We start from the raw sequence: 57,671 nt of genomic DNA, 5'->3' as shown, positions 1-57,671 counted from the left end.
GCTTCCTCCGGAGCTTCGCAACGATGAAGAGGCGCATTTCCTCAAGAAATTCGGCGACGACAAAGTCTACCGGATCGTGCATCTGATCTGCCGGGCCAAACGTTACGAGGGCGAATCCAAAGACTATGAATTCTCGCGCCTCTCAATGCAGGAACATTGGCAAGCTGGATACAACGATGCGATCCGAACCTTACGCACACAAGGGGCCCTCGACCGGCCCACAAATATCGAAGGTGTAGCAACCTTCGATATCGGTAATAGCTAACGGCATCAATGTGTCCCGCACTCATATTCCGAAGGCGTCATTAGATCATGTTTACCAATCTCATGTTGCCTGCCATCGGCGGGCTCCTGATCGGTCTTTCGGCCGCGCTATTCCTGCTCCTCAATGGCCGTATCGTCGGCATCTCTGGATTGGCGGCCCAGGCTACCGGGCTTTCACGCGAAGGCTCGCTCCCGATCGCCGTAGCATTCATCGTAGGCATGCTTGGCGGAACCTTCATCGTCCGTTACTTACTCGGCTGGCCCACGATCGAAATGGATGTTTCGTGGCCTATCCTGATTATCGGGGGATTGCTGGTCGGGTATGGAACAAGGCTCGGCTCGGGCTGCACCTCTGGCCATGGGGTTTGCGGACTGGCGCGCTTTTCCACCCGCTCTATCGTCGCAACCGGTGTCTTCATGTCGACAGCAATCATCACTGTCTTATTAATCAAACTTATCGAGGGCCGGCTATGAAGCTTCTTCTGAGCGCACTCGTCTGCGGTGCCCTGTTCGGCAGCGGCCTCGTCATCTCCGATATGATCAATCCAGCCCGGGTTCTAGGATTTCTCGATCTGACAGGAGACTGGGATCCGGCCATGCTTGTTGTCATGGGTGCGGCGCTGATCCCCTCCTTTCTTGCCTACAAACTTAAAGCCGGCTTGCCGACCCCGCTCTTCGATCCACGCTTCCACCTACCTACTCGCAAGAACATCAACGGCCGGTTAGTCTTTGGGGCGATCCTCTTCGGCATCGGCTGGGGTCTGATAGGCTTATGCCCTGGCCCAGCACTTGCCGCTTTGACCACCGGCAGATGGGATGTCGCGGTGTTTGTCTTGGCGATGGTTGCCGGTTTTGCAATTTATCGCCGAACCTCCGACACGCCTTGACGTTACATGATTGGAGGTGTTCTGCCTTTTTGCCCCGCCACGACAAGCTCGAGCATCTAAATTGTTACACAAATAAAACCCGCCAAATCCGCCCCCTTTCAGCGCCTCTAGGTTGCTGAATTTCCTAGCTCACAACTATATCTGTATGAGTTACTGCGGCAGTCCCCAGATTGGCGACAATGTAACCCGTTCCTGCGCCCGATCCATCTGCATCTAGCCAGACATAAGTATTGGCGTCATAGGCGGAACCGTTCCAATGACTGACGATCAAGTTCGGTGCGCCGTTGTTGCCGCCGGACCCATTGAAGCTGTTGCTGGCGAGATCATTCAAGAACTGGCTGGCGCTGAGTGCCCCCGCGCCCAGGCCTGCGATCTCAATCTGCAGCTTATCGGTACCGGAGGTGAAGCCGGCCACAGTATCGATATCGCTGCCAAGGTCGGCGGCCTTGAAGACAAAGGTATCGGCTCCGGTACCGCCATTCAGGACATCAGCTCCGGCCCCGCCATCCAGTGTGTCGTTGCCTGCACCGCCGCTCAGAGTATCGGCACCGCCACCGCCGTTGAGGCTGTTATTGCCCCCATTCCCGATCAGCGTATTGTCGGCTGCATTGCCCGCGCCATCGATATTGCCGCTGCCTGAGAGGCTCAGGACTTCGATCTCCTGACCAGCCGTCAGGGTGAAGGAAATGGCACTGACCACGGTATCGCTACCCTCGCCTGCCGCCTCGACGATCACATCGGCAGCGCTATCGACGCTGAAGAGATCATTACCGAGGCCACCGTCCATCACATCGTCGCCGATACCGCCGGTCAGACTATCGTTGCCAGCCCCACCGCTTAACGTATCGTTGCCCGCTGCACCGGAGAGCTGATTGTTGCCGCCATTGCCGGTGATCACATTGTCGGCTGTATTGCCGCCGCCATTGTAATTGCCAGCCCCACCAAGGCTTAAGTTTTCGAAATTGGCCAGCAGCGTATAGTTTTCCGAGGCAACCACGGTATCGTTGCCCCCGCCAGCCGCCTCGATCAGTGTATCGAACCCTTCGTAATAGAAGAGGTCATCGCCACTCCCGCCGTCGAGCCTGTCGACACCGGTCCCACCGCTCAAGGTGTCGTTACCCGCGCCACCGACCAGGGTGTCATTACCTGTATCGCCATCCAGCAGGTTGTCGCCGGAATTGCCGGTGATATTGTCAAAGCCCGTCGATCCTATGCCCTTCAAGTTAGCAGATCCGGAAAGGCTCAGGACCTCGATCCCCGACCCCTGCATGGTGAAATCGACACTGGCGACAACACTATCGATCCAGCCTGCGAAACTATCGACGACCACATCGCCCAGGCTGTCGACGTAATAGAGATCGGCCCCCGCGCCGCCATCCATCGTGTCGTCGCCCGCTCCACCGTTCAGCGTATTGTTATTGGCATTGCCGACCATGAGGTTGTTGAGCGCATTGCCGGTGACCGATATCGCCATCGAACCGCCGAAGCTGATGACCTCGATATTCGCGCCGACCGTATAATTGACGAAGGCGACCAGCGTATCCGTCCCTTCGCCCGCCAGCTCGACCACAACGTCGCCTGCGCTATCAACGATGTAGATATCGTCACCCGTGCCGCCTGACATGGCGTCATCGCCAAAGCTGCCGTCCAGGCTGTCGTTATCGTTACCGCCAACCAGCGTGTCGTTGCCATCGCCGCCGTTGAGCGTGTCGTTGCCATCCTCGCCCGACAGCACGTTATTGCCGGAATTGCCCCAGATGATATTGCCGATAGTGCTGCCGGTGCCATGCAGGTCAGCGGTGCCAATCAGGGTCAGCACCTCGATATCGCCCACGAGGGTGAAGGAGATATCGGCCAGCACCGTGTCATTCCCCTCGCCCGCCACCTCGATGATGGTGTCATTGGTGGATTTGACGACGGTATAATAATCGTCGCCCGTTCCACCGATCAGCGTATCGCTGCCACCGCCGCCAAACAGCGTGTCGTTGCCGTCCATGCCTTTGAGCGTATTGTCGCCGAGGTTCCCGGAAATGAGATTACCCAGATTATTCCCAACCCCTTCGGTATTACCAAGGCCGGTCAGCGCCAGATATTCCAGCGAGGCAGATAGAGTGTAGGAGAAGGCGGCATTGACGCTGTCCGTCCCCTCGCCGACATTTTCAATGATCACATCCAGGGGATCGTCGACGTTATAGACGTCGTCGCCAAGCCCGCCCTCCATGGTGTCGATACCCGCCAGCCCATCCAAGCTGTCGTTACCATCGCCACCCCAGAGGTAGTTGTCGTTGACGTTGCCGTTGATGTTGTTGTCGAGCTCGTTGCCGATACCGCGGATCGCCGGACCCCAGATGTTCAGATCCTCGAAGTTGGCGCCCAGCGTATAGTCGTAATTGACGTTGATGAGATCCTTGCCCTCTCCAGCATTCTCCACCACCACGTCGCCCAGATCGTCGAGGAAGTAGGTGTCGTTGCCAAGCCCGCCGGACATCGAGTCCTTGCCAGCCCCGCCGTCGAGATAATCGTCCCCGGCCTTGCCAGAGAGATCGTTGTTGCCGCTGTTGCCCCAGATGGTATCGGCCGCATCGGTGCCGACGCCGATCCAGTCGGCCGTCCCGATCAGGCTCAGGACTTCCACATTGGCTGGCAGCGTATAGTTGAAATCGGCATAGACCGTATCGATACCCTGGACCTGGCCATCATATTCGATGACGAGATCGGTTGGATCATCGACATAGAAGCGGTCGCCCCCAAAGCCGCCCGACAGCACGTCCGTGCCATTACCGCCATAAAGCGAATCATCGCCCGCGCCGCCGTCCAGCGTATCGTCGCCATCGCCACCCGAGAGCACGTTGGAGCCGGTGTTGCCGGTTATCTTATTATCAATGGCGCTACCCGTGCCATTGATGTTCGAGCCGCCTGAGAGCACCAGGTTCTCTATCGGTCCGCTCAAGGTGTAGGAGTAATTGGCCTCGATGGTGTCGTCGCCTTCACCCGATAGTTCGATCACCACGTCGGTCGAGCTGTCGACGACATAATAATCGTTGCCTGTACCGCCGATCAGTGTGTCGTCGCCCGTACCGCCGTCGAGCGTATCATTGCCGTCGCCACCGCTGATCGTATCCTTGCCGCCGCCGCCCGAGATCGCGTTGTTGCCCGTGTTACCGAGCATCAGATTATCCAGCGTATTGCCCGTCGCGCCGATATTTCCCGTGCCGACCAGGGTGATGATCTCGGTATTGGCACCCATGGTGTAGCTGGTCGCAGAGGAATAGATCGTATCCGTCCCCTCGCCCGAAAGCTCCACGATCACATCGCCATTATCGTCGACGATATAGATGTCGCTGCCAGTGCCAGCGCTCAGGGTATCGGCCCCGGTGCCGCCGTCGAGCGTATCCGCCCCCGCGCCACCGACCAGAATGTCGCTGCCCGCATCGCCCGACAGCAGGTTATCGCCGCTATTGCCCCAGATCGTATTATTCTCGGCGTTGCCGGTGCCCTTGAAGTCGCCGGTGCCGGTCAGGCTCAGACCTTCGATATTGGCGCCGATGGTATAGTCGAACCCGGCATAGACGGTATCGATCCCTTCACCCGCCGCTTCCGTCGCAATATCGCTCGGATCGTCGACATAGAAGGCGTCATTCCCCGCCCCGCCATGCAGACTGTCGGTTCCCGCGCCACCGCTTAAGGTGTCATTGCCCGCGCCACCGTCCAGCGTATCATCGCCGACACCGCCCGACAGCAGGTTGTTGCCGCTATTACCGATAATGATGTTGTCGAGGCTATTGCCGATGCCGCTGGCGTTGGTCGATCCGGTCAGGCTCAAGCCTTCAAAATCAGCCGCCAGCGTGTAGGAAAGGCTGGTCTGGACGGTATCGTTGCCCTCGCCCGGCAGTTCCACCACGACGTCGCCGGCATCATCGACGACATAGACATCGTCGCCGACACCGCCCGACATCGTGTCCGCACCCAGGCCGCCATCCAGCGTATCATTGCCCGCTGCCCCGGTCAGAACGTCGTTCCCCGCTGCACCCGACAGGATATTGTCGCCGATATTGCCGATGATCGTATCGGCGTCGCCGTCGCCCGTGCCGTCGATGTTGCCCGACCCCAGCAGGCTCAGAACTTCGACATTGGCCGACAGGGTGTAGCTGGCTGAAGAATGAACAGTGTCCGTGCCTTCGCCGCCCAGTTCGACGATCACATCACCGCTATCGTCGACGAGATAGAGATCGTTGCCGATACCGCCCGACATCGTATCGATGCCCAGTCCACCATCCAGCGTGTCATTGCCCGCACCACCGGACAGAACGTCATCACCAGCCATTCCGGAGAGTTTGTTATCGCCGGTATTGCCGATAATCGTATCGGCGTCGCCATCGCCCGTGCCGTTGATATTGCCGCTGCCGGTCAGGCTTAGCACTTCGACATTCGCCATCAGCGTATAGTCGAAGCCGACCTGCAGGGTATCCTGCCCCTCGCCTGCGGCCTCCACCACCACATCGGCGAGATCATCGACGCTATAGAGATCATCACCGATACCGCCCGACATCGTGTCGAGGCCGGCCCCACCATCGAGCGTGTCATTACCCGCACCACCGGACAGGACATCATCACCTGCCATGCCGGAGAGCTTGTTGTCGCCCGAATTACCGATGATCGTATCGGCATCACCATCGCCGGTGCCGTCGATATTGCCGCTGCCGGTCAGGCTCAGGACCTCGACATTGGCGCCAAGCGTAAAGGAGATCCCGGCAGCGACCGTATCGATGCCTTCACCGGCAGTCTCAACCAGCACATCGCCCGCATCGTCGACGACATAGAAATCATCGCCGGTGCCGCCCGACATTGTGTCGGCACCCACGCCGCCATCGAGGGTATCGTCGCCCGCGCCGCCCGACAGCACGTCGTTGCCCGCCATACCGGAGAGCTTGTTGTCTCCGGAGTTGCCGATGATCGTATCGGCGTCACCATCGCCGGTGCCATTCAGGTTGCCGCTGCCCAGCAGACTCAGAACCTCGATATTCGCCGTCAGCGTATAGTCGGCCGTCGACTGGATCGTATCGATCCCCTCACCCGCCAGCTCAACCGTCACATCAGTACTGTCGTCGACGAGATAGAGATCATCGCCGGTCCCGCCCGACAGGCTATCGACGCCTGCACCGCCATCCAGCGTGTCATTGCCAGCGCCACCCGACAGCACATCGTCGCCCGCCATGCCGGAGAGTTTGTTGTCGCCCGAATTGCCGATGATCGTATCGGCATCCCCGTCGCCGGTGCCGTCGATATTGGCCGAGCCGGTAAGACTCAGAACCTCGACATTGGCCGTCAGCGTATAGCTGATTGAAGACTGGACGGTATCCGTGCCTTCACCCGCCAACTCGACCAGCAGATCCCCACTATCATCGACCACATAGAGATCATCGCCGATGCCACCCGACATCGTGTCGATGCCCGCTCCGCCGTCCAACGTGTCATTGCCCGCACCACCGGACAGCATGTCGTCGCCTGCCATGCCGGAGAGTTTGTTGTCGCCCGAATTACCGATGATCGTGTCGTTATTGGCGCTGCCGGTACCGTCGACATTCCCGGATCCGGTGAGGCTCAGAACCTCGAGATTGCCGGAAAGGGTATAGCTGACACCTGCCGCAACGGTGTCGATCCCCTCGCCCGCGTTCTCCACCAGCACATCGCCCGCATCGTCGACGACATAGAAATCGTCTCCGATGCCGCCCGACATTGTGTCGGCACCCACGCCGCCATCGAGAGTATCGTCGCCCGCGCCGCCCGACAGCACGTCGTTGCCCGCCATGCCGGAGAGTTTATTGTCCCCCGAATTGCCGATGATCGTATCGGCGTCACCATCGCCCGTGCCATTCAGGTTGCCGCTGCCGGTCAGGCTCAGCACTTCGACATTCGCAACCAGGGTATAGTCCGCAGAAGACAGGATCGTATCGCTACCTTCACCTGCTGCTTCCACGACCAGATCGGTGCCGCCATCCACGATGTAGAGGTCATCGCCGATACCGCCCGACATCGTATCGACACCTAGACCACCATCAAGCGTGTCATTGCCAGCGCCACCGGACAGCAGATCGTCCCCCGCCATGCCGGAGAGCTTGTTGTCGCCGGCATTGCCGATGATGGTGTTGTTGTCGTTGGAACCGGTGCCGTCGATATTCCCCGAACCAGTCAGGCTCAAAACCTCGACATTACCCGAGAGCGTATAGGAGACCCCGGCGGCCACGGTGTCGGTGCCTTCACCGGCGTTCTCCACCAGCACATCGCCAGCATCATCGACGACATAGAAATCATCGCCGGTCCCGCCGACCAGCGTATCGATGCCCGCACCACCATCCAGAGTGTCGCTACCCGCCCCACCCGACAGCACATCATCGCCCGCCATGCCGGAGAGTTTATTGTCCCCCGAATTACCAACGATCGTGTCGTTATCGTTGGAGCCGGTACCGTCTATATTTCCCGAGCCCGTGAGGCTCAGGACTTCGATGTTCCCGGAAAGGGTGTAGCTGACGCCTGCAGCGACCGTATCAATGCCTTCTCCAGCGTTCTCCACCAGCACATCGCCCGCATCGTCGACGACGTAGAAGTCATCGCCGGTGCCACCAACCATCGTGTCGACACCTACGCCACCGTCCAGCGTATCATCGCCCGCACCGCCCGAAAGAACATCGTCTCCCGCCATGCCGGAGAGCTTGTTGTCTCCGGAGTTGCCGATGATCGTATCGGCGTCCCCATCGCCGGTCCCATTGAGATTGCCGCTGCCCAGCAGACTCAGAACCTCGATATTCGCCGTCAGCGTATAGTCGGCCGTCGACTGGATCGTATCGATCCCCTCGCCCGCCAGCTCAACCGTCACATCAGTACTGTCGTCGACAATATAGAGATCGTCGCCGGTGCCGCCCGACAGGCTATCAACACCCGCGCCACCATCCAGCGTGTCGTTGCCAGCGCCACCCGACAGCACGTCGTTGCCCGCCATGCCGGAGAGCTTGTTATCACCGGAGTTGCCTATGATCGTATCGGCGTCGCCATCGCCCGTACCGTTGATATTGGCCGAACCTGTGAGGCTCAGCACCTCGACATTGGCCGACAGCGTGTAGCTGATTGACGACTGGACGGTATCCGTGCCTTCGCCCGCCAGTTCAACCAGCAGATCGCCCGCATCATCAACGACATAGAGATCATCACCGATGCCGCCGGACATCGTGTCGACACCGGCTCCGCCATCGATGGTGTCGTCCCCCGTGCCACCCGACAGGACATCATTTCCCGCCATGCCGGAGAGCTTGTTGTCGCCCGAGTTGCCGATGATCGTATCGCCATCGCCATCGCCGGTGCCGTCGATATTGCCGCTGCCCGTGAGGCTCAGAACCTCGACGTTCGCGCCAAGGGTATAGGAGATCCCGGCCGCGACCGTATCGGTGCCTTCGCCTGCGGCTTCGCTCAACATATCGCCAGCATCATCGACGACATAGAAATCATCGCCGACGCCGCCCGACATTGTGTCGGCACCCACGCCGCCATCGAGGGTATCATCGCCCGCGCCACCCGACAGCACGTCGTTGCCCGCCATACCGGAGAGCTTGTTATCACCGGAGTTGCCTATGATCGTATCGGCGTCACCATCGCCCGTGCCATTGATATTGGCCGATCCGGTCAGGCTCAGAACTTCGACATTGGTAACCAGGGTGAAGTCGTCCGAGGCAAGAACGGTATCCGTCCCCTCGCCCGCCAGCTCGACCACAAGATCGCCGCTATCGTCGACGACATAGAGATCATTGCCAAGCCCGCCCGACAACCGATCGACACCCGTCCCGCCATCCAGCGTGTCGTTACCATCCCCGCCGGACAGCACGTCGTTGCCCGCCATGCCGGAGAGCTTGTTGTCCCCCGCATTGCCGATGATCGTGTCGTTGGTCGCGCTGCCGGTGCCGGAGATATTGCCGGTTCCCGTGAGGCTCAGGACCTCAATATTCCCCGACAAGGTATAGGAGATACCAGCGGCAACCGTGTCGGTGCCCTCGCCTGCGTTCTCCACCAGCACATCGCCCGCATTATCGACGATGTAGAAATCATTGCCGATGCCACCGACCAGCGTATCGATGCCCGCGCCGCCATCGAGGGTATCGCTCCCGGCGCCACCGGATAGCACATCGTTCCCCGCCATGCCGGAGAGTTTGTTGTCGCCTAAGTTGCCGATAATCGTATCGGCGTCGCTATCGCCCGTACCGTTGAGGTTACCGGCGCCAGTCAAGCTCAGGACTTCGACGTTTGCGACCAGGGTGAAGTCGGTGGACGATTGGATCGTATCGCTTCCCTGGCCTACCCCTTCGATAACTAGGTCATTGCCGTCGTCCACGATATAGAGATCGTTGCCGGTGCCGCCTGACATCGTGTCGACGCCCGCGCCACCATCCAGTGTGTCATTGCCCACACCACCGGACAGCACGTCATTCCCCGCCATACCAGAGAGCGCGTTGTTGCCGGAGTTACCGATAATCGTATCGGCATCCCCGTCGCCCGTGCCGCTGATGTTACCGCTGCCGGTGAGACTCAGGACTTCAACGTTTGCGCCGAGCGAATAGGAGGTTCCAGCCCGGACGGTGTCCGTCCCCTCGCCCGCCGCTTCGACAATCGTATCGGTACTGACATTGACGATATAAAGGTCGTTACCGATGCCGCCGGACATTGTGTCGACACCCGCACCGCCGTCGAGGGTGTCATCCCCCGCGCCACCGGACAGAACATCGTTACCCGCCATGCCGGAAAGCTTGTTGTTCCCGGAATTGCCGATGATCGTATCGGCATCCCCATCACCCGTGCCGTTGAGGTTGGACGAGCCTGTGAGGCTCAGGACCTCGACATTGGCACTCAGCGTCACATCGACCGATGCCCGGACGGTGTCGGTCCCCATGCCAGCCGCTTCCACGACCCGGTCGGCGAGATCATCGACCACGTAAAGATCGTCGCCGCTTCCGCCCGACATCGCATCCGCACCCGCGCCGCCATCGAGCGTGTCATGCCCCGCGCCGCCGGTGAGAGCATCGTTGCCCGCCATGCCGAAGAGCTTGTTGTCGCCCGAATTGCCGATGATCGTATCGGCATCCCCATCGCCGGTGCCGTTGAGATTGGCCGAGCCGAGCAGGCTCAGCACCTCGACATTGGCCCCCAGCGTATAGGAATGCGCGATCTGGACCGTGTCCTGCCCCTCGCCCGCCAGTTCCGAGACCGCGTCGCTCACGGTTTCAAGACGGTAGAGATCATTCCCGGTGCCGCCCGACAGAAGATCGTCGCCCGCGCCGCCGATCAGGGTATCGTTTCCGGCACCACCACTCAGAGTATCGTCGCCGATATCCCCCAGCAGCAGATTACGGCCCGCATTCCCGATCACGAGATTATCAAGGCCATTGCCCGTGCCGGTCAGGTTAGCGGTCCCCGCCAGGCTCAGAACCTCGGTATTGGCAACCAGCGTATAATCGATGTAGGAGCGGACCGTGTCCTTGCCCGCGGCGCCCCGCTCGATCACATCGTCGCCGATGTCATCAACCTCATAGAGGTCGTTCCCAAGACCACCGATCATTGTATCGGCGCCGGTACCGCCAATCAGGGTATCCTGGCCGTCGCCGGTGGTGATCATATCCCACCCGGCGCCTGAATAGACGAAGGCAGCCTGCACCGACTTATTGGCAAAAACGCTGTCGTCGCCGCCCATCCCGATACCGTTGAGATGGAAGGTCAACGAGTTGGTCTCCGAGGCCGTCACCGTAAGATTATGGTTGGTGTAGCCACTCATGATGGTTTCGCCGATGCCGATATCGGTCACCGTCTTTCCCATCACCACATGCTGATCGTATTTGACGGTGGACACATTGAGGTCCAACACCTCGATGCTGGACGTCTTGGCATTGATCAGCGTCGTGCCGCCGGTATGCGTCGCCTCGACGATCCGGCCCGCCAAGGTGTCATGACCATCCTCACCATTGGCCTCGTATGCAACGGCTTGACGGGCGATGCTACCGAACTCGTAGGCAACAGCCTTACCGGCGCTGCTGCTGGCGTCGTTGCTGCCGATTTCCGGAACGATGATCACATCATTGCCAGACCCGGCCCAGAAGAGATCGGCCCCCCCGTTCCCATACAGTTTATCGTTAGACTCAAGCCCATAGATGCTGTCACGCCCCGCCGTCCCCTCCAGGGTGTCATCATAGGCTGTACCGACGATAGCGCCTGGTGGATACGGCCCGACCGGCTCACCGCCACCGCCGCCTTTGCCAGGAGTTGCATCGATGGGGTCAGGCAGCCCGACCTGCGTCAGGGGAAGGGCCGTGCTACGGGAGATCTCCTCTCCGAACGCCCCACGGCGGCCGATATACTCGTCGCCTGCAAAATGCAGTGGATTGTCGCTATGCAGGTCAACATAGGGGCCGGTGACGACAATTCGATAGCCGAGCAATTCCTCGACCGTCGGCATCAGCGAGGCCGCGGCATCAATCCCGGTGACGCTGGAAAAAAGTGCAATTTCCTCAGCATCCATCGGCGGGCGATAGCCAAGCAGGCTTTCGATGTAATCGGCCATCGCGGCGAGGGACGCATCGATTTCGTGCCAGTCAGGCCCGGCTTTATCAACGCCCTGAAGCGCCGGACGGCTGGTATAATCCTCGATCTGCAGCGTAGATCCGACCTGGGTTAAAAAATGAGATCCGGCACCATTCGTGACTACGGCCGCCGATGGCCGGTCGGCGGGATCGGCGAGCAAGGCAACCGTCAAACCGCCGCTTTCCGTCATTTCCCCTGTCAGCTTGGTGCCGCGCAGGCCCAGGTGCGCGGCAGGCGTATGGACCAGGAAAACATCCGACGCCGTTGGCGCCAGATCGCCGGTAAGGAGTGTGAAACGACCGGATAAAACCGACAGAGCGATCACACCGGCTTTAACCTCTGGCGTGTAGGAAACCTCGTCGATCTGCAAGACGCTGTCTGGCCCAAGCACCAGGACCGACCGATCAGCCAGAACAATCCCGATCATGCCCTTGAGGGTTTCAATACGGTCGCCCGTCTGCAGGTCCTGCCCCGCCGGAAGAGGGAGCGAAATGTCGCTGCGCAGGAGCATCAGGTCGCCCTGGGCGAGCACGACTTTTCCCGCCGCCCCCTCATGAGCCACCGATAACCGCTGTTCTGCCCCACCTGAAACCACGACTGCACCCGCCAGAAAAACGGGACCCTATCCTCAGATAAGATTCCCAACGTTATTTCCGTGGACAGTTAATTATATCGATTTAATTTTCATTAATGTAATGATTTCACGTATTACCATTCAATAAATGAAATTTACTCAAATATAATAATCATTATCGGTTCGCAAAAACCATAACTTCATGTTATGGAAATTATCTACAGACACAGAATCTACATATAATCTGCAGAAGCCAAATCCATCGATTCGAACGGGTTATTTTTACAGCAAATCTGCCTCACCACCACACTTTCACTGACAAACCCCACACACTTTCATCACAGAATGGGCGTCAGAACATATATAAATACTTAATAATACAAAATAGTAACACATCTTAACTAACATCAAATTCGTAAACACAAAAAAATAAAACAAAGAAAAATGAACGAAAGTCTATTTTTCTGAACACCCATTACATCAACACCATCCCCTACAATGAAAATTAGAATCCATTTCGGACGTTCTCGAAAAATCATTCTGTATATATTTAAAATCACCGACAAATACAGACCATATATTAAAAAACCAGCCCTTCTGGGAAGCTGCAAAGAAGACCAGTGGGGTTCATTCAATTAAGTCGGCGACGGCCAGCACTTGCGTGACCGCACAGCGACCCAAGAGCTCGCTTTACCCAAAAACCCCGAGCTCAGCCTTCTTCAAGCAGTCGGATGATGGTCTGCTTCATGTGAAAATCCATGGCAGAACGGGCTCGCTCCGGATCACCCGTTTTGATGGCCTCCAGCACTTCCAGATGCTCACTTACAACACGAGGAACAACCTGATCGGAGGGTCTATCCTGTAGTTTTCGAGTGAAGTCGATTGTAAGCCTGATCTGGTCCCTGATCGTCTTTAAGGCGAACACGAAGTAAGAGTTTCCAGCCGCCTGCGCGATCGAGAGATGAAACGCAAAATCAGCTTCGAATACCGTTCCGCCGGGCGATAACGTCTGCATCAGATCATAGGCGGCTTCGATGTCGGCAATAGCTTCAGGATCGCATCGCCTGGCGGCATCCTCTGCAGCGGCGCACTCAATGACCTGCCTGAAGCGCACCAGTCGCTTCATATCATAAACCGTCTGGATCGACAGGCTTTGAGGATCGGATGCCCCAGCCAGGAGATCGGCTTTTGGCTGCACAAAATTCGCCGATCCCCGCCGGGATATAATTCGCCCAACCTCACGCATCTGTGTGAGGGCCTTGCGCAGAACCGGCCGGGAAACGCCAAACTGCCGGGCTAATTCGGCTTCGGGCGGGAGACGTCCACCATTTTTCCATGATGGTTGCTCCAGCATCGCTTCAAGTTGAGCGAGCGCATGAGAGGACAGGTCCTTCAATGGGCGTAACGGCTGAATGCTATCGATCATGGACGCACCTTACCTCCCCTTCGATACAAGCTCCATATCCGCGTAAATTTACTAATTATAACTAATATTGACAAATATAATCCGGTCGATAGGATTTTGATCCGCTTGTCGATCTCAGCGCATCGACACGACGGATGCGGGCGCGAAGGCACTCGTAGAAACAGATCAATCAAATGATGTTGGGGAAGAAATGCTCGATAGGTCGATCGAAACCCGAAATGCAGATGCCAGCCGCTTTCACGGTGCCCCGACCATCAAATCTGTCCGGGCCATCCCAGTCGCTGGACGCGACAGCATGCTTCTCAATCTGAGCGGAGCACATTCGCCGTTTTTCACCCGCAACCTTGTGGTGATCACCGATACGGCGGGCAACATCGGTGTCGGTGAAGTTCCCGGCGGCGAAGCCATTCGGAAGACGCTCGAAGAATCGGCTCCGCTACTCGTTGACAAGTCCATCGGCAGCTACAACGCGTTGCTGGACTCGGTCCGCAATACATTCAGGGATCGCGATGCAGGTGGGCGTGGCCTTCAGACCTTTGATCTTCGCACGACCATACATGTTGTCACTGCCCTTGAGTCGGCGCTGCTCGACCTCCTGGGTCAGCATCTCGGCGTTCCGGTGGCAGCGCTTCTGGGCGACGGCCAGAAGCGTGACCGCGTCCAGATGCTAGGCTACCTCTTCTACGTCGGCAACAGCGCAAAGACCGACCTTCCCTATCGCAAGGAGGAAGGCGCCAACGATGATTGGACTCGGTTGCGAGACAGGGAAGCGCTCACCCCTGAAACAATCGTGCGCCTCGCAGAGGCAGCCCAGGAACGCTATGGCTTCCAGGACTTCAAACTGAAAGGCGGCGTGCTTGCCGGCGAAGAGGAAATCGACGCGATCACCGCCCTGGCTCAGCGTTTCCCTGATGCCCGCATCACCGTTGATCCGAATGGCGCCTGGTCACTTGATGAGGCCGTTCGCCTTTGCAAAGGCCTCAAAAACATCCTTGCCTATGCCGAGGATCCCTGTGGCGCAGAGAAGGGCTTTTCCGGACGCGAAGTCATGGCCGAATTCCGACGTGCGACGGGTCTGCCGACGGCAACGAACATGATTGCGACCGACTGGCGCCAGATGGCCCATGCGATCCAACTGCAGTCAGTCGATATACCGCTTGCGGACCCTCATTTCTGGACGATGCAGGGATCGGTAAGAGTGGCGCAGCTGTGCGAGGCTTTCGGCATGACGTGGGGCTCGCATTCGAACAATCATTTCGATGTGTCGCTTGCCATGTTCACCCATGTTGGAGCAGCCGCCCCCGGCCGTGTCACCGCCCTCGACACCCATTGGATCTGGCAGGACGGCCAGCGGCTGACGCACGAGCCTTTCAAGATCGTTGACGGCTATATCAATGTTCCAGAAAAGCCCGGCCTTGGTGTCGAGTTAGACATGGATCGGGTCGAAGAAGCCCATCAGCTCTATCTGAAGCACGGACTGGGCGCCCGCGACGATGCGGTCGCGATGCAGTATCTCGTGAAGGATTGGCGCTTTGATAACAAGCGTCCTTGCCTGGTGCGGTAAGCCGGAAGCCCCGCCTACAGAGTGCGGGCCCAACTTCTACTGAAGGTTGGGCCCGCATCCTCATTTTTGAGATGTTCTGACGTCGGCGTCCGACGCCTTAGGAATAATCGGTGAACTGGATATCGTCCTTGGTCACCGCGTTGGTGCCGAAGTCGACCACCAGATAGCTGTAGCCGCCGCCATTGCCGTTATAGTCGGCATAGAGCTGCTTGGTGTTTGTCGTCGTATTGGTGAACAACACAAGTGCTCCGCTACCATCGGCCATCAGCGCATCGTTCCACGCTGTCCCCGATAGTTCGATCACCGTGCCATAACCAGGGAAATCCAGTTCGCTAACTTCGATCTGCATGGTTGCGGCATTGAAGGCACCAGGGGCGAAGACGTCCGTCCCTTCCATCGGCTCGAAGTAGCGGAAGGTTACGTTGGCCGTGGTCGAGCCTTCAAAGCTGTCGGCGCCGTTGCCGCCGCTGATCATGATGCTACCGCCGCTGGTAGCGTCGGAGAAGTTGATCGTGTCATTCCCCTCGCCGCCAAAGATCGTGCCGGTGCCTTGGACGTAGATCTTGTCGTTGCCGTCGTTGCCCGAGACCAGATCGTTGCCGCTGCCGGTATAGATCGTGTCGTTGCCAAGACCTGCCCGGACCGAATCATTGCCCTCACCGGCGTAAATCAACCCCGGAGCACTGGACAGGCTCGAGACATTGATCGTGTCGTTCCCTGTACCGCCTGTGACAGTGAAGGCGGTCACACCCGACGAAATGGCCAAATAGTCGTCGCCATCCCCGAGATCGATGTTCGGAGCACCCGCGCTGCTGGCGGTCACCGTATCGTTGCCATCCCCGGCATAGACCACGGCGCTGCTTCTGAGCGAGATGGTGTCGTTGCCTGACCCACCTTCGATCAGAACCGCATGGCTACCGCCAGTGATGCTGTCATTACCATCGCCGCCATAGATCGAGACATTGCCGACCATGCCGGAACTCCCTGCGATCAGCGTATCATTGCCAGCGCCGCCATCGAGACGTCCACCGCCGAGCGCCAGAACCAGAGAGTCATCGCCAAGACCGCCATAGAGCGAATCGATACCGCCGCCGCCGGAGACAATGTCATTGCCATTCCCAGCGTAGATCGTGTCGTTGCCCATGCCACCGATTATCATGTCATTGCCGGCAAAGCCTCCGGCGACGCTGATGTTACCCGCATTGCCCAAAGCATTGATCGAAACACCGGCCGAGATGTCGGTCAAGTCGCTGATCGACGATTTGACGCCGCCCATCCCGGCCGAAGCGCCTTCCTGATAGAAATCAACCAGACCGTCATGGCCATAACCCTGGATGGTCAGGGTCGCGCCCGAGGCAACCACGCCATTCTGGATCAAGACAGAGGCGGAGCCGACGTTATCGACATTGACATAAACCTCCAGCCGGTCGATGCCAGTGGAACTGGAACCGAGACCGAAGCTGCTGATCGCCTGATCGTTCATGACGACCCGGACCACGTCGGCGCTGCCCGCTTCAGTGCCGAGGTGCGTGCCGGTCAAGGTCATGCCGCCATCGACGATCAATGTATCATTGCCGCTGCCGCCCGAGATGACGGCATTGGCGGCATTGGCCCCCAAAAGCAGCACATCGTCACCAGCGCCACCGGTGATCGTTGCGCCACCCGTGCCCACGCCGCTAAGGATCAAGGTGTCGTTGCCCGATCCGGCGGTGAGCTTCAGCTGTTCGACGTCGTAATTGTGGGCATCGATGATGCTGCCCTCGCCGCCAGTGGTGCCATCGACATGCAGATAGCCGAGGTCACCCTTGACCGCGATCCGCAGATCACCCGTCTTGCCGTCGCCATTCTGATCGGCGGACGCGAAATTCGTGCCGGTGAAATCGAAGGCGAAATCGGCAGCACCGCTGCCTTTGGGCCCGATTTCAAGAACATCGATGCCGGTGACGTCGAAGCCCGGGCCGATATAGCCCTCGTAACCATTGCCATTCTGAAGCGCCAGCGTATCGACGCCAGCGCCGCCGTGGATGGCGTTATTCGACAGCGGCGAACCCTCGCCGCTCTCCCAGGACACTTCGATGCGGTCATTCCCGGCACCGCCGCTCACAACGGCATTACCGCTATCTTCGCTAAGATAAATGACGTCGTCACCGGCGCCGCCATTCAGGATGTCCGACCCACCATTTCCATAGATGGTGTCATTACCTGTGCCGCCCTGAATGGTGTCATGACCAGTGCTGCCGCTGATGACGTCGTTACCGGCGCCGCCATTCAAGCTGTCGCCCTCACTCTCGCCTTCGTTCCAGCCGTCATCAGCCCGGATGGTATCGTTGCCAGCGCCAGCGATGATCGTGTCGGAGAAATAGGAGCCTACGATCTCATTGCTGCCGCCAAGGGCGGCGGCATTGATATTGATGCCCTCATGGTCGCCCCAGGCATTGATCTCCACATGGGCGACCTTGCTTCCGATCAGATTGATCTGACCCAGTTTGCTCGCGCCGGCGATGCTATCCGACAGATACAGCGTCCCGGTATCGAGCGCCGAGATATCGACGTAGAGCTTCTCGATATTGGAAATATGAGCATCAAGCCTACCAGTAGGCCCAGCTTCATTCCCCCCGCTCAGATCGACATCGGCCAGAAGCTTAATCGTCGCAATATCGTAACCAGCGCCGCCATCAATGCTCAGCGACTTGCTCGGCGTCGGGATAGCCGAGGCTTTACTGTCATAGACATAGGCGGGCTGAACGGCCTGGATGATGTCATCACCCGCACCGCCGTAAAGGCTGTCGTAGCCGCTGATAGCCAGAATGGTGTCATTGCCACCATTGCCATAGATCAGGTCGTCACCCGATGTACCGATCAGCAATTCAGCAAGATCCGAGCCCACAAGATGGGATCCGGTTAGGGTCGGCGTCGCCGGTGGTACGGTTTCATTAGGCGGTTCAGGCTCAGGCTCAGGCTGAGGTTCAGGCTCGGGCTTGACGACGACCGGCGTAATAGTGGGCGAAAATTGAGGTGTCTTATTCTCGACCGGCGCCAGATGCGAGGTCGGAATCGGAGCAACATAAAAAGGGGTAACGCTGGGCAGACCACCCTGCTGATCCAGAAGTTCGGACAGCTTGGTTTCAAAATCCGTCAGAACGATCTTAGTAGAACCGTCGACCGCAGTTCCTTGCTGGGCCTGGGTTTGAGCATCGTCTGCCCGGACGGTGACATCTCGAACGGCGGCTTCACGATCCAGAGACTGAGCTTCGGCGACCTGCTGAATAGCTTGGATAATCTGATCGCCCACAATCCCGTCAATGAAGGCCAGAACCTGAGCCAACACGTCGTTCAGCGCTGGCGGCAGACTATTGAGCGGCTGGGGCGAGGTCGGCGCCGTATCATAGGACGATATCTGGAGGCCAGTGTTCGTCTCGGTGATGAATTGAGTGCCAGCAGCGTTTGAAACCACGACGGCAGCCGGACGTCCGACAGGATCGGGCAGCAGCGAAAGAATAAGGCCATTTTCGGCGTCGACAGCGCCGCCGACCTTGGTGCCGCGGATGCCGATGGTGCCGACCGGCGTACGGATAGTCATGGCGTCGGTCGAGGACGGCGCAATTTCACCCGTCACCAGGACGAAGGCGCCCTTCAGCATGGATAGCCCAAGATTACCGGCTTTGGTCTGCGGATTGTAGACCAGCTCGTCCATGCGCATCTGGCCACTTTCGCCCAGCGCAAACGTGGTGCTGTCGACAAAGACAATGCCTACCCTGCCGCCTTTAGCGGTTTCGACAACATCGCCCTGATAGACGGCCGCCCCCTTATCGGCGGGCACGACCGAACCGTCGACACGGGTGATGGTCCCAGAACCGGACAGCGTATCGATACGGCCAATTGCCTGCGCGCTGGAAGCCTGCGCAAGCAAACTCAACCCATTTCCACCGTCCATCTGGAAGCTCCCTCAACCTAGTGACCCTTGATCTGGGACAATCCTACCTAAGCGTCAATCTGTCGAGCCAAAAAGAAACGGAGGTTTATGTCAAATGCCAACTAAGGGCTTTCAAGGGAAACCATGACATTACGGGAACTTATCCGAACACAACCAATCTTAATTCGGCCGCACTCATCAACTGAATACCTGCGGTAGAAATCTGGATACCATCGAAGTCTTACACGAGAATTTCTTTATCTTCTTCTCCGGAGGACACCCAAAGCGCTTTACGTCATATCATCATATTCGTGACCACATTGCCGCGAACACAAATAGGGCTGGAGGATTTCCCCCAGCCCTATTTGTATTAATGACCCTTATTAAATCGATCCTTCGCATCCGTTGCGGCTTTCTGAACGGCCGCAACGGCAGTTTTGGCATATCTCACGGCTTCTGGCGCCGGATTGATCGCCTTCAAAGCATCGGCGGTGCTTGCGCCAGCAGGCAAGGCATCAATCGTTCCCTTTGCCGAACGATAAAGACATAACCCTGCGATTCCCACCACAGCACCCGCGCAAAAAGCAAGTAATTGACTGCCGTTTTCGTTCTGTGAGCGCATTTTTTCCTCCTTTGCAGGCGAATGTTGCATCTCGAAAAGAACGTCGTGAACAGCAGCCAGTTCCACGAAAAGCCTCAAGCCTCGGCAGAGATGAGATTCAATCCTCTCGCCACCGCAACATTTCGTAACACTTGCGTCTTTTTCGGGCATGCTACAGTCCGGTTCGCCGGCCAACGAACCGAGAAAATCAGCATGACCACCATCAGAGGCCAGCTTCCCACCAGCGGGCGGATATTGATTGTCGAAGACGATGCCGAAGTCGCCCGACTTCTAGCGGAAACCCTCGGAGAAAACGGCTTCCAGACCGACCATGCCGGCGACGGTGTCGAGATGGACTTTCTGCTGCGGCGAGGCACCTACGACGTCATCGTGTTGGACGTTATGCTACCGGGCGAATCCGGCATCTCTATCTGCCGCCGGATACGCTCCGAACAGGCGATCCCTATCTTGATGCTGACGGCACTGGGCGAGGAAGTGGACAGGGTGATCGGCCTGGAGATAGGCGCGGATGATTATGTCACCAAGCCGTTCGGTTCCCGCGAAATCGTCGCCCGCATCCGCAGCCTGCTGCGGCGCGCGGGCTATAGCTTCACTCCAAGCGATCGCCAGCGGATTTTGAAATTCGATGGCTGGCGGGTCGATTCCAAACGTCGCCAGGTCCACGACCCGAACAATGCCCGGATCTCGCTGACATCGACCGAATTCGATCTGCTCTATGCCTTCTGCTTAAATCCCGGCCGCATCATCAGTCGGGATGAGTTGCTGGCCATGACCCATTCCGGCCTTGCCGGTCCGGTCGAGCGCAGCATCGACGTTCAGATCAGCCGTCTGCGCCAGAAGATCGAGAAAGACCCCAAGACACCGGAGATCATCAGAACCGTGCGGCTGGGCGGTTATACCTTCGCCGCCAGCGTGGAGGAGGCATGAGCTGGTTTTGGGCTCGCGTGATGCCACGCTCGATCCGCGGACAGATCTTTCTGCTGACCATAATTGCGGTCCTGTTCGTGATCACGGTCGGTAAAGGGATCGAGAATCTCGTCCGCACCCAGTTGCCCGCCCCCGTCAACCCCGACCTCGTCCTGATGCGGACGGAGACCGTCGCGCGTCTGCTGCTGGCCGCTGGGCCTGCCGGAGAAGAAGGCATCCTGAAGAATGCAGCCGCAGCTGGACTGGAGTTTGTCATCCTCCCCAAGGCAGAAGCGGATCGGCTGACCCTGCCCGACGATCTACGCAGCTGGCTTGGCACTCTGATCTACCACGCCTTCCCCCCCGACTACGAACTGCCCGTAAGCCGCCGTTACGTCCGGTTTAACGGTAGGTTGGCAGTCCTATCCGAGCTCGATCCCTCACGCGATCTTCTGTTTCTGTCGATCCCGAACTCAATCCTGACCACCGATATGACCAGCGCCCTCACCTATCAGGTTCTGGCGGTTTTGACCCTGCTGACGCTGTTCTCGACCTTCTCCTATTTCGTGATCACCGCGCCGCTCAGACGTATCGCCGATGCAGTCGGGAATACCGATGAGTATCTCGCCCGCGCCCGGCCGCTCGAAGAATGCGGCAGCCGGGAAATCGTCGAGCTCGCCCGCGCCCTGAACGAGTTGCGCGACCGGATCAACCATCTGCTGCAAACCCGGACGCGCCTGCTGCAAAGCATCAGCCACGACCTGCGCACCCCGCTGACTCGGATGCGGCTGAGGGTGGAGCGTATCGCGGAGGATCAACTGAGGCAGCAGATCCTGCTGGATCTCGGTCATGTCGATACGATGATTTCAGCCACGCTGGATTATTTCCGCACCAACGGCCAATCCGAAGCGATGGAGCAGGTGGATATCGCCAGCATGCTGCAGACGCTATCTGCCGATTTCTGCGATGCCGGGCATGACGTCACCTACGACGGGCCAGGGCGATTGGTCATCACCTGCCAGCCCAACAGCATGTTCCGCGCCCTCACGAATCTCTGCGACAATGCCGTCAGATTTGCCGATTCCGGATTACTCCGATTGACGCAACACGGTCGCGAGGCGGTGGTCGAGGTCATCGATACCGGCCCCGGCATACCCGCACATCTGCGGCACCATGTGCTGGAGCCCTTTTTCAAGATCGACCATGCCAGGACGCTCGATGCCGACCGCTCCGGCTATGGCCTCGGCCTGTCGATTGTCCATGAAATCGTCCGCCATCACGCAGGCGTGCTGACATTGCACGATACGGAACCCCACGGGCTGACCGTCCGGGTCAATCTGCCGATATCGCAGGGCGAAACAGCCATTTCGGCTGAAATATAATGTAACATTTCGACATCTTGGCGGCCTGCTCGACAGCAGAAGATAAGCCCGCCTCGTCGTTAAAGCTCGTGTGGGGTCACACGACCGACGCTGGTGTGGAGTTACCATGCCCGTCCTGAACCGTAACCGCCTGCCGGTCGCCTATATCTTCCTGCTCTCGCTGTCTGTCTCCCTGCCCGCTCTGGCCGCCGATCCCACGGCAAGCAACTGGACAGTCACGCTGGGCGGCGGCGTGATGATTTCCCCCGAATATGAAGGTGGCAAGGAATTCGGCCCGACGCCCCTGCCCTATCTCGCTGTCACTTACAAAGACTGGTTTTCGGTCAACTCCCAGGAATTGTCCGTGCGGGTTCTCAATCAGAACGGCTTCCGCTTTGAACTGCTCGGCGGATATGAACTCGGCAGGTCAGAAGACGATGCCGATCACCTCGACGGGCTGGGAGATGTGGATTTCGGCGGCAAGCTCGGCGGTCGTCTCAGTTATGAATTCGGCAAGATGGCCGTTTTCGCCCAACTCGATAAGTCCATCGGCGGCAGCGATGGCCTGACCGGCAAGATGGGCATCACCTACGAACAGATGTTCGGCAATAAGTGGATCCTGGGCGCCTCTGCCTCGACCACCTTTGCCGACAATAAGCATATGGACGCCTATTTCAGCGTCACGCCCCGGCAATCGGCGCGCTCGGGGCTGCAGCGCTACGAGGCCGACGCCGGTCTGAAGAGCGCGCAGATCAGCGCATCGGCAACCTATCTCTTCAATCAGCATTGGTTCCTGCGCGGCGAGGCTGAGCTCGGCATTCTCCTGCTCGATGCGGCCGACAGCCCCATCGTCGAACGTAATCTGCAGCCATCTGTGTCATTGTTGCTCGGCTATCGTTTCTGAGCCCATGGCTTCAACCCACGAGGTGTCCCATGTCGTCAGTCAATAGTGCCGCCAGCCGGGTGCTCTGGTGGATATCCCTGGTGCTCTCAGTCGGGATCGCGATCTTTTCCATGCGCTACGTGCTATGGATCGGCCCGATACCGGATGCCATCTTTGACAATGCTTTCCGGCAGCCGTTTCTGGCCATCCATGCCGGAGCGGCAGCGGTCGCGTTGCTCGTCGCGCCCTTCCAGCTGCTATCCCGGATGCGGCAGCAGCACCCGACCTGGCATCGGATAACGGGTCGCGTCTATGTCGCCGGCTGCCTTATCGGCGGGGCTACCGGCTTCATCCTGGCGCTGGGCGCCTCCACCGGCCTGCCATCCACCCTGGGCTTCGGCCTGCTGGCCATCGCCTGGATTTATACGACCACCCAAGGTTGGATGTCTGCCGTCCGCCGCGATATCGTCAGCCATCGGGCCTGGATGATCCGCTCCTTCGCCCTCACCTGCGCCGCCATCACCTTGCGGGTCTATCTGCCGATCGTCGAACTGCTGTTCCTGCCCTTCGTCGAGAGCTATCAGGCGATCGCCTTCCTCTGCTGGATGCCCAATCTTCTGGTGGCGGAAGCCTATCTGCGTCAGCGGGCGAGAGCTGCCCCGGCGATGTGAGCGATGTCGTGAAGCCACCTCCCGCCAAGAGGCGGCTTTCTTATTTAACGAGTGATTTCGCTTTGATACTGCTTAGATCCTCAGTCTCAGCAAAGGATCGGCAGAATGACCGCAAATCAGCTCCAGACCGGCTTCTGGTGGGACGAGAAATGCTTCTGGCATTCGGGGGGCAATTACGCCTTCATCATGCCGGTCGGTGACCTTGTCCAACCGCTGGCAGCCGGGGGCCTGCCGGAAAATCCCGAAACCAAACGGCGTCTGAAGAACCTGCTGCATGTCACGGGCCTGATGGACGAACTTGCCGCTTCATCGGCCCCGGCCGCCTCCTGGGAGGAATTGAGGCGCGTCCACCCGGCCTCTTATCTCGAGGAATTCAAACGGCTGTCCGACGGCAAGGGCGGTGAAATCGGCGAAAGAACCCCCTTCGGACCGGGTGGCTTCGACATCGCCTCTCTCTCCGCCGGTCTTGCCGTCGGCGCATTGCGCAGCGTTCTGACGGGTCAGCAGAAAAACGCCTACGCCCTGTCGCGCCCACCCGGCCATCATTGCCTGGCCGACAAACCGATGGGCTATTGCCTGCTCGCCAATATCGCCATCGCGGTCGAGGCTGCTTTTGCGGAAAAGCGGGTCGGCCGTGTCGCCGTCATCGACTGGGATGTCCATCACGGCAATGGGACTGAAGCGATCTTCTATGAACGATCAGACGTACTGACCATCTCCCTGCACCAGGAAAACAACTATCCGCGGGATTCAGGAAAACTCGATCATCGCGGTTCCGGTAAGGGCGAGGGCTACAATATCAATATCCCCCTGGTACCGGGAACGGGCCATTTCGGATATCTGCATGCCTTCGAGCGGATCGTCCTGCCCGCGCTGCGGGCTTATAAACCGGATGTCATTATGGTTGCCTGCGGCTTCGATGCATCCGGCGTCGATCCTCTGTCCCGCACCCTGGCCTCCACAAAGACTTTTACCGAGATGACCCGCATGACGATGCAGGCCGCCGATGAACTATGCGACGGCAGGCTCGTGCTGGTCCATGAAGGCGGATATTCGGAGGCCCACGTCCCCTTCTGCGGCCATGCGGTGATTGCGACACTTGCCAACTCTGCCATCAAGGCCGCTGATCCGCTGGAAGTCCGCCTCGATTTCCAGCAGCCCAATCCCGATTTTCTCGCCTATCAGATCGGTCTGATCGACCGCATGGCAGAAGGTTTTGGCTCCCATCGCTTCTAGGTTTGTGCGCGCGGCCCCTATCTCTTATTCGGCGGGATATGCCTGAGCTTTGCCGAGAAGTCGGCAATCTCGGTGGCCGTGAAGCTTGCCTTCACCCGCTCTGTCGATGCTGGCCGCTTGGCGAGCGACAATCCGTTGCGCCATTCCTGCGCAGGTCGGATGGGGCGCGGCGCGAAGCCACCTCCGCAATTCGGACAGACATTGAACAGCTTGGTCTCGACGCAGTCCGAACAGAAAGTGCACTCGTAGGTACAGATCCGCGCCTGATCGGAATCGGGGGGAAGATCAACGTCGCAATATTCGCAGTTGGGTCTGAGTTGTAAGGCCATCACCTGTCTCCTTCCGGCTGGACACAAGGGATAACAGCTTCTAGCTTGGCGAGATTGCCTCATACCCCACGAATTACGCCAAACATGACCCGACTCATCGAGATTCTAGCTATTCCGGGTTTTCAGCTGCTCGACCTGACGGGGCCGCTGCAGGTCTTTGCGTCGGCCAATGAGCTTGCAAAACAAGAGACGTCGGATCCCTATCGGATTGGAACTGTCTCACGCTCTGGCGGCCCGGTTGTCAGCTCTTCGGGCCTCACGGTGATGACCTCTCCCCTATCCGACCCTGCCTCGCCATTGCACACGCTGATCGTACCGGGCGGGCAAGGGATCGAGGCTGCGATGGCGGATGCCTTACTGATCGAATGGATCGCGGCACGATCCGCCTCGGCGCAACGGGTCGTCTCCATCTGTACGGGCGCTTTCATCGTGGCAGCCTCCGGCCGCTTCGACGGTCGGCGTGTGGCCACCCATTGGGAGCGCTGCGACGATCTGGCCCGTCGCTTCCCTGCCCTGACGGTGGAGCCGCACCCGATCTTTATCGAAGATGGTTCTTGCTGGAGTTCAGCGGGGGTGACCGCCGGGATCGACCTGTGCCTCGCCCTGGTAGAACGCGACCTCGGCCGCGATCTGGCGCTGGCGATTGCCCGCGATCTCGTCGTTTACCTGAAGCGCCCTGGCGGGCAATCCCAATATAGCGCGATGCTGTCCCTGCAGCGGTCCTCTCGCTTTGTCGATCTGCACGATTGGATGCTGAAGACTCTGGCGGGAGATCTGAGCCTCGGTGCCCTTGCGCAGAAAGCGGGGATGAGCGAGCGCAGCTTTAGCCGCCGATATCTTGAGGAGACCGGCATCACCCCCGCCCGCGCTGTGGAACGCCTGCGGATCGAAGCGGCACGAACCCTGCTGGCCGACACCCCCCTGCCTGTCAAAACCGTGGCGAAACAGTGCGGCTTCCAGAATGAAGAGACGCTGCGCCGCAGCTTCACCCGGCTTCTGGCGACCTCGCCGCAGGACTATCGCAGGAATTGGCAGGCGGATGAACAGCACGCAATCGAGGCTTGACGGCCACACCGACGACGACCTATAAGCCCGCCACACGCCTTGCGATGTCCCCATCGTCTAGAGGCCTAGGACACCGCCCTCTCACGGCGGTAACAGGGGTTCGAATCCCCTTGGGGACGCCAGCCGCCATATAGGCAATTGATTGCCCTGAGAGATCCGGAAACCAAGGTTTTATGAACACGGGCGATGGCTTCGTTAGTGCGCTTCCTGTAATGGCGCCGAGAAGGCCGAACAGGCGTCGCGATATTAATGCTGCGCCAAATTCACCGCACCGCCTAACAATCCGACGATCCTTACCCGTTCCGATTGATGTGCTGCAGCAGGTTTTCGAGGGTCATCGGCTTGCCGAAGTACCAGCCCTGCCCCTTGGCGCAATTCTTTTCCTTCAGGAAGGATAGAGCATGCTCATGCTCGATGCCTTCGGCGCAGACTGACAGTCCCAGAGTCTGAGCCATGTCGATGACCGCGCTGGCAATGGTGGAGGCGTCGTGGTCGTGGCCGAGATCACGCACAAAGGACTGATCGATCTTCAATTCGCTGAAGGGCATGCGGTGCAGCGCGACCAACGATGAATATCCGGTCCCGAAATCATCGAGCGACAGGGCGACCCCTCTGATGCGTAAACGCGTCAGCGTCTCGGCGATGGCGAGATTATTGGTGCAGGCAAGGCTTTCGGTCACCTCGATCTTGATCGTCTGGCTGGGCAGGTCGGCGGCCGTGAGGCGTTGGAAAAGCTGCTGGACGAAGGTGTTGTCGGTCAGGACCGAGGAGGAGGCATTCACAGCGATGGAGATGTCCGCTCCGCGCTGGCGCAGCAACTGGGCCGCCGCGATGGACTGTTCCAGCATCGTCTGGGTGATGATCGGCATCAACCCACCTTCCTCCGCGATATCGATGAAGCGGGCGGGCGACCAGAGCGAACCATCCTCCTGCCGCCAGCGCACCAGAGCCTCCGCTCCCTGCACCCGGCCGGTCGCGATCTCGATCTGAGGCTGGAACAGCGCCACCATCTCGCCGCGCAAGGCACCATCGGCGATCTGTTCGACCGAGGGCGGACGCTTGGCGTCAAGCTTCTGGGCGACGATGCGGCTCACTTCACTGATATCAAACGGCTTCTGGAATACGGCGACGATATGGACCTTCATGTCGGCGGCCAGTCTCCGAACGGCCTGGAGCGTGCGGGCGGGAGCCTCACTTGCCAGGATCACCTCGCCCTCGAATTTGCCGCGATGCAGAACGTTGAGGATATCAACCGCATCGGCTGTTCCGAGATAGAGATCCATCACGATGACCGAGGGCTGGGGAGACTGCTTCAAGGCCGATTGAACGGCATCGATATCACCGAGGATTCTGGCGTCCGCTCCCCGGCGTTTCATCGCACCGCGCAGGAGATCTGCCTGCTGCAGGTCATGGTCGAGGATGAGGACGTCGGCGGCCTCGTGGGGGGGCTTCTTCATGATGAGATCCTGATTGAAACGTTACGAGGCAAGATGCGTGGGATGCTGGCGGTAAACCCGGATGGGGAAACCCAGCGGCCGAATGGCGTTGAGGGCCGTGAAGCGGGCGATATTGACCTCGGTCACATTTTCCCCCGCGGCCAGGGCGAGCCCCCCATCAAGGAACAGCAGGCCGTCCTCCAGCCGGTCACCCCGCTGTAGCTGGCTCGGGCGTTCGACCATGATCAGGGCCTGGGGATCGACCTCCCCCGCTGCCGCGACCATTCGTTCACGCAGCACGAGATCGACAACCATCATCAGATCGCTGTCGTAATGCGCCTTCCTGGCATAGAGATCGGACAGATGGGAGGCGAGCAGCGCGCGGTGACCGGCGCGATCCATGAGATCGTTACAGATCTTCAGAAGACGCGATTCGATAGGAATACGATCGCCGCCACCAATATCGTCATGGGGCCAGCCGCCGCCATCATACTGCTTGGCCTGATAACGCACGATCTTGGATACCTGCTCCAGGCGGGGAATGCGTTCGAGCAATTTCGCTCCAACCTCGGGTACGTGCTCAGCCAACGCGCGGTCGTCCCGGTTCGCCCTGTCACCCAAAGCAACGACACGGGCTGCAACTTCTGTCGGGACTGTCACCCAGCCGATGGGTGCAAGCATGGCAGCGAGATCCATGACCCAGCTGCAGATGCCAAGCTGCTCGGCCGCTTCCATTGCCAGTTCCCGCACCACCATCGCCCGGCTGAAGATCAGCGGATGGATCGTGGAGAGAACGTCCACCATGGTCCCCACAGCCCCGGTCAGCGTCTGTTCCAGCAGTTGGCGCTCGGCCGTCTGAAGCTGATGCTGCCGAAGAGCGCGATGCAGGGCTTCCTTCAGGTGATCCGGCTGGCAGGGCTTGTTCAGAAAGCTAAAGATATGCCCGTGATTGATTGCATTGACGGCGGTTCCCTGGTCGGTATTGCCCGTCAGCATCATGCGCACCGTATCCGGGGCCTTGCCCTTCACGCGATCCAGCAGAGCAAGCCCATCCATATTGGGCATTCGCATGTCGGTTACCAGCACTGCATAGGGTCCCTTCGCTTCGATCAGGGCCAATGCTTCATCACCACCATTAGCGGTATCGAATTCGAATTGGCCGCGCAGATGGCGGCCAATACCGGCAAGAAGGGCGGGCTCGTCATCGACGAAGAGGATGCGCTGCGCCATTGAGATATTCCTTTCGTCAAACCGGCTGAGGAGACCGCGCCTGTTCGATGGCGGCCTGCAGGCGGGTGTCCCGTTCGAGGGAATGAAGCGTGTTGCCAAAGGGAGAGAGGGCATCGCCGAAGATCTCGGTCAGCTTGCTTTCGGGTTCGGAGGCCATCCGCTCGGCCATTGCGACGACCGAAACGGGACTGACCTCGATATCAGCCGCGATCGCCGGCTCGTGATGATGCAGAACGGCCTCAATGACCCATTGCGACAGTCCCCACGAGGCGAGGACATAGGCTCCAACCTCGGCGTGGGAAGCCCCCAGGCGTTCACGCTCGTAGCTGCTGAGCCAGCGATCATTCCGGACGACCGGCAAAGGCAGATCGCGATAGAGGTCGGGAAAATTCTCCATCAGGATCAACTGACCGACGTCATGTAGCAGGCCAGCGACGGTGGTTTCCTCGACCATCAGCGTATCGAAGCCCAGACGAACGGCCAGCAGGCGGGCGATATTCGCAACCCGACCCGAATGGGCGACGATTGCCTCGGCCTTGAACTCGCCCACTGTCGGGTGCCGCATCGCGCCGATCATCCCGCACTTCAGGGCCATGTAGCGCACCGCATTGGTCCCGAGATAGGCAATGGCCTGACCCGCCGAGGTGAAGCTCTGCATGGATCCCGAAAAGGCTGAATTCGCCACCGCCAGCAGCCGGGCGACCAGGATCGGCTGGCGTTCCACGATGGCCTCGATCTCGCGGTCGTTTGTCTCGCCGCGGTTCAGGGCCTCGGTCAGTTGCTGATAGATCTTAGGTAGCACCGGCACTGTCGTCAGCCCACCCACCACCGACCGCAGGCTTTCGTTCTTGAGGTGGGCACGGACTGCCAGGGCGCGCTCCAGACGATTTTCCAGCGTCTTGCCATCGCAAGGTTTCGACAGCAATTGGTGGCTGCGGACCAGAGCCTTAGTGGTGGAAACGTCGTCGCTGAAACCGGAGAGGATGAAGCGCAGGGTCTGGGGATAGAGCCGCATGACCTCGCCCAGCAGTTCGGCCCCGTCCATACTAGGCATCCGCATGTCGCTGACGATCATGTCGAAAGGGGTTTCCGCCATTATTGCGAGGGCCGCGGCACCCGAGGGCGCAAACTGCATGTCCCAATCGTTGCGCTTGGCAAAAAGCAGCCGGCGCAGGCCATTCAGGACATTCGCCTCGTCATCGACAAAGAGAATGCGGGGTTTGGTCATTGCAGGCCCTCCGGACGCGGCGCGTGCTGCTTGGGCAACCGGATGACAAAGCGCGTCCCTTCACCGGGATTGCTTTCCAGCCGGATCGATCCCTGGTGGCGTTGGGTCACGATGGAATGGACGATGGACAGTCCCTGGCCGGTGCCCTTGCCGGGCGGCTTGGTCGTGAAGAAGAGATCGAAGATCTTGCCCTGGATCTCCTCGGGGATCCCTGTACCATTATCCGAGATCGACAGTTCAACAGCCCCGTCTGCCTCTGCCGTCGCGATTAGGATCCGGCCCATCGCGGTTCCACGATAGCGCTCCTCGATGGCATCAGCGGCATTGACAACGAGATTCAGCACGATCTGGCTGAGTTGATCCGGGTAGCCTTGGATCGGCTCAAGCCCCTGGGTCAGATCGAGTTCGATCTGCGCCGCATATTTCCAATGATTGCGGCAGAGCGCGATGGTGTTCTCGATCAGGTGATTGATGTCCACCGCCGCCGGATCAGCTCCGCCCGGATGGCTGAATTCCTTCACCGCCGAGACGATGCGCGACACCTGTCCGATCCCCTGCAGCGACTGTTCGATGGCGCGCGGCGCTTCATCCAGCAGGAAATCGAGATCGATCTCCTGGGCAAGACGGTCGACCCGCAACAGGGTTTCCTTGTCGCAAGGAGCCGCCGGGCCACGATATTCAGCGACCAGCTTTGCCATGTCCTCGAACACCGATTTGATAAAGAAGAGATTGTCGGACACGAACTGGCAGGGCGTGTTGATCTCGTGGGCTATGCCCCCGGCAAGGGTACCGAGCGACTCCAGCCGCTGCGCTTGACGCAATTCCCCTTCCAGCCGTTCGCGCTCTTCGGTCAGATGCTGCACCCCGATGGCCTGACGCAGGACCGGGATAAAGCGCTGAAACAGCATGGTGTCTTCAGGCGTGAAATGCGTTTCGGGCTGTCCGACGGCAACCAGAACCAGCGCCTTGTCGGCCATGATGGTCCGCGCCAGCACGGACGGCAGCCGATCTACCGGCAGATCCAGCTTCATCGCCTCGTCGAGGGCTGCGATCTGGATGAGGTTATGGGTCTGAGTTCCCCGCAGAATGCCAATCCCGGCCGTCCCCAGCAGACGCGAGAGGCTGGTCGCGAGGCCGGAGGCACCAGGCACCTCGGCCACCGCCGAACGCGGCCCGCGCGTCAGATCCAGCACCAGGACTGTCGCTGCGCCAAGAGCGTCGCGGAGTGCGGTAATCGCCGCCTCGACGATCCGCCGGTGATCCGTTTCCGCGGTCACTGCGGCGAGGGCCGCCAGCAACACATCGCCTTCCCGGCGGCGGCGGGCTTCAATCGAGCGCAGGGAATGCATCTCAACCAGGGAATAATTCTGCGGGGCCAGCATCATGGCTCACCTGCCGAAGACGAGAGCGGAAACCATGCGGCTGCCGTGATGATTCTGGCGGTCGAAGAAACGCCCTTGCTCGCCGGCGGCGAACCAGCCGAAGAAGGGAGCCTGCCCCAGCATCTCGCGCAGGGAGGAGCCGATCTCGAAGGCGGAAGATCCGAGTCGCACCCGGCAACCTTCGTCGTAGATCACCAACGCTCCCTGGAGGGCGTCGGCATCGAGTTCCAGCATCTGGGCAGCGAAATCGCATGTCTGCGCGGGACGGAGGATCATCGCGTCATCTTCGCTCTGCATCAGGCAGACCTCGTTGCCGGACGCGACCGCAGACGACAGCATGACATCGCCATTCTCGGCGAGCGAGGGCGTGACGAGGCAGAAAACTTCCGTCTCCATCACCCGCTTCAGGGGGATACCGAAGGTCGGCAATGGCTCCGTCGCAGCGTAGGCCGCCCATTCCGTATAGACCTCGCGCGCCGCGCGGCCATCGATCTCGATGAGGTGACGACCATCGGCCCGTGTTACCACGCCACGGGGACCGGCGGGCGAGAAGCCGGAATGGAAGGCGCAGGCGACGGGCACAGACGGAAACATCACCGTCACCACCACTCCATCCGCCAGCACACTCTCGGTCGAGATCAGTGCCGCGCCGCTATAATCGGAGGGCAGGCAACTGCCGCCGACGATGGGAACCGACTGCCCGACCACGCTTTCGATGCCGCGGATGATGTCCTCTTCACCACCGCCCGATGCGCTCATCAGAACCATCGACGGCATTTCGCCCAGCCGGTTGGCCTTGAGGAGTGCTGCGCTCACCGCGCGCACGCCGGCCTGGAAAGAATTGCCGTCGAGCGCGCTCTCACCAACGCCCCAGTCACCCGCATCGTCACGGATACCGATCAAGGCAACTCGGGTCTCGGTATCGTCGAGATCGACGTTGCCCATAAAGCTGTGGGTGGAAACGAGACCATGCAGGCGACCGGCCGGCAGTAGCCTGGACGCGGTCCGCGCCAGTTCGGCCGGATCGTAATAGCCTGACCAATGCAACATCACCCAATCGGGCTGGCTGCCGAGATCCTCCACCAGGGACCACCAGGCCTGGCAGACCGCATCATACCCATCGGGGGCCGTGCTGCTCGCTGTCGAGAATTTCCACATTTAGGATCGCTCCAAGAACCAGTTGATGGCTCGAAACTATCCCTCACCCCTCTCTCGCCCCATCCCCATTTGGGAGGTAAAAACCCTTAAAATACAGTCCTGTAAGAGATCACAGGGCGATCAGAAAGCAGCTTGCACGGTCGGTAGGACGATGCGGAAGCAGGACCCAGACGCGACAGTTTCATCGAGGGTGATGCTACCGCCAAAACCGGTAGCGATGATGCGCTTGCACAGTGCCAATCCCTGACCGGTTCCGACCCCGACCGGCTTGGTCGTGAAAAAGGGATCGAAGACACGGGCGCGGATATCGCTTGGGATGCCCGGACCATCGTCGTGGATTCGGATCTCAACCGAATGAGCATCTGCGCGAGCGGTAAGATCGATGCGGCCCACATCCCGTCGGCCACTTTCCTGGAATGCCTGGACGGAGTTGACGATCAGGTTGATGAGGACCTGGTTGAGTTCGTTCGGCTGTCCCATGACCTTGGGCAGATCCGAGTCCAGGATCACTTCGACCTTCGCCATCGTCTTGGTCTGACTCTGGGTCAGAATGAGGGCGGTCTGGATCTCCTCGGCAATATCGATTTCCGTCGGCTGGCCGATCGCAGGATGCGCAAAGCGCTTCACGGCCGCCACAATTTCGGCGATCCGAGTAACCCCAGTCCGCGCATCCTTCAGAGCATTGGGAATTTCATGAGCATGAAACTCCCATTCCTCGCGCTGCTCGTCGGTCAGGATGCCGGTCGGCACCGTGGCGAGCGTCTTGTCCATCGTATCGACGGCCTGGGCCAGGAAATCGAGATTGGAGGAGATGAACTGAACGGGGGTGTTGATCTCGTGGGCCACACCGCCGGCCAAGGACCCAAGTGCCTCTAGCTTGGCCCGTTCCGCCGTTTCGGTCAGGAAGCGTTGTTCCTGTTCCTGTTCGCGCGCCCGGAACTCGCTGCGGTAAGCCTTGAGACTCTGACGGAACGCGAAGACCAGCGCACCACCGATGATGAGAAGATTGATCAGGAAGAGAATTTCAAGCCAGTTCAGCAGGGTCTCGACCTCGGTGGCACGCGCAGCATTTCGTTCCGTGGTCTGATGCAGGGCGGCAACGGAAATTTCCTGAAGGCTCGGCTCATAGGGCGCAAATCGGTCGGCAATAATCTGCCCCAGCGTCCGGGAATCCACGGTCGCAGAATTGGCAACTGCATCGACCGCGTCGATATCCGTCTCGACCTTCGCCAGAAGCGTTTTCAGCGCCGGGATCTGACGGAGTTCAGCAAACCCCCTTCCATCGCGGATCAGATTGAGGCGGCTGATGAAGAGATCAAAGGTCGCTTCTATATCTTCGACGGGAACAGGGGAGCCCGATGCTGCCTGATCAGCGAGGCGGAGCGTGGAGAGAACCTCTTTTTGGGTCTGGAAAACCGCCCATTGGAAATTCTCGCGAAACTCGAGCGCCTGCTGCTCCAACTCCTGTCGGAACCAATAGGAAAACAGCAGATAGGCCGTAAACGCCGCGACCGCTGCCAGGGTAATCAGGCAGCGGCCAACTGGCGTGCGGACGTGCTGGACCAGCGACATCGGCATGATGATCTACTCATCCCTATTGCAGGGTCATCGACTTCACTTGCCAAACCGACTTCGACCAATAGTCGTCGTTGCGATATTTGGCATCGGTATCGAAGGGGAAAATGATCCAGAACGGCCCCTTGTCGCGGACCGACAGCGGCTTACCGTCAACGGCGTAAGCAAGGATTGCCCCGGCACCGACCAATTGGGCTACCGTCATATTCGCAGAATAGTCGTTGAGTGCCGTCACACTGATCGAACCGCCCTTCGGGCCGACGGCAGACAGCAGCTTGGTCAGAGGAATACCTTCGAAGGTGACCTCGCCATTGGTCCAGGGAGTGCTGGTCCGAATCTCCTCCTTGCCCAGAGCCTTCAACTGTTCGAGGTCGAAAAGAGCCTGTTTGCCGTCTGTGGTGTTGCTGATCGCCCCACCGACGGTGAGTACCACCTTGCCCACCGGTTGCTGCATCGAAGCATCGGCCTTTGCCTGGTTACCGACACCCGCGAAAAGAAGGTATACCGCCATGGCGGCCGCCTGAAGGAACTGATTGACCATGTGCGGCCTCCTGGCTTGCACGTTGAAGCTGCATCACTCCTATGCCAATCGCTGCCCCCACCATATCCCCATCTGGGGAGGGGCGAACTGGGAGTTTCTACACTGCTGTTGAGGCAAGAACCGCGGTCGAGGTCAGGATAACCTTCACCAGTTCGGGCTGACGGGTAACCCCCATTTTGGCGAAGATCGTCTTGAGGTAGGTGCGGGCCGAACTTTCCTTGAGACCGATCTCCTCGGCGGCCTCGGTGAGGCTCATGCCGATGGCGAGCAGGCCGGCAAGCTGCGCCTCCTTCTCGCTGAGACCGAAGAGACCGCGCAGCCGGTTCGCATCGACGCAAGGCCGCCGGGATTTTGCGACGGCAATGAGCGTCAAGGATCGAGGCGCACCGGAAGACGGGGCCGGATTGCGCGTCAGGGTCAGCAGCAGCTTGTCGTCAGGATCGTCGGTTTCAAGGGACAGGCTTTCTTCGGTACCCGTACGGGCTACACCGGCCAGCGCTAATTGAAATCGCCGCCGCTCGCCTGTCACAGCCGGAGTGACGCTGCCGGTGGTGGACATGACGAGACCGACGTTGCTCTGAAGCATCCGCGCCGCCTCGCGATTCATCCAGCGCACCTGGCCTTCATGAGTGATATCGAATACGGCATGGGGGCCGGTTCCGCTGCCGGCATCGAGATTGAGAATGCTCGCCTGCTCGCGATGGCGACGCGTCTCCTGGATTGCCGCTTCAAGCCCCGATACGAGGTCCGACAAAGGACAAGGCTTGGTGTAGAGGCGGAAGATCCCGCCTTCGTTCACCGCCCCCAGAGCAACGTCGAGGTCGATATGGCCCGTTAGCATCAAGACGGCGAGATCAGGATCGGCGGCCCGCGCCTTCTGGCAAAGTTCCAGACCGTTCATTCCCGGCATGCGGTAATCGACCAGCATCGCATCGAACCGTTCCGTCTCGATAAGACGTTCGGCCTGGAGCGGATCGTTCAAGAATTCGATCGACCAGAGATTACGATAGCCATAAAGCTGCCGACTGAGGGCCTCATGGATCAAAGGCTCATCATCAACGAATAGAAGTCTTGCAAGAGTTGGTCGGGCAATCATCGGCGCACCCAATGGTATCGGCGGTACGCGGATAAATCACACCTCACGAAGACTTCCTCTACTGTCAGAAACAGCAGCGAAATCCATCAAATGAGAGGCATTTTCAAACCAATCAAATCCACACCAACGAATATCTAAGTTATTAATTCGATAAGAAGACAAACAACCATTTGTTATAAAAAGAAAAATATTTTCTCATTTCGGATGGATCCACGTGAGCACGCCAAAAATCCATCCCGCCGATAGCGACTACCTGTCGCAGTCTTTCCCCGCTTAGCTGGCAATCTTCCCATTCCACGCACCTTCCCGCACCGAGGATCAAGCCGCGTGATAGTCACACTTTGCGGGCGAGGTCCCAACGCCGGTGAAGCATCGCCGGTTCTGCCCCTCTTGAGATCTGTTGCAGCTGACGCAATGAAGCAGCCGCTGCCCAAGAGCCTGAACGGCGGGATCTGGCGACGCACAGAGATCATAAACATACAGTTCGGTTTCCAGCCGCTGCTGAGAGCGTAGCAGTTCTCTGCTCGACAGTTTGTTACACATGATGAAGCTCGCAGGATTATTATGAGATCGCCGGGATCGCAAAGCAGATCCCGGCGGACCGGATGGTCGCATCAGGCTGCGCGAATATTTTCCAAGAATGCAGCCACTTCTTGCCGAAGCTGCGTTCCCTGTGCAGCCAAGTTACTCGCCGCCGTCAGCACCTGATGGGATGCCCCTTGGGTGTCATTCGCCGCCACGCGCACTTCACTGATACTGTCGGACACCTGCTGGGTCCCCTGAGCCGCATGCTGGACGTTGCGAGCGATCTCACCCGTTGCCGCGCCCTGTTCTTCGACCGCGGCGGCAACCGCAGCCGTGATCTGGTTCATCTTAGTGATCGTACCGCCAATAGCCTCGATGGCCGTGACCACCTGCGACGTCTCGCCCTGCACCGCCTGCACTTGGGTGGCAATCTCTTCTGTGGCTTTAGCAGTTTGGCTCGCCAAAGCCTTGACCTCCGAGGCGACAACGGCAAAGCCCTTACCTGCATCGCCGGCGCGGGCAGCTTCGATGGTCGCGTTCAGCGCCAGGAGATTGGTCTGGCTGGCAATATCGTTGATCATGCGCACCACGTCGCCAATTCTGGCAGCGGCTTCGGCTAGGGCGCGCACCTGACTAGCCGTGCGATCGGCCTCGGACGTGGCCCTCTCGGCAATACCGGCGCTCTCCTGCACCTGACGGCTGATTTCCTGGATCGAGCTGGCAAGTTCTTCCGACGCCGCCGCCACCGTCTGTACCGAAGCCGAGGCTTCGCCACTTGCCTGCGCCACGTTCAACGCCTGGCTGCGGGTCACATCGGCAGTCCGGGTCATCGAACTTGCGGTATCTTGCAGTTCCTCGGCGGAGGTCCAGAGTACGTCGAGCGACCCAGCGACGGACATATCGAAGGAAGTGATATAGGCCTCAACCTTCTTCTGGCGCTCTTCCTTGCGGGCTTGCTCGGCCTTCTGCTCAGCCTCCAGCCGTACCGCATCGGCCAGACCATCACGGAAGACAAGAACAGCCTGAGCCATCTCACCCACTTCATCGCGGCGGTCGGTGCCAGGGACTTCGATATCGAGGCGGCCAGAGGCCATATCCTTCATCCCGGCGGTCAGACGACGTACGGGACCGGCGATGTAGCGCCTGCAGATTGCGAAGCTTGCCAATACACCAATCAGGATGCCCCCGGAGCACAGGCCAACCATCATCAGTTCCCGCTCATCATCGAATTTCTCGAGGATGATGTCGTTCTCATCGACCAGCGCATTGTTGCGAACAACCACGTCTGTCAGCATCCGATTCAGGGTTTCGCGGCTGAATCGGTTTGCGTCATTGTTGCCAACCTTGTTTGCTTCATCAATGAGCCCGGCGCGGCCAAAACGAACCAGATCCTGCCGCAAAGTGACGAATTGTCGCCCCAAATTACGCAATTTTTCGAAATCTTCGCGCTCCGACGGCACAACCAGCGGCTTCCATTTCGCGAATTTCGCATCGATATCGGCCAACTGGCGCTCGATCCCGTCAGCAAAGCGCGAAGCTTCTTCGATAGTCTTGGCGGCGTAGAGTCCACGGCTTTCCATCACGACGCCGTTGACGAGGCCGTTGATCCGCTCGGCGATCAGAGCCTGATCATAGCGCTGGTTCGCCCGTTCAACCAGAACGCCATAGTCTCGCAGCGATACAATCCCTAACCAAACCAGTCCCATCATGATTGTGGACATCAGGCCGATCACGATCAGCAGTTTCGTCAGCAAACGCAGATTTGCCATTTCTCGATCCTCATGGATGCCGACGCATCCACCCTGGACGCGACCGGTCTTGAGGTCCGTGTTAGAGACAACGGCCTTTGCTGAAGATCCCCAAATCGGGAATGCTGATGAGGTTATTGCGTACTCTGGTAGCTCTCTCAGGTGGGATATGGGCCGTCTTCACGCTTACCTGATCGGCCCCAAGGCACCCTGCGTGTGAACGGGTCGCCCCCGTCAGTGCTTGTAAGCATCGACATCCGACACATCGGTTGGCCACGGCGGTCATTCTCGGCTACCTTGCTGCGATGTCGATGCGACAGCTTCAGAGCCAATATCTTGGCCGTAGTCTTTTCTCGGGTGTTCCCGGATATATCGCAGCCCTAGCATTCGTCGGACTTACGACGATGGTCGCGGCCATCGTCGAGCAGGCTGCCCCCGTAACCCACGTCTCGATGTTCTTCCTGCTGCCCGTACTCGGGACGGCCTTGAGATGGGGATTGGGGCCTAGTCTTTTTGCAGCGGCCCTGTCGATTGGGTGCTGCAGCCTTTTCTATGCGCCCGTCTTCAGTTTTCAGGTCAATGCCCCCTCAGACATAGCCGACCTTTTTGTGTTCGCCTTCATCGCCCTAATTGCAGGCCCGGCCGCCGATAATCTCCGCACCAAGGTCGCAAACCTCCGCCGTCAAGAGCATGAATTCCGTGATCTCTATGCCCTTGGCCGCGAAGTAATGGCAGCTGGATCCCTCACCGAAATTTATCAGGCAATTATCCGTCATCTCTCCGAAATCGTGGGGCGTCCGGTCGAGGTGCAGATGATCGGTGATGAGCCATTGCTCGGAGCCAAACCTCAGCAGGATAGGTTGATCGCCCAGACCCTAGCCCGAGAAATCAGCGTCGATGGCCTGCACTCCAGCCGCCTCATCGCCCTGCCCGATGGACGACGCCTTTTGTGTCGAGGCCTGCAGATCAGCGATAGAAATCTTGCAGTGCTGCTAGTGGATGTTTCCGGGTCTTCAGATCTTGACGAGGAACGCGCGCAGCATGCGCTTTCCATTCTGGAGGACGGGGCGGCTTCGTTTGAAAGATTCGGCATTGCAGCCGCCATCGAAGAAGGCCGCATGCGTGCCAAGACAGACGAATTGCGCGACATGCTAATCAGCACCGTCTCGCATGATCTACGCACCCCGCTGGCAGGAATCATGGGTGCCGCAACAGTCCTGCAGGGGGCGGATAAGGTTGCCCAAGACCCCCGGCTCTCGGGCCTTGCCCGTCTTATGCAGGAAGAGTCTGAAAGGCTGGATCAAATAATCCAGACGCTGCTCGATGCTACCCGCATCCGGGCTGGCTCACTTTATCCTAAGCTTGACTGGGTAGAGGTGCCGGATCTGCTGCAATCGGTTCTGCACCGCTGCCGCCAGCGCCTGAAGGAGCATCGTGTTAAGGTTACCATAGCTCCAGATCTGCCATTGCTGCAGATTGATCCCGCCTTGGCTGCACAGGCTTTGACCAATCTACTCGACAACGCCTCGAAATACGCGCCGATAGGGACAGTTATCGCGGTATCGGCGCGGCAGGAGCAGGAAAATGTCGTCCTGGCCGTGATCGATCAAGGCAGCGGCTTCCCGCAGGACGAAGCTTTGCACCTCTTCGAAGCCTTCTATCGCGGTGATCGCTCCGATGTGCCCGGAACCGGCCTTGGGTTGGCCATCGCCCGCGTTTTTATCGAAACCAACAAAGGCACGATCACAGCATCAAGTGCGGGTGAGGGACAGGGAACCCGGATCGAAGTCCGATTCCCTGTAACAGCTCCACCCCAGCGCGATGAGGACCTGGACGAAGAACCCTAGAAGAACAGCAGGGTCATCAACAGGAAGGTCGGTATCAGAACCGCACAAGACCAAGCCATATAGCCAAAGAAGCTGGGCATATGGACTCCGCGATGCTCCACCACCGCTTTTACCATAAAGTTGGGAGCGTTACCGATATAGGTATTGGCCCCCATGAAGACGGCACCGGCAGAGATTGCCAGCAAAGTCGATGCCATGGGTCCCATTAGATGTTGGGCATCGCCGCCTGCCAGATTGAAGAAGACGAGGAAGGTCGGCGCATTATCGAGAAAGCTCGACAGGATGCCGGTCAGCCAGAAATAGACCGGATCGCTCGGCACGCCCCCCGGGTTGGCCAGCGCCACCAATCCAGCCAGCGAGCCCGATGCTCCTGCACGCAAAATAGCTATGGCAGGGATGATCGTAATGAAGATGCCGGCAAAGAGCTTGGCAACTTCAACAATCGGTCCCCAGCTGTATTCATTGTCATGCCGAATCTGCTGTCTGGTCAGACGGACCGACAGGAATGTGATCAGCAGCAGTATGGCATCCCGCGCCAACCCTTGGCCCTCGATGGGCACATGATACAAAGTGAAGGCGATGCCTGGCTTCCAGACACCGGACATCAGCACAGCCCCCACCACGCCAGCCAGAAGAACGATGTTCAGGAAGCCCTGGATATGAAGGCTCTCCCGCTTCGGTTCGTGGGTGCGGACATAGTCGCTCTCACGGCGATAATAGTAACTGTCCACTATGAAAAAGGCCGAGCCCACCAGTGCGATGGCGAAGAGCATCGGAAGAATCATATGTTCGGTGAACCAGAAGAACTCGACTCCCTTCAGGAAACCCAAAAAGAGAGGAGGATCGCCGAGCGGTGTTAGGCCGCCGCCGATATTGGCGACAAGGAAGATAAAAAACACAAAGATATGAACCTTGTGCTTGCGTCGATGGTTGGCGCTGAGCAACGGCCGGACCATCAGCATCGCGGCGCCGGTAGTGCCCATGAAGCCGGCCAGCAGGGTTCCGAACAGGAGCAACGTCAGATTGACGGTCGGCGTCCCCGCCAATGTGCCGCCAATCTTGACCCCGCCCGCCACGGTGAAGAGCGCCAGCAGCAGGATGATGAAGGGGATATAATCCAGCAGCAGGACATGTAGCAACTCATAGAGCGCTACACCGACGCCGGCTTGGATCGTAATCGGGATCAGGAAGGCGAGGCTCCAGGCCGCTGAAATCTTGCCGAAGTTGTGGTGCCAGAACGAAGGGGCAACCAATGGCAGGATGGCAATGGAAAGCAAGATGCCAGCAAACGGCAGAGCCCAAATCAGGCCAAGCGCAGCACCGTCGATATGCGGCGCCGTTGCCGCCATGGCGGGAGTGGCGGCGATGACCATGATCGCCAACGAGAAGATAAACCGCGACACCATTTCCGTCCCTGTCGATTTTGTTGTTGCCAGTATGGCCGTGTTGGTTTCGCAGGGGCAAGAGAATGCGGGGACGCTACATCAATACCGCTCTTGGAAGACAGATCAAAAATTGTGCAGTTTTGGGGTGCAACCTCAGAACCGAACTTAATCTTTCCAATGGCTTACCAAATGGAAAGATACTTATAGCTTTTGCCCCTAAGTTGACATAATGAATGCTTGAAAGCGTTGCACAAAAGCTGCCGCTACAAGACGGCGCACAAAAAGATGGGCATCACGAGGGAGGCTGTAAAGCCGATGATTCTGCTGAAACTTTCCGGGCTCATTGACCGCCTCAATGAGCGTATCGGCGTTGCTGTCGGCTGGCTCGTCCTGGCCGCTGCCGTGATCGGTGCGGGCAATGCCACGTACCGCTATATCTTCCATAACTCGTCTAATGGCTGGCTGGAGATCCAGTGGTATCTCTTCTCCGCCACCTTCCTGCTGTGCGCGCCTTACACGCTGCTGCGGAACGAGCATGTCCGCATCGACGTCGTGACCAGCCGTTTCTCGGCCCGAACCCGCGCCGGTATCGATATTTTCGGGACGGTCTTCTTCCTGTTCCCGATGGCCCTGCTGATCCTCTACATGTCGATCCCGATGGTGCAGGAGAGCTATATCCGCCACGAGGTGTCGAGCAATGCGGGCGGCCTTCTTCGTTGGCCCGTGAAGATCCTTATTCCGATCGGCTTTATCCTGCTGATCCTGCAGGGGGTTTCGGAACTCATCAAGCGCGTGGCTTTCCTGAAGGGTCTGATCCCAGATCCGGCAGAGAAGAAGCAGCAGCACTGAGGCCTGGGCAGGAGTTCGAGTAAATGACGCATTTCCTTATCGCCAACATGGCGCCGATCATGTTCGGCTGCCTCGTGATGCTCCTTCTCATGGGGTATCCAGTCGCCTTCTCCCTAGCTGCTAACGGCATTATTTTCGCAATATTGGGTATCGAGCTTGGTCTGTTCGATACCTCGCTGCTGCAGGCGCTGCCGCAACGTATCTTCGGCACGATGCAGAACGATACTCTGCTGGCGATCCCCTTCTTTACCTTCATGGGCCTGATTCTAGAGCGATCAGGTATGGCGGAAGATCTGCTCGATACCATCGGTCAGCTGTTCGGTCCGCTGCGCGGCGGTATTGCCTATGCCGTTATCTTCGTTGGCGCTCTGCTGGCAGCGACCACCGGCGTGGTTGCAGCCTCGGTCATCTCCATGGGCCTGATCTCGCTGCCGATCATGCTGCGCTACGGCTATGACCGTCGGATCGCATCAGGCGTCATCGCCGCATCTGGCACCCTTGCCCAGATCATCCCGCCAAGCCTTGTGCTGATCGTTATGGCTGATCAGTTGGGCCGTTCAGTCGGCGACATGTATGCCGGTGCGATGCTGCCGGGTCTGATCCTGACCGCGATGTACGCTGGTTATATCTTCATCATGTCGATGCTGAAGCCGCAGTATCTGCCTGCGCTACCGCCCGAAGCACGTTCGCTTCGCGGCTTGAACCTGTTGCTACGGGTCGTCACGACTCTGATTCCTCCGCTGGTACTCATCTTCCTGGTTCTCGGCACCATCTTCCTCGGCATTGCAACGCCGACTGAAGGTGGCGCGATGGGTGCCGTCGGTGCGATCCTTCTGGCGATGGCCAAGCGCCAGCTCAGTTGGACCTTGATGCGTCAGGCGATGGAAGCGACTGCAAAGCTGTCTGCTTTTGTCATCTTCATCCTGATCGGCTCGTCCGTTTTCACCCTGACCTTCTGGGGTGTCGATGGCGACAAGTGGGTCGAGCATCTGCTGACCAGCATGCCGGGCGGCGAGATCGGCTTCCTGATCGCCGTGAATATCCTGGTTTTCCTGTTGGCCTTCTTCCTCGATTTCTTCGAGTTGGCCTTCATCGTCGTGCCGCTGCTCAAGCCCGCAGCCGATGCTCTGGGAATCGATCTGATCTGGTTCGGCGTCATGCTGGGCGTCAATATGCAGACCAGCTTCATGCATCCGCCCTTCGGGTTTGCCCTGTTCTTCCTGCGCTCGGTCGCTCCTGCCAAGGAATATATCGACAAGGTCACGGGCAAGCTGACACAGCCGGTTACCACCCAGCAGATCTACTGGGGCGCGGTTCCCTTCGTCTGTATCCAGTTGATCATGGTCGCCTTGGTTGTCGCCTTCCCGATGCTGGTGCTGTGGGGGTTGGACCACGGAACAGGTATCGATCCGAGTACGATCCAGATCGATATCCCGGAGTCAGACTTCAACATGGCGCCGCCGGACTTCAAATAGGCGGGCAAAAAAAGGGGCCGGATTTTCCGGCCCCTTTTTATTTCGACCTGTCGGCTAGGGAGTTTTCCTGGCCAGAACCGCCAGCATCCCGCCACCGGCAATCGCGGCAATCACCGAAGCACTCAGGACGCCCAGTCTGATCCAGGCCTGGGCTTCCGCCCCCTGCAGGGCAAGACCGCCGATAAAGAGGCTCATGGTGAAGCCGATACCGGCCATCATCCCAGCCGCCAGGATCTGCTTCCAGTCCGTTGCTTCGGGCAGTGCCGCCAACCGGACCTTCACAGCCAAGTATGCCCCGATAAAAACGCCGATGGGCTTGCCCACGACCAGCCCTAGCAGGATGCCGAGCGTTACTGGCTGGAAGAGGCTGGCAAAGCTCATTCCGGAAAAGCTGACCCCGGCATTGGCGAAGGCAAAGATCGGCAGAACCCCGAAAGCGACATAGGGCTGCAGGCTGTGTTCGATCTGGGTCAGCATGCCGCCCTCAATCTTGCCCTCCTTGTTCCGCGACGGGATCGCCATGGCAACCGCCACCCCGGCCAGCGTCGCATGGACGCCGGACTTCAGGACACAGACCCACAGGAACAGCCCGACCAGCAGATAGGGCGTGAAGGTGCGCACGCCCAGACGATTGAGCAGAACCAGGAAGACCAGCGCAGCACCGGCCAGGCCAAGCGCCACCGTCGAGAGATCCGAGGTATAGAAAAAGGCGATCACCAGGATCGCGCCCAGATCGTCGATGATCGCAAGGGCGAGCAGAAAGATCCGGACACCGGTCGGCACCCGCTTACCCAGGACGGCCAACACCCCCATGGCGAAGGCGATATCGGTCGCAGTTGGAATGGCCCATCCGTTGAGGGCCGCCGGATCTCCCCAATTGATGGCGGCGTAGATCAACCCCGGCACCGCCATCCCGCCCACGGCCGCCGCCAACGGCAAGGCAAGCTTCTGAAAACTCGCAAGGCGGCCGAACAAAGCCTCCCGCTTGATCTCCAGCCCAACTAGGAAGAAGAAGACCGCCATCAAGCCATCGTTGATCCAGAGCAGCAGCGGCTTTTCAAGGCCAGCATCGCCAAGCCGGATGGCAAAGGGCACTGAGAGGAAATGGCCATAGAGGTCGGCCATGCCCGAATTGCTGGCGACCAAGGCCAGGATGCTGGCCATAAGCAAAAAGACGCCACCGGCCACTTCGGATTTAAAGAAGCGCTTCAACACCCAATCTCCCAAGATTCACACCGATGAATATTACAAAAAATTAATATCCCCAGTCGACCAATAACGGATCGCTCCATTGCCAGACGGTTTGCAAGAGGTCCCGCTGATTGGTATGGCCCCTGAAGAATACTTGGGAAGGTGACCCACCCCATTTTTGTGACATCGTCAGCGAGGTCGGAAGATGCCGGAAACCTAGCGGTCCTTTTGACGTTCCTTTGGCGAAGCTTCTCTTCCAACATCGAGAGGAATAGCCATGACTAAGTCCCTGACCCTAATTCTCAGCTCGGCCGCGATCGTTATGGCACTCGGAGGTGCGGCATACGCACAGGGCACACCTCAAACCCTAGTAAAAGTTGACGTGCAATCCCTTTCTACTGGCTATCGCACCTCCAAAGTGGTCGGTAGCAATGTAGTGAACGATGCCAACGAAACCGTTGGCGAGATCGACGATCTGATTGTTACCCCAAACAACAAGATCCCCTACGCAGTTCTGTCCGTCGGCGGCTTTCTGGGCATCGGCACGAAATATGTTGTGGTGCCCTATGATGCGCTGGAGGTGAAAGACAACCGGATGGTTCTTCGTGGAGCCACCAAGGATGCCTTGAAGAACCTACCGGAATTCAAATACGCGTCTTGACCTGTCACGGTCTTTGGAGTGGGTCACCGAGGGAGCTAATCTCTTGGTGACCCAATCAAAATTTGCGATCTTCCTGCCAGCAGCAGTGGACGAATATTCGTCAAAGGCTAATCCGTCGTCAGGCCGCCGGCGACAAAGCCTCTATAATCCTGCAGTCCGCAACCGTACCGGGTTGGCATTGACTGACCATGATGTCGAGTTCGCGGCGTAAGGCCATGAGGTCGGCGATCTTACGATCCACCTCATCGCGATGCTCGCGGGCGATGGCGTCAACTCCCTCGCAACTTCGCTCTTTATGATCGGCAAGATCAAGCAGCGCGCGCACCTGATCCAACGAAAAACCTAAGTCACGCGAGCGGCGGATAAAACTCAGCCGGTTCAAGTGATCGCGGTCATAAGCTCGGTAGTTACCTACCGTTCGCCGCGGTTCGGGCATCAGGCCGATCCGCTCGTAATAGCGCACGGTTTCGACCTTGGTGGCGGTAGCCTTGGCCAGATCGCCGATGCTCAAGATTTCTGCAGGCATGCTCTTGACCCTGTAGTTGCTACAGGCCCTATATGAGCAGTCACTGAAGAATTGTCGAGGTGACTTCATGACTACCGCCAGCCCCCTCAAGCTGCGCATCGAAGGCATGGACTGCGGGTCCTGCGCCACGAAGATTGAAAACGCGATGAAGCGCCTGCCGGGCGTGAGTGATATCTCGGTCAGCTATGGGGCCGAGTTGATGTCGATGGTCCTGGATGAGGACCGCACCAGTCGCGCGGCCATTGAAGACAAGATCCGCGCGCTCGGCTTCACGCCAGTTGATCCAAACAGAGGGAAAGCCAAGGAACATAACCACGCCCATGGCACCAGCGCTGGTCCCTGGTGGCAGGGAGCAAAGGCTCGTCTTGCCGTTGGTACGGGTGGGTTGCTGGCAGTCGCCTATGGCATGTCGCTACTCGACCCAGCCTTGGGTCATTGGGGATTCATTGCGGTAGCCGTCTTCGGATTGATTCCCATTGGCCGTCACGCCTTTGAAGGAATGCGGTCCGGCACGCCTTTCAGCATCGAAACCTTGATGTCTGTCGCCACGATCGGGGCCATAGCTATCGGTGAAGCCGGTGAAGCGGCGGTCGTCGTCTTTCTCTTCGCCGTCGGGGAACTGCTGGAAGGTATCGCCGCCGGCCGGGCCCGTGCAGGCATCAAGGCCCTGATCGACCTTGTTCCGCGCACCGCCCGCAAGCAAGTCGGCGCTACGGTAGAGGCAGTATCTGTCGAAAGCCTGGCCATCGGCGATATCGTGGTGGTGCGCCCTGGTGACCGGGTGCCGTCGGACGGCAAGATCATTGACGGTACGTCAGAGCTGAACGAGGCCCCGGTAACCGGCGAGTCCGTGCCAGTTGCCAAGACCGTCGGTGCCGACGTCTATGCTGGCAGCATTAATGCGAATGGCGAGTTGCGCATCGAAATCACCAAGACCGCCGCCGACAATACCATCGCCCGCATCGTGCATTTGGTTGAGGTTGCCCAAGGCTCGCAGGCACCGACCGCCCGCTTCATAGATAAATTCAGCCGCTGGTATACTCCAGCCGCCATGACGGTTTCCGCCCTGATCGTCGTTATTCCACCCTTAATGATGGGAGCAGATTGGGAGGCCTGGATCTATCGCGGTTTGGCGGTGCTACTGATCGCCTGTCCTTGCGCGTTGGTGATCTCCACCCCGGCTGCCATCGCTTCCGGTTTAGCGCGCGGCACCCGTAATGGCCTGCTGATCAAAGGAGGCGCGGCGCTTGAAGCCCTTGGCAAGATCAAGACGGCGGCCTTCGATAAGACCGGCACGCTCACAGTAGGCAATCCGCAGGTGACGGATGTTGTCGCTACAGATGACGCGAACGAGATGATAGCGAAGGCAGCGGCTGTCGAACAGGGATCGAGCCACCCCCTGGGTGTTGCCATCATCGCCGAAGCAGAACGTCTGGGTTTGGACATTCCTCGCGCTTTTGGCGGTAGCATCGCGACGCCGGGCAAGTCGGTCATGTCGCGGCTCAAGCACGGTTTCGTCACCGTCGGCTCGCCCCTCCACGCCCGCGAGCAGACCGATCTGTCCGAGGATCTAGCGGCCCGCATTCTGGCCCTGGAAAGCGAGGGCAAGACCGTCGTTGTTGTATCCGAAGGCAAGCGTGTCCTGGGCGTGATCGCCTTGCGGGACGAACCACGAGCCGATGCCATCGAAGGACTTGCGAAGTTGAAGGCATTGGGCATCCGGACGGTAATGCTGACCGGCGACAACGCTCGCGCCGCAACCGCGATCGCCTCTACCCTTGGTATTGAGGCGCGGGCACAGCTACTGCCCGATGCCAAGCTTGCCGCTATCGCTGCCTATAAAGCAGATGGACCGATTGCGATGATCGGTGATGGCATCAACGACGCCCCGGCTCTGGCCGCAGCCTCGGTTGGTATCGCAATGGGTGGCGGCACGGATGTGGCACTGGAAACAGCCGAGGTCGCACTGCTGAAGAACCGTGTCATCGGTGTCGCCGAGTTGGTCACCCTATCGCAGGCCGTGCTATCGAACATTTGGCAGAATATCACCCTGGCCCTCGGGCTGAAGGGCGTGTTCCTGGTAACGACCATGTTGGGAACCACGCCGCTCTGGATGGCGATTCTGGCCGATACCGGGGCGACCGTGCTGGTGACCGCCAATGCCCTGCGCCTGCTTCGACATAATGACTGAGGCTGGTTTCTCGACGATTAACCGGAATGGTCTGATCATTCGCACAATGAATCGAAACCGGCAGTTTCATGCATTGAAACGAACTCGCGTGATTTTAAGGCAAGCGGGTTTGGACATTGCTCGCCGTGCTGTCAGTCCTGGCCATGGGATTTATTACTCCAGGCAAGGGGGCGACAGCTCTATAACCAAAAGCAGCCGCCCTCTTCCTGTTACCGGCGGTCAAAGACCTTCATCACGAACACGAAGAACACCGGCACGAAAAACACTGCCAGCACGGTCGCTGAGATCATGCCGCCCAGCACGCCGATACCGATGGCGTTCTGGCTGGCGGCACTGGCACCACTGGCGATTGCCAGCGGCACCACACCCAGGCTGAAGGCCAGCGAGGTCATGATGATCGGGCGGAAGCGCAGCTTCGATGCCTCGATCGTCGCCTCCATCAGACCCATGCCCTCCTTGCGCAGATCCTTGGCGAATTCGATGATCAGGATCGCGTTCTTGGCGGAAAGACCGATGATCGCGATCAGGCCGACCTTGAAATAGACGTCGTTGGAAAGACCCGACAGCGTCACCGCCGCGACCGATCCCAGCACGCCCAACGGCACCACCAGGATCACCGACAGTGGGATCGACCAGCTTTCATAAAGCGCGGCCAGCAGCAGGAAGACAAAGAGGATGCTGAGCCCGACCAGTAAGGGCGCCTGCGAGCCGGACTGGATTTCCTGCAGCGACTGCCCGGTCCACTCATAGCCAAAGCCCCTCGGCAACTCGCCCGCCAGCCGTTGCATCTCCGCAATCGCCTCGCCTGAGGAATAACCGGGCGCAGCGTCGCCGCTGATACGTTCGGCGGGATAGCCGTTATAGCCGATGATCTGCGCCGCCCCCTTCTGCCATTCGATACGGGCGAACGACGAGAGGGGGACCATGCCGCCGCTGGCATTGCGGACATTGAGCTTCAGCAGGTCGGTCGTCTGCATACGTCGGTCAGCATCGGCCTGCACCGTCACGCGCTGCATCCGACCGGCGTTCGGGAAGTCATTCACATAGGCCGAACCGAGATTGGCCGAGATGGTGGCATTGATATCGGCGAAGGTGACGCCGAAGGTGTTCGCTTTCTCGCGGTCGATGACCAGATTGACCTGGGCCGCCTCCGGCATGCCTTCGATACGCAGGCCCTGGAGGATCGGGCTTTGCGCCGCTGCCCCCATCAGTTGATCCCGCGCGGCGGCAAGCGCTGCCTGCCCCAGGCCGCCGCGATCCTGCAGACGGAAAGTAAAGCCGTTGGAATTGCCCAGCCCCTGGATCGGGGGCGGGGAGAGCGCGAAGGAGATCGCATCCTTCATCGCCAGCAGCGAGCCATTGGCACGCTGTGCGATGGCATCGGCGGAATTATCCGCGTCACGCTCGCTCCAATCCTTCAGCGTCACGAAGGCAAGGCCCGCGTTCTGGCCATTACCGGAGAAGCTGAAACCGCTGATCATGAACATCTTGTCGACGGCAGGCTCGGCTTTGAAGATCGCCTCAGCCTCCTCAATGATCGCGAGCGTGCGGTTGCCGCTGGCTTCCGGCGGCCCCTGGATATCGACCAGAATGAACCCCTGATCCTCATTCGGCAGGAAGGAGGACGGCAGGCGCATGAAGCCCCAGCCAAGCCCCGCCAGCAGCGCGACATAGATGATCATGAAGCGCCCGGACCGGCGGATGAACCATTGGACCGAGCTGGTATAGCCGCTGGTCGTGCGGTCGAATCCACGATTGAACCAGCCGAAGAAGCCCTTCTTCTCGTGATGATGACCCGGAGCGATCGGCTTCAGGAAGCTGGCGCAGAGCGCTGGCGTCAGCGAGAGCGCCAGGAAGCCCGAAAACAGGATCGAAACCACCATCGTCAGGCTGAACTGCTGATAGATGATGCCGACCGCACCGGGGAAAAACGCCATCGGCACGAAGACCGCCGTCAGCACCAACGTAATGCCGATGATCGCGCCGGAGATCTGCGACATCGCCTTGCGGGTCGCTTCCTTGGGCGAAAGCCCCTCCTCCGCCATGATGCGTTCGACATTCTCGACAACGACGATGGCGTCGTCGACCAGGATGCCGATGGCCAGCACCATCGCGAACATGGTCAGCACATTGATCGAAAAGCCTGTCGCCAGCATGACCGCGCAGGTTCCCATCAGGGCAACAGGCACCACAAGCGCCGGAATGACCGTATAGCGGAAGTTCTGCAGGAATAGGAACATGACCGCGAAGACCAGCACCATCGCTTCCAGCAGCGTATGGATCACCTTCTCAATCGATACCTCGACGAAGGGCGAGGTGTCGTACGGCACCGCATATTCCAGGCCCGCCGGGAAATAGGCGGCCAGTTCCTCCATCTGCGCCCGAACGGCGGTCGAGGTCGCGAGCGCATTGCCGGTCGGCGACAGCTGAATGCCGATAGCGGCGCTGGGTTGACCGTTCAAGCGGGTCGAGAAGACATAGGATTCCGCCCCAACCTCGATCCGTGCGACGTCCGAGAGACGCACGGTCGAACCGTCGGGATTGGCGCGCAGGACGATGCGGCCAAATTCCTCGGTCGACTTCAGCTGCCCCTTGACCAACACGGTCGCCGCCGTCTGCTGGGTGATCGGATTGGGCTGGGCGCCGACCAGACCGGCGGCGACCTGGGAATTCTGCGCCTGGATTGCGGCGGTTATGTCGGCTGCCGTCAGCTTCAGGCCGACCATCTTTTCCGGGTCCATCCAGATCCGCATGGCGCGCTGGGTCGCAAAAAGCTGCGCGCGGCCGACACCATCGATACGGCGGATTTCGCCCAGCACGTTGCGCGACAGATAATCGCCAAGGCCCACGACGTCGAAGCTGCCGTCCTTGGAGGTCAGGGCGACCACCATCAGGAAGCCGCTACCGGCTTCTTCGACCTGGATACCTTGCTGCTTCACCACATCGGGCAGGCGGGGTTCGACGCGGCGCACGGCGTTCTGCACGTCGATGGAGGCCGTATTGATATTGGTGCCGGGGTTGAAGGTCACCGTGATGGTGACGCTGCCCGAACTGTCGGAGGTCGATTCGAAATAGAGCAGCCCCTGGACGCTGTTCAACTCCTCCTCAATCGGGCGCGTCACCGCCTGATAGAGGTCTTCAGGGGCAGCGCCGGGATAGGAGGCATTGACCGCGATCTGCGGCGGGGCGACGTTCGGATATTGCGCGATGGGCAGGAACGGGATCGCGATGATACCGCCGATGACAATGAAAATCGCGACGACCCAGGCGAAAATCGGCCTGTCGATAAAGAACTTCGGCATTGAAAGGGATCCTTAGTCGACGCTGGTGCGCGGCTTATCGCCGTTCGGCTGGATATTGAGGGCCTGTTTCCAGGCTTCAGGCGCAACAGGCGCGCCAGGGCCAATCTTCTGGAACCCTTCGACGATCACCTTGTCGCCCGCTTTGAGGCCGTCATTGACGACCCAGCGATCCCCGATGCTACGGCCCAGGCGCACGTTCTTCAGCGCCGCAGTATTCTTGTCATCCACCACATAGATCTGCGCCTCACCACCGCTGCTGCGCTGGATTGCCTGCTGCGGCACGGCGAGGGCGTTCTGCTGCACGCCCTGTTCGATCTGCACCCGCACATACATGCCCGGCAGCAGATCGCCCTCGGGGTTCGGGAATTCGCCGCGCAGGGTGATCTGGCCCGTGGTGGCATCGACGGCGGATTCCAGGAACAGCAGCCGCCCGGCGGGACCATAGGGGGTGCCGTCGTCGAACATCAGGCGCACCGGCGCCGTCTCGGGATCGGCATCCGTCAGAGCACCGGCCTTCAGGGCGCGCTTCAGGGCCAGCACCTCATTCGCCGACTGGGTGAAGTCGGCATAGACCGGATCGATCTGCTGAATGGTGGCAAGCGCATCCGCCCCTTGCGCACTGACCAGCGCGCCTTCGGTGATGAGCGCGCGGCCGATACGGCCGGAAATCGGCGCCTTGATCTCGGTATAATCCATATTGAGCCTGGCGGTGACGAGGCTCGCCTGCGCGATGGCGACATCGGCATCCGCCTGGGCGAGTGCGGCAACGGCATTATCGAAGGACTGGCCGCTGGCAACGTCGCGCTGACGCAGCTGCTTCTGCCGTTCTGCAGTCTGTCTGGCCTGAACCTGCACGGCCTGAGCACGCTGCAGGGTCGCCCTGGCGCTCGCCAGCTGCGCCTGGAACTGGGCAGGATCGACGCGGAACAGCACCTCGCCTTCCTTGACGAAACTGCCCTGCTTGAACACGCGTTCCAGCACGATACCGGATACGCGGGAGCGGACTTCCGCAATGCGGGTCGGCGCGATCCGGCCCGGCAGATCGTTCAGGATGGGGATCGCTTCAGGTTGAACGGCGACCACGCTGACGGCGGATGGCGGATGGCCCTGGGCAAACGCTTGCGGAGCAAGACTTATGCTCGCCAGCACAAACGCGGCGACTTTCAGGGGACGGATAATGGCGGGCATATCAAGAATACTCACGGGAATTGGAACGTTCAGACGGGATCGGCTGGAGGCAGCGGCGCCTCGATCAGCCAGGCGATGTCTCGCAGCAGTTGGGCGCGGATTTCTTCCGGCCAGATTTTGAAATCGTGCCACTCGATAGAGTGCAGACCTTCGAGCGCCAGGAACGTCAGCAGGCCGTTGCGGGGATTGGTGGAGCTTTCGAGAACCGACTGCAGCATCTTGGCGATGTAGCTCTCGACCATGCCGTGCAGCTCTTTATCCTGGGCCAGAGCCGCGACGAGGTTGGTCGCCACCGCGCGCATATCGTCAGGCGGGGCGGAGCCAGCAGCCGCGATCAGGCCACGGATCGCCTTATTCGGGCCGGGCGCCACGCTGTCCGTTGCCGCGCCGATGCGCTGTTCCTCTTGCGCAAGGCCGCGCGCCAGTACGGCTTTGATCATCTGCTGCTTGGTTTTGTAGTCATAGATGACGCTGGCCTTGCTGATCCCTGCCTCGGCAGCGACAGCATCCAGGGTCAAATGCGCGGCGCCACTACGCACCACCACCTTTTCGGCGGCGTCGAGAATGGCGTTCTGATCGATCGAGCGGCGACGGCCCATGATATTTATTTCCGACTGTTTGGTTATAAATATGCTGCACCGCACAGATGTTCAAGAGGCTAACCTCTAAAAAGATCCCGGAGCGCAGCCGTTTTGCCTCCTCCAGCGTTGCTTCAGGGACAGCAACGCCGGAGGTCGATCTTGACGCAACTCACAGAACAGCTCGATCTGCGCGGCGGGCAATCCGCCTGGACCGCCGACGCCTATCCACCGCCACCCTCGGCACCGCTTCCGTCAGATCCTGTCGATATAGCCATTGTCGGCGCCGGGATCATGGGGGCGATGCTTGCTGACCGGCTGACCCGCGACGGCAACAAAGTCGCTCTGATTGACCGGCGCCCTCCCGGCTATGGCAGTACCGCCGCTTCGACCGCCTTGGTGATGTGGGCGGCCGATGTGCCGCTCACCCATCTGGCACGTAAAATCGGCCAGGAGGCAGCCTTTCGCCGCTGGCGTCGCGTTTTTCAAGCCGTGCAAAGGCTGGAAAATATGATCCGGTCGGCCAAGCTCGAGTGCGATTACCGCCCGTCGCCGGAAGTATATCTGGCAGGTTCCTTGCTCGATGAGGCAGCGCTTCGCCAAGAAGCGGATCTGCGCCGCAAAGCACGCCTGCCGTCAGCGTTCCTGGAAGCTTCGACGGTTGGCGAGCGGTTCGGCATCGCCCCTCGCGCAGCCCTCCTGTCACAAGGCACCTTCTCGGTTGATCCGGTGAAACTAACCTTGGAACTGCTGAGCCGAGCAGTGCAACGCGGGGCGAGCATCACTTACAGCGCCGACGTGACCGCCATCGAAGAGGAGGACGAAACTCAGATCCTGCATTTGGCCGATGGCCGCCATCTGCGGAGTCGCGTCGCCCTGCTGGCGACCGGTTATGAAGGAAGCCGCTTTCTTCCAGAAGCCTTCACCATCGGCTCCAGCTATGCCATTGCCACGCCACCCGGCACAGCAGATTTCTGGCGGGACGATGTGATGATCTGGGAGGCGAGTGATCCCTATCTTTACGCGCGCCCCACGGCAGACGGCAGGATCATCGGCGGCGGCGAAGATGAGGATTTCGCGGATGCCAACCGACGCGATGTCCTGATCGGGCCGAAAAGCGAAACCTTACGCCAGAAGCTGAGCGACCTCATGAGGCAGCCGATACAGATCGACAAGGCCTGGGCGGCCACATTCGGCAGCTCGCCCGATGGTTTGCCTGCCATCGGCCGGGTCCAAGGTTATCGCAATCTCTGGCTGGCCGCAGGCTTTGGCGGTAATGGTGTCAGCTTCGCCGCCCTGGCCGCCGACCTGATAGAAATGGCCTTGTCTGGCCGTGAAGATCCCCACGCCACCGATTTCGATCCCTATCGTTTCGACCATGCCGAGAGGGCGACAGGATCAGGCAAGAAGTCGGAAGGATCGCGTCTGTCTCGGGCTTGAGCGGGCCTTTATACTCATCCCCATAACCACCTCCAACCGACCCGCATCGACCGGCCTCCGGCTTTCGATGGCGGGTTTTGATGTTGGCTTAATCAAGAAAAGGGGAAGGGTATGACGAAACTCACGATCAATGGCGTCGATCATATGATCGATGCAGAGGCGGATATGCCCCTCCTTTGGGCCATCCGTGATCTCGTCGGTCTGACGGGAACCAAGTTCGGCTGCGGCATGGCGCAATGCGGTGCCTGTACCGTCCATGTCGATGGCGAGCCGGTGCGCTCCTGCCAGACCTTTGTCGGCGATATCGAAGGCCGTGCGATCACGACCATCGAAGGGATCTCCGGCAAGGTCGCAACCACAGTGCAGCAGGTCTGGGCCGATATGGACGTGCCGCAGTGCGGCTATTGCCAGTCCGGCCAAGTGATGGCCGCCACCGCCCTCCTCACCACGAACAAGAAGCCCACGGACGAGGATATCGACGGGGCGATGTCGGGCAATCTGTGCCGCTGCGCGACCTATCACCGGATCCGCGCCGGCATCCATGAAGCCGCCAAGCGTCTGGAGGCCTGATCATGCTGCCAAAAATCATGCAACAGATGGCTCAGCCGCTGGCGAACGCCCGGCCGTCCCGTCGCAATTTCCTGCTGGGCGCCGCTGCCGCCGGTACGGGCCTCGCCGTAGGCTTCCAGATGCTGGGCGCCAAGCCCGCGTACGCCCAGGCTGCCACAGCCAGCGAGACCACCCAGCCCTTCGCGGCCTATCTGACCATCGATGCCGACGGCAAAGTGACCGTGCTCTCCTCGCAGTTCGAGATGGGGCAAGGCTCCTATAATGGCATCGCGACCCTGGTGGCCGAGGAGTTGGGCGCCGATTGGTCGAAGATCGAAGTGCTGGGCGCCGCCAGCAACATCAAGCTCTATGGCAATATCGCTTTCGGCGGAGCGCTTCAGGGGACGGGTGGTTCGACCTCCATGTTCACCTCCTGGGAGCGGTATCGCACCGCCGGGGCTGCTGCCCGGCAAATGCTGGTATCCGCTGCGGCCCAGGAATGGGGCGTGAAGCCGGAAGAGATCAAGGTCGAGAAGGGCGTGCTGTCGCACCCCTCGGGCAAGTCGGGTGGCTTTGGCCAGTTCGCGACCAAGGCGGCGAGCCAGCCGGTTCCGGCCAAGGTTGCCTTGAAGGACCCCAAGGACTGGACCTTCATCGGCAACGAGAAGCTGAAGCGCTTCGATAGCGCCCGCAAGGCCAATGGCACCGAACGCTACACCATCGACATCAAGCTGCCGGGCATGCTGACCGCCGTCGTGATCCACCCGCCCCTCTTCGGCGCCAAGGTAAAGTCTTTCGACGCGACCAAAGCCAAGGCGATCAAAGGCGTGGTCGATGTGGTGGCGATCCCCCGGGGCCTTGCCGTCGTTGCCCAGCATATGTGGGCGGCGATGAAGGGGCGCGATGCAGTCAGTGTCGTCTGGGACGAGACCGGAGCCGAGAAACGCGGCACCGACGAACTGATGGCCAGCTATCGCGAGTCTGCGGGCAAGGCGCCGCAGGCAACGGCCCGCAACGACGGCGATGTGACCAAGGCCTTTGCCGGTGCGGCCAAGGTGCTGGAAGCGACGTATGAGTTCCCCTACCTCGCCCATGCCGCGCTGGAGCCGCTGAATGCGGTTGCCCATATGAATGCAGAGGGCGTCCTGGAGGTCTGGGGCGGTCATCAGTTCCCCGACGTCTACCATGCCACAGCCGCCAAGATCGCCGGTGTTCCGCCGGAGAAGGTGAAGCTGCATGTCATGAAGTCGGGCGGCAGCTTCGGTCGCCGCGCGGTCTTCGATGCCGACGTGATTGCCGAGGCGGTGACGGTCGCCAAGGCCATCGGCTTCAAGGCCCCGGTCAAGGTGCAATGGACTCGCGAAGACGATATGCAGGCGGGCCGTTATCGCCCGGCCTATGTCCATAAGGTCAAGGCTGGCCTGGACAAGGACGGCAAGCTGATCGCCTGGGACAATCACATCGTCGGCCAGTCGATCATGCGGGGCACCGCGTTCGAACAGGGCATGGTGAAGAACGGCGTCGACCCGACGTCGGTCGAAGGGGCGAGCAACCTGCCCTACGCCATTCCGAACCAGAAGATTGGCCTGACGACGACCGATGTCGGCGTGCCGGTCCTCTGGTGGCGGTCGGTCGGCTCCACCCATACGGCCTATGTGGCAGAAGCCTTCCTGGATGAAGTGGCCGAAGCTGCGGGCAAAGATCCGGTTGCCTATCGCCTCTCGATGCTGGAGCCGCACGACCGCCATTCGGTGGTCCTGAAGCTGGCGGCGGAGAAAATCGGCTGGGACAAACCGGCGCCCGCCGGGCGCTTCCGCGGTGTCGCTGTCGCCGAAAGCTTCGGCAGCGTCGTCGCCCAGATCGCCGAGGTTTCGGTCGATGGCAGTGGCGGCATCAAGGTTGAACGGGTGGTCGCGGCTGTCGACTGTGGCCTGACCGTCAATCCCGATCAGGTGCGGGCGCAGGTTGAAGGCGGTATCGGCTTTGGCCTGGGGGCGATCATGGACGAAGCGGTCACCCTGACGGCTGGCGCGGTCGATCAGACCAATTATGACGCCTATCACCCGCTGCGGATCGACGCGATGCCGAAGGTGGAGGTGCATATCCTGCCCTCCAGCAATCCCCCCAGCGGCATTGGCGAGCCTGGCGTCCCCCCCATCGGGCCTGCCGTCGCCAACGCCGTCTTCAAGGCGACGGGCAAGCGCATCCGCATGCTGCCCTTCTCGAAGACGATGAACGCCTAATCTAAAAAACTC

Annotated in this window: 38 protein-coding genes and 1 tRNA gene (1 of these 39 cut by a window edge); 19 read left to right on the top strand and 20 right to left on the bottom strand. The window is 59.5% G+C overall.

All coding sequences use genetic code 11. From position 1 onward, the window contains the following. The 3 genes in view from ACFSM5_RS08555 to ACFSM5_RS08545 are tightly spaced (at most 47 nt apart) and all read left to right on the top strand, a layout consistent with a single transcriptional unit that may run on beyond the window. Positions 1 to 265, top strand: partial view of a patatin-like phospholipase family protein gene (locus ACFSM5_RS08555; RefSeq protein ID WP_379875905.1) — the 3' end only. 890 nt of this gene lie to the left of the window's left edge; the window shows 265 of its 1,155 coding nt (coding positions 891-1,155); its start codon lies off the left edge, out of view; its stop codon occupies positions 263 to 265. A 47-nt stretch (positions 266 to 312) separates the two neighbouring features. Continuing rightward, the gene (locus tag ACFSM5_RS08550) at positions 313 to 738 is read left to right on the top strand and encodes a YeeE/YedE family protein (protein WP_379875904.1); all 426 of its coding nucleotides are present in this window, start codon (positions 313 to 315) and stop codon (positions 736 to 738) included. Then, complete coding sequence (locus ACFSM5_RS08545; RefSeq protein ID WP_379875903.1) at positions 735 to 1,151, top strand: DUF6691 family protein; 417 nt, start codon at positions 735 to 737, stop codon at positions 1,149 to 1,151. Before ACFSM5_RS08550 ends, ACFSM5_RS08545 begins: the two co-directional genes overlap by 4 nt. Positions 1,152 to 1,275: 124 nt before the next feature. On the opposite strand, the gene ACFSM5_RS08540 is transcribed toward ACFSM5_RS08545, so the two are convergent. Next, positions 1,276 to 12,327, bottom strand: coding sequence for a hypothetical protein (locus ACFSM5_RS08540; RefSeq protein WP_379875902.1), 11,052 nt, complete (start codon positions 12,325 to 12,327; stop codon positions 1,276 to 1,278). 721 nt (positions 12,328 to 13,048) lie between these two features. Beyond that, positions 13,049 to 13,765 carry a FadR/GntR family transcriptional regulator gene (locus ACFSM5_RS08535; RefSeq protein ID WP_379875901.1) on the bottom strand — a complete coding sequence of 239 codons (717 nt, stop codon included), beginning with the start codon at positions 13,763 to 13,765 and terminating at the stop codon, positions 13,049 to 13,051. 190 nt (positions 13,766 to 13,955) lie between these two features. Between ACFSM5_RS08535 and gudD the strand changes: the two genes are divergently transcribed. Further along, the gene (gene gudD / locus ACFSM5_RS08530; protein ID WP_379875900.1) at positions 13,956 to 15,329 is read left to right on the top strand and encodes a glucarate dehydratase; all 1,374 of its coding nucleotides are present in this window, start codon (positions 13,956 to 13,958) and stop codon (positions 15,327 to 15,329) included. Between the two features lie 97 nt (positions 15,330 to 15,426). Here the strand turns inward: gudD and ACFSM5_RS08525 are convergent, their stop codons facing one another. Further along, entirely contained in the window at positions 15,427 to 19,263 is a 3,837-nt protein-coding gene (locus tag ACFSM5_RS08525) for a FecR domain-containing protein (protein ID WP_379875899.1), read from the bottom strand. Positions 19,264 to 19,612: 349 nt separating this feature from the next. Next, positions 19,613 to 20,014, bottom strand: coding sequence for a hypothetical protein (locus ACFSM5_RS08520; protein WP_379875898.1), 402 nt, complete (start codon positions 20,012 to 20,014; stop codon positions 19,613 to 19,615). A gap of 42 nt (positions 20,015 to 20,056) precedes the next feature. Here ACFSM5_RS08520 and ACFSM5_RS08515 point away from each other — a divergent pair, with 42 nt between their 5' ends. From ACFSM5_RS08515 to ACFSM5_RS08495, 5 genes are all read left to right on the top strand, one after another. Beyond that, positions 20,057 to 20,791: a response regulator gene (locus ACFSM5_RS08515; RefSeq protein WP_379875897.1), complete on the top strand. Its 735-nt coding sequence runs from the start codon at positions 20,057 to 20,059 to the stop codon at positions 20,789 to 20,791. Then, the gene (locus tag ACFSM5_RS08510) at positions 20,788 to 22,152 is read left to right on the top strand and encodes an ATP-binding protein (RefSeq protein WP_379875896.1); all 1,365 of its coding nucleotides are present in this window, start codon (positions 20,788 to 20,790) and stop codon (positions 22,150 to 22,152) included. Before ACFSM5_RS08515 ends, ACFSM5_RS08510 begins: the two co-directional genes overlap by 4 nt. A gap of 106 nt (positions 22,153 to 22,258) precedes the next feature. Next, positions 22,259 to 23,035, top strand: coding sequence for a MipA/OmpV family protein (locus ACFSM5_RS08505; protein WP_379875895.1), 777 nt, complete (start codon positions 22,259 to 22,261; stop codon positions 23,033 to 23,035). A 29-nt stretch (positions 23,036 to 23,064) separates the two neighbouring features. Beyond that, on the top strand, positions 23,065 to 23,685 hold the full coding sequence (locus ACFSM5_RS08500; RefSeq protein WP_379875894.1) for a DUF2306 domain-containing protein: 621 nt from the start codon (positions 23,065 to 23,067) through the stop codon (positions 23,683 to 23,685). Positions 23,686 to 23,790: 105 nt separating this feature from the next. Further along, the gene (locus ACFSM5_RS08495; protein WP_379875893.1) at positions 23,791 to 24,921 is read left to right on the top strand and encodes a class II histone deacetylase; all 1,131 of its coding nucleotides are present in this window, start codon (positions 23,791 to 23,793) and stop codon (positions 24,919 to 24,921) included. A 17-nt stretch (positions 24,922 to 24,938) separates the two neighbouring features. On the opposite strand, the gene ACFSM5_RS08490 is transcribed toward ACFSM5_RS08495, so the two are convergent. Further along, complete coding sequence (locus tag ACFSM5_RS08490; RefSeq protein ID WP_379875892.1) at positions 24,939 to 25,250, bottom strand: DUF1272 domain-containing protein; 312 nt, start codon at positions 25,248 to 25,250, stop codon at positions 24,939 to 24,941. An 84-nt stretch (positions 25,251 to 25,334) separates the two neighbouring features. Between ACFSM5_RS08490 and ACFSM5_RS08485 the strand changes: the two genes are divergently transcribed. After that, a complete protein-coding gene (locus ACFSM5_RS08485; protein ID WP_379875891.1) occupies positions 25,335 to 26,315 on the top strand; it encodes a GlxA family transcriptional regulator in 981 nt (326 codons plus the stop codon). A 46-nt stretch (positions 26,316 to 26,361) separates the two neighbouring features. After that, positions 26,362 to 26,437: transfer RNA gene (locus tag ACFSM5_RS08480), tRNA-Glu, on the top strand. Positions 26,438 to 26,608: 171 nt separating this feature from the next. Here the strand turns inward: ACFSM5_RS08480 and ACFSM5_RS08475 are convergent. From ACFSM5_RS08475 to ACFSM5_RS22215, 9 genes are all read right to left on the bottom strand, one after another. Then, a complete protein-coding gene (locus ACFSM5_RS08475; protein ID WP_379875890.1) occupies positions 26,609 to 27,772 on the bottom strand; it encodes an EAL domain-containing response regulator in 1,164 nt (387 codons plus the stop codon). 21 nt (positions 27,773 to 27,793) lie between these two features. Next, positions 27,794 to 28,981, bottom strand: coding sequence for a response regulator (locus tag ACFSM5_RS08470; RefSeq protein ID WP_379875889.1), 1,188 nt, complete (start codon positions 28,979 to 28,981; stop codon positions 27,794 to 27,796). Positions 28,982 to 28,997: 16 nt separating this feature from the next. Next, positions 28,998 to 30,209: an HDOD domain-containing protein gene (locus ACFSM5_RS08465; RefSeq protein ID WP_379875888.1), complete on the bottom strand. Its 1,212-nt coding sequence runs from the start codon at positions 30,207 to 30,209 to the stop codon at positions 28,998 to 29,000. Next, positions 30,206 to 31,594, bottom strand: coding sequence for a sensor histidine kinase (locus tag ACFSM5_RS08460; protein WP_379875887.1), 1,389 nt, complete (start codon positions 31,592 to 31,594; stop codon positions 30,206 to 30,208). Before ACFSM5_RS08460 ends, ACFSM5_RS08465 begins: the two co-directional genes overlap by 4 nt. 3 nt (positions 31,595 to 31,597) lie before the next feature. Next, positions 31,598 to 32,749: an FIST signal transduction protein gene (locus ACFSM5_RS08455; protein WP_379875886.1), complete on the bottom strand. Its 1,152-nt coding sequence runs from the start codon at positions 32,747 to 32,749 to the stop codon at positions 31,598 to 31,600. A 120-nt stretch (positions 32,750 to 32,869) separates the two neighbouring features. Further along, complete coding sequence (locus ACFSM5_RS08450; protein WP_379875885.1) at positions 32,870 to 34,327, bottom strand: sensor histidine kinase; 1,458 nt, start codon at positions 34,325 to 34,327, stop codon at positions 32,870 to 32,872. 16 nt (positions 34,328 to 34,343) lie between these two features. Then, positions 34,344 to 34,865 (bottom strand): putative pterin-binding protein, encoded by a 522-nt coding sequence (locus tag ACFSM5_RS08445; protein WP_379875884.1) that lies wholly within the window; start codon positions 34,863 to 34,865, stop codon positions 34,344 to 34,346. Positions 34,866 to 34,962: 97 nt separating this feature from the next. Continuing rightward, positions 34,963 to 35,961, bottom strand: coding sequence for a DNA-binding response regulator (locus tag ACFSM5_RS08440; protein ID WP_379875883.1), 999 nt, complete (start codon positions 35,959 to 35,961; stop codon positions 34,963 to 34,965). Positions 35,962 to 36,575: 614 nt separating this feature from the next. Next, entirely contained in the window at positions 36,576 to 38,255 is a 1,680-nt protein-coding gene (locus ACFSM5_RS22215) for a methyl-accepting chemotaxis protein (protein ID WP_379875882.1), read from the bottom strand. A 248-nt stretch (positions 38,256 to 38,503) separates the two neighbouring features. Here ACFSM5_RS22215 and ACFSM5_RS08430 point away from each other — a divergent pair, with 248 nt between their 5' ends. After that, positions 38,504 to 40,081 carry an ATP-binding protein gene (locus ACFSM5_RS08430; RefSeq protein ID WP_379875881.1) on the top strand — a complete coding sequence of 526 codons (1,578 nt, stop codon included), beginning with the start codon at positions 38,504 to 38,506 and terminating at the stop codon, positions 40,079 to 40,081. Here the strand turns inward: ACFSM5_RS08430 and ACFSM5_RS08425 are convergent. Continuing rightward, positions 40,078 to 41,487, bottom strand: coding sequence for a sodium:proton antiporter (locus ACFSM5_RS08425; RefSeq protein WP_379875880.1), 1,410 nt, complete (start codon positions 41,485 to 41,487; stop codon positions 40,078 to 40,080). The genes ACFSM5_RS08430 and ACFSM5_RS08425 overlap by 4 nt on opposite strands. A 294-nt stretch (positions 41,488 to 41,781) precedes the next feature. On the opposite strand from ACFSM5_RS08425, the gene ACFSM5_RS08420 reads away from it, so the two are divergent. After that, the gene (locus tag ACFSM5_RS08420) at positions 41,782 to 42,315 is read left to right on the top strand and encodes a TRAP transporter small permease subunit (protein ID WP_379875879.1); all 534 of its coding nucleotides are present in this window, start codon (positions 41,782 to 41,784) and stop codon (positions 42,313 to 42,315) included. Between the two features lie 23 nt (positions 42,316 to 42,338). Then, positions 42,339 to 43,790 (top strand): TRAP transporter large permease, encoded by a 1,452-nt coding sequence (locus tag ACFSM5_RS08415; RefSeq protein ID WP_379875878.1) that lies wholly within the window; start codon positions 42,339 to 42,341, stop codon positions 43,788 to 43,790. A 54-nt stretch (positions 43,791 to 43,844) separates the two neighbouring features. On the opposite strand, the gene nhaA is transcribed toward ACFSM5_RS08415, so the two are convergent. Then, positions 43,845 to 45,005, bottom strand: a complete 1,161-nt coding sequence (gene nhaA, locus ACFSM5_RS08410; protein WP_417498518.1) for a Na+/H+ antiporter NhaA — start codon at positions 45,003 to 45,005, stop codon at positions 43,845 to 43,847. Between the two features lie 253 nt (positions 45,006 to 45,258). Here nhaA and ACFSM5_RS08405 point away from each other — a divergent pair, with 253 nt between their 5' ends. Beyond that, positions 45,259 to 45,642: a PRC-barrel domain-containing protein gene (locus ACFSM5_RS08405; protein WP_379875876.1), complete on the top strand. Its 384-nt coding sequence runs from the start codon at positions 45,259 to 45,261 to the stop codon at positions 45,640 to 45,642. A gap of 118 nt (positions 45,643 to 45,760) precedes the next feature. Here ACFSM5_RS08405 and ACFSM5_RS08400 read toward each other — a convergent pair whose 3' ends face one another. Further along, positions 45,761 to 46,168 (bottom strand): MerR family transcriptional regulator, encoded by a 408-nt coding sequence (locus ACFSM5_RS08400; protein WP_379875875.1) that lies wholly within the window; start codon positions 46,166 to 46,168, stop codon positions 45,761 to 45,763. Between the two features lie 67 nt (positions 46,169 to 46,235). Between ACFSM5_RS08400 and ACFSM5_RS08395 the strand changes: the two genes are divergently transcribed. Continuing rightward, a complete protein-coding gene (locus tag ACFSM5_RS08395) occupies positions 46,236 to 48,359 on the top strand; it encodes a heavy metal translocating P-type ATPase (RefSeq protein ID WP_379875874.1) in 2,124 nt (707 codons plus the stop codon). A 209-nt stretch (positions 48,360 to 48,568) separates the two neighbouring features. Here the strand turns inward: ACFSM5_RS08395 and ACFSM5_RS08390 are convergent, their stop codons facing one another. Genes ACFSM5_RS08390 through ACFSM5_RS08380 form a run of 3 tightly spaced genes read right to left on the bottom strand, consistent with a single transcriptional unit; the run spans position 48,569 to position 53,448 of the window. Further along, positions 48,569 to 51,661, bottom strand: coding sequence for a multidrug efflux RND transporter permease subunit (locus ACFSM5_RS08390; RefSeq protein ID WP_379875873.1), 3,093 nt, complete (start codon positions 51,659 to 51,661; stop codon positions 48,569 to 48,571). Between the two features lie 12 nt (positions 51,662 to 51,673). Beyond that, the gene (locus ACFSM5_RS08385) at positions 51,674 to 52,864 is read right to left on the bottom strand and encodes an efflux RND transporter periplasmic adaptor subunit (RefSeq protein WP_379875872.1); all 1,191 of its coding nucleotides are present in this window, start codon (positions 52,862 to 52,864) and stop codon (positions 51,674 to 51,676) included. A gap of 14 nt (positions 52,865 to 52,878) precedes the next feature. Next, the gene (locus ACFSM5_RS08380) at positions 52,879 to 53,448 is read right to left on the bottom strand and encodes a TetR/AcrR family transcriptional regulator (protein ID WP_379875871.1); all 570 of its coding nucleotides are present in this window, start codon (positions 53,446 to 53,448) and stop codon (positions 52,879 to 52,881) included. 141 nt (positions 53,449 to 53,589) lie between these two features. Between ACFSM5_RS08380 and ACFSM5_RS08375 the strand changes: the two genes are divergently transcribed. The 3 genes from ACFSM5_RS08375 to ACFSM5_RS08365 all read left to right on the top strand — a co-directional run bounded on the left by ACFSM5_RS08375 (position 53,590) and on the right by ACFSM5_RS08365 (position 57,659). Next, the gene (locus tag ACFSM5_RS08375; protein ID WP_379875870.1) at positions 53,590 to 54,867 is read left to right on the top strand and encodes an NAD(P)/FAD-dependent oxidoreductase; all 1,278 of its coding nucleotides are present in this window, start codon (positions 53,590 to 53,592) and stop codon (positions 54,865 to 54,867) included. 111 nt (positions 54,868 to 54,978) lie between these two features. Then, complete coding sequence (locus ACFSM5_RS08370) at positions 54,979 to 55,437, top strand: (2Fe-2S)-binding protein (protein WP_379875869.1); 459 nt, start codon at positions 54,979 to 54,981, stop codon at positions 55,435 to 55,437. Positions 55,438 to 55,439: 2 nt separating this feature from the next. Further along, the gene (locus tag ACFSM5_RS08365) at positions 55,440 to 57,659 is read left to right on the top strand and encodes a xanthine dehydrogenase family protein molybdopterin-binding subunit (RefSeq protein WP_379875868.1); all 2,220 of its coding nucleotides are present in this window, start codon (positions 55,440 to 55,442) and stop codon (positions 57,657 to 57,659) included. Positions 57,660 to 57,671: the final 12 nt, after the last annotated feature.

Origin of the sequence: Lacibacterium aquatile, assembly GCF_042683105.1 — a bacterium.
Classification (GTDB): Bacteria; Pseudomonadota; Alphaproteobacteria; order Elsterales; family Elsteraceae; genus Lacibacterium; species Lacibacterium aquatile.
This window is presented reverse-complemented; position numbering and strand designations above follow the sequence as displayed.

Bases quoted from the DNA above. Each gene is read 5' to 3' on its own strand.
- ACFSM5_RS08465 (WP_379875888.1), bottom strand. From the start codon at position 30,209: ATGACCAAACCCCGCATTCTCTTTGTCGATGACGAGGCGAATGTCCTG.
- ACFSM5_RS08460 (WP_379875887.1), bottom strand. From the start codon at position 31,594: ATGATGCTGGCCCCGCAGAATTATTCCCTGGTTGAGATGCATTCCCTG.
- ACFSM5_RS08475 (WP_379875890.1), bottom strand. From the start codon at position 27,772: ATGAAGAAGCCCCCCCACGAGGCCGCCGACGTCCTCATCCTCGACCAT.
- ACFSM5_RS08415 (WP_379875878.1), top strand. From the start codon at position 42,339: ATGACGCATTTCCTTATCGCCAACATGGCGCCGATCATGTTCGGCTGC.
- ACFSM5_RS08500 (WP_379875894.1), top strand. From the start codon at position 23,065: ATGTCGTCAGTCAATAGTGCCGCCAGCCGGGTGCTCTGGTGGATATCC.
- ACFSM5_RS08365 (WP_379875868.1), top strand. From the start codon at position 55,440: ATGCTGCCAAAAATCATGCAACAGATGGCTCAGCCGCTGGCGAACGCC.
- ACFSM5_RS08520 (WP_379875898.1), bottom strand. From the start codon at position 20,014: ATGCCCGAAAAAGACGCAAGTGTTACGAAATGTTGCGGTGGCGAGAGG.
- ACFSM5_RS08550 (WP_379875904.1), top strand. From the start codon at position 313: ATGTTTACCAATCTCATGTTGCCTGCCATCGGCGGGCTCCTGATCGGT.
- ACFSM5_RS08545 (WP_379875903.1), top strand. From the start codon at position 735: ATGAAGCTTCTTCTGAGCGCACTCGTCTGCGGTGCCCTGTTCGGCAGC.
- ACFSM5_RS08515 (WP_379875897.1), top strand. From the start codon at position 20,057: ATGACCACCATCAGAGGCCAGCTTCCCACCAGCGGGCGGATATTGATT.
- ACFSM5_RS08425 (WP_379875880.1), bottom strand. From the start codon at position 41,487: ATGGTGTCGCGGTTTATCTTCTCGTTGGCGATCATGGTCATCGCCGCC.
- ACFSM5_RS08445 (WP_379875884.1), bottom strand. From the start codon at position 34,865: ATGGTCAATCAGTTCCTTCAGGCGGCCGCCATGGCGGTATACCTTCTT.
- ACFSM5_RS08450 (WP_379875885.1), bottom strand. From the start codon at position 34,327: ATGCCGATGTCGCTGGTCCAGCACGTCCGCACGCCAGTTGGCCGCTGC.
- ACFSM5_RS08490 (WP_379875892.1), bottom strand. From the start codon at position 25,250: ATGGCCTTACAACTCAGACCCAACTGCGAATATTGCGACGTTGATCTT.
- ACFSM5_RS08470 (WP_379875889.1), bottom strand. From the start codon at position 28,981: ATGGCGCAGCGCATCCTCTTCGTCGATGACGAGCCCGCCCTTCTTGCC.
- ACFSM5_RS08400 (WP_379875875.1), bottom strand. From the start codon at position 46,168: ATGCCTGCAGAAATCTTGAGCATCGGCGATCTGGCCAAGGCTACCGCC.
- ACFSM5_RS08455 (WP_379875886.1), bottom strand. From the start codon at position 32,749: ATGTGGAAATTCTCGACAGCGAGCAGCACGGCCCCCGATGGGTATGAT.
- ACFSM5_RS08525 (WP_379875899.1), bottom strand. From the start codon at position 19,263: ATGGACGGTGGAAATGGGTTGAGTTTGCTTGCGCAGGCTTCCAGCGCG.
- gudD (WP_379875900.1), top strand. From the start codon at position 13,956: ATGCTCGATAGGTCGATCGAAACCCGAAATGCAGATGCCAGCCGCTTT.
- ACFSM5_RS08395 (WP_379875874.1), top strand. From the start codon at position 46,236: ATGACTACCGCCAGCCCCCTCAAGCTGCGCATCGAAGGCATGGACTGC.
- ACFSM5_RS08510 (WP_379875896.1), top strand. From the start codon at position 20,788: ATGAGCTGGTTTTGGGCTCGCGTGATGCCACGCTCGATCCGCGGACAG.
- ACFSM5_RS08420 (WP_379875879.1), top strand. From the start codon at position 41,782: ATGATTCTGCTGAAACTTTCCGGGCTCATTGACCGCCTCAATGAGCGT.
- ACFSM5_RS08390 (WP_379875873.1), bottom strand. From the start codon at position 51,661: ATGCCGAAGTTCTTTATCGACAGGCCGATTTTCGCCTGGGTCGTCGCG.
- ACFSM5_RS08505 (WP_379875895.1), top strand. From the start codon at position 22,259: ATGCCCGTCCTGAACCGTAACCGCCTGCCGGTCGCCTATATCTTCCTG.
- ACFSM5_RS08535 (WP_379875901.1), bottom strand. From the start codon at position 13,765: ATGATCGATAGCATTCAGCCGTTACGCCCATTGAAGGACCTGTCCTCT.
- ACFSM5_RS08380 (WP_379875871.1), bottom strand. From the start codon at position 53,448: ATGGGCCGTCGCCGCTCGATCGATCAGAACGCCATTCTCGACGCCGCC.
- ACFSM5_RS08440 (WP_379875883.1), bottom strand. From the start codon at position 35,961: ATGATTGCCCGACCAACTCTTGCAAGACTTCTATTCGTTGATGATGAG.
- ACFSM5_RS22215 (WP_379875882.1), bottom strand. From the start codon at position 38,255: ATGGCAAATCTGCGTTTGCTGACGAAACTGCTGATCGTGATCGGCCTG.
- ACFSM5_RS08495 (WP_379875893.1), top strand. From the start codon at position 23,791: ATGACCGCAAATCAGCTCCAGACCGGCTTCTGGTGGGACGAGAAATGC.
- ACFSM5_RS08370 (WP_379875869.1), top strand. From the start codon at position 54,979: ATGACGAAACTCACGATCAATGGCGTCGATCATATGATCGATGCAGAG.
- ACFSM5_RS08405 (WP_379875876.1), top strand. From the start codon at position 45,259: ATGACTAAGTCCCTGACCCTAATTCTCAGCTCGGCCGCGATCGTTATG.
- ACFSM5_RS08485 (WP_379875891.1), top strand. From the start codon at position 25,335: ATGACCCGACTCATCGAGATTCTAGCTATTCCGGGTTTTCAGCTGCTC.